38 protein-coding genes (1 of these 38 running past the window's edge) are annotated in these 57,671 nt (G+C 70.5%); 17 read left to right on the top strand and 21 right to left on the bottom strand.

Going from position 1 to position 57,671, the window contains the following annotated elements:
* Window positions 1–14: 14 nt before the first annotated feature.
* The 3 genes from ACFMRZ_RS36195 to ACFMRZ_RS36185 all read right to left on the bottom strand — a co-directional run bounded on the left by ACFMRZ_RS36195 (window position 15) and on the right by ACFMRZ_RS36185 (window position 4,083).
* Window positions 15–953 carry a glucosyl-3-phosphoglycerate synthase gene (locus tag ACFMRZ_RS36195; protein ID WP_400182643.1) on the bottom strand — a complete coding sequence of 313 codons (939 nt, stop codon included), beginning with the start codon at window positions 951–953 and terminating at the stop codon, window positions 15–17.
* An 18-nt stretch (window positions 954–971) separates the two neighbouring features.
* Entirely contained in the window at window positions 972–2,552 is a 1,581-nt protein-coding gene (locus ACFMRZ_RS36190; protein ID WP_400182642.1) for a glycosyltransferase family 39 protein, read from the bottom strand.
* A gap of 112 nt (window positions 2,553–2,664) precedes the next feature.
* Window positions 2,665–4,083 (bottom strand): condensation domain-containing protein, encoded by a 1,419-nt coding sequence (locus ACFMRZ_RS36185; RefSeq protein ID WP_400182641.1) that lies wholly within the window; start codon window positions 4,081–4,083, stop codon window positions 2,665–2,667.
* A gap of 250 nt (window positions 4,084–4,333) precedes the next feature.
* Between ACFMRZ_RS36185 and ACFMRZ_RS36180 the strand changes: the two genes are divergently transcribed.
* Both ACFMRZ_RS36180 and ACFMRZ_RS36175 read left to right on the top strand, forming a co-directional pair.
* Window positions 4,334–5,404: an alpha/beta hydrolase gene (locus tag ACFMRZ_RS36180; protein ID WP_400182640.1), complete on the top strand. Its 1,071-nt coding sequence runs from the start codon at window positions 4,334–4,336 to the stop codon at window positions 5,402–5,404.
* Between the two features lie 54 nt (window positions 5,405–5,458).
* A complete protein-coding gene (locus ACFMRZ_RS36175; protein ID WP_400182639.1) occupies window positions 5,459–5,983 on the top strand; it encodes a maleylpyruvate isomerase N-terminal domain-containing protein in 525 nt (174 codons plus the stop codon).
* Between the two features lie 25 nt (window positions 5,984–6,008).
* Here the strand turns inward: ACFMRZ_RS36175 and ACFMRZ_RS36170 are convergent, their stop codons facing one another.
* Both ACFMRZ_RS36170 and ACFMRZ_RS36165 read right to left on the bottom strand, forming a co-directional pair.
* Window positions 6,009–6,656, bottom strand: coding sequence for a TetR/AcrR family transcriptional regulator (locus ACFMRZ_RS36170; RefSeq protein ID WP_400182638.1), 648 nt, complete (start codon window positions 6,654–6,656; stop codon window positions 6,009–6,011).
* Between the two features lie 50 nt (window positions 6,657–6,706).
* Window positions 6,707–8,014 carry an NtaA/DmoA family FMN-dependent monooxygenase gene (locus ACFMRZ_RS36165; protein WP_400182637.1) on the bottom strand — a complete coding sequence of 436 codons (1,308 nt, stop codon included), beginning with the start codon at window positions 8,012–8,014 and terminating at the stop codon, window positions 6,707–6,709.
* 145 nt (window positions 8,015–8,159) lie between these two features.
* Between ACFMRZ_RS36165 and ACFMRZ_RS36160 the strand changes: the two genes are divergently transcribed.
* The 3 genes from ACFMRZ_RS36160 (at window position 8,160) to ACFMRZ_RS36150 (ending at window position 12,274) form a co-directional block, all read left to right on the top strand.
* The gene (locus ACFMRZ_RS36160) at window positions 8,160–9,404 is read left to right on the top strand and encodes a serine hydrolase domain-containing protein (protein WP_400182636.1); all 1,245 of its coding nucleotides are present in this window, start codon (window positions 8,160–8,162) and stop codon (window positions 9,402–9,404) included.
* 192 nt (window positions 9,405–9,596) lie between these two features.
* Window positions 9,597–10,652, top strand: coding sequence for an alpha/beta hydrolase (locus ACFMRZ_RS36155; RefSeq protein WP_400182635.1), 1,056 nt, complete (start codon window positions 9,597–9,599; stop codon window positions 10,650–10,652).
* Between the two features lie 149 nt (window positions 10,653–10,801).
* Window positions 10,802–12,274, top strand: a complete 1,473-nt coding sequence (locus ACFMRZ_RS36150; RefSeq protein ID WP_400182634.1) for an MFS transporter — start codon at window positions 10,802–10,804, stop codon at window positions 12,272–12,274.
* Between the two features lie 16 nt (window positions 12,275–12,290).
* On the opposite strand, the gene ACFMRZ_RS36145 is transcribed toward ACFMRZ_RS36150, so the two are convergent.
* The 3 genes from ACFMRZ_RS36145 to ACFMRZ_RS36135 are packed head-to-tail and all read right to left on the bottom strand — an operon-like array spanning window position 12,291 to window position 14,826.
* Complete coding sequence (locus tag ACFMRZ_RS36145; protein WP_400182633.1) at window positions 12,291–13,040, bottom strand: SDR family oxidoreductase; 750 nt, start codon at window positions 13,038–13,040, stop codon at window positions 12,291–12,293.
* Window positions 13,037–14,254: an NADH:flavin oxidoreductase gene (locus ACFMRZ_RS36140; RefSeq protein ID WP_400182632.1), complete on the bottom strand. Its 1,218-nt coding sequence runs from the start codon at window positions 14,252–14,254 to the stop codon at window positions 13,037–13,039. The genes ACFMRZ_RS36145 and ACFMRZ_RS36140 overlap by 4 nt, the downstream gene beginning before the upstream one ends.
* Window positions 14,251–14,826, bottom strand: a complete 576-nt coding sequence (locus ACFMRZ_RS36135) for a TetR/AcrR family transcriptional regulator (protein WP_400182631.1) — start codon at window positions 14,824–14,826, stop codon at window positions 14,251–14,253. Before ACFMRZ_RS36135 ends, ACFMRZ_RS36140 begins: the two co-directional genes overlap by 4 nt.
* 111 nt (window positions 14,827–14,937) lie before the next feature.
* Here ACFMRZ_RS36135 and ACFMRZ_RS36130 point away from each other — a divergent pair, with 111 nt between their 5' ends.
* A complete protein-coding gene (locus ACFMRZ_RS36130; protein ID WP_280273626.1) occupies window positions 14,938–15,333 on the top strand; it encodes a hypothetical protein in 396 nt (131 codons plus the stop codon).
* 149 nt (window positions 15,334–15,482) lie between these two features.
* A complete protein-coding gene (locus ACFMRZ_RS36125) occupies window positions 15,483–15,713 on the top strand; it encodes a hypothetical protein (protein WP_400182630.1) in 231 nt (76 codons plus the stop codon).
* A 175-nt stretch (window positions 15,714–15,888) separates the two neighbouring features.
* On the opposite strand, the gene ACFMRZ_RS36120 is transcribed toward ACFMRZ_RS36125, so the two are convergent.
* The 4 genes from ACFMRZ_RS36120 to ACFMRZ_RS36105 form a co-directional block, all read right to left on the bottom strand.
* Window positions 15,889–17,001 carry a DUF4041 domain-containing protein gene (locus tag ACFMRZ_RS36120; RefSeq protein ID WP_400182629.1) on the bottom strand — a complete coding sequence of 371 codons (1,113 nt, stop codon included), beginning with the start codon at window positions 16,999–17,001 and terminating at the stop codon, window positions 15,889–15,891.
* A complete protein-coding gene (locus ACFMRZ_RS36115) occupies window positions 16,998–18,266 on the bottom strand; it encodes a hypothetical protein (protein ID WP_400182628.1) in 1,269 nt (422 codons plus the stop codon). Before ACFMRZ_RS36115 ends, ACFMRZ_RS36120 begins: the two co-directional genes overlap by 4 nt.
* A 249-nt stretch (window positions 18,267–18,515) precedes the next feature.
* The gene (gene glpK / locus ACFMRZ_RS36110; protein ID WP_400182627.1) at window positions 18,516–20,036 is read right to left on the bottom strand and encodes a glycerol kinase GlpK; all 1,521 of its coding nucleotides are present in this window, start codon (window positions 20,034–20,036) and stop codon (window positions 18,516–18,518) included.
* A gap of 73 nt (window positions 20,037–20,109) precedes the next feature.
* Window positions 20,110–20,871, bottom strand: a complete 762-nt coding sequence (locus tag ACFMRZ_RS36105; protein ID WP_400182626.1) for an IclR family transcriptional regulator — start codon at window positions 20,869–20,871, stop codon at window positions 20,110–20,112.
* A 256-nt stretch (window positions 20,872–21,127) separates the two neighbouring features.
* Between ACFMRZ_RS36105 and ACFMRZ_RS36100 the strand changes: the two genes are divergently transcribed.
* Genes ACFMRZ_RS36100 through ACFMRZ_RS36090 form a run of 3 tightly spaced genes read left to right on the top strand, consistent with a single transcriptional unit; the run spans window position 21,128 to window position 25,211 of the window.
* Complete coding sequence (locus ACFMRZ_RS36100) at window positions 21,128–21,937, top strand: MIP/aquaporin family protein (RefSeq protein WP_400182625.1); 810 nt, start codon at window positions 21,128–21,130, stop codon at window positions 21,935–21,937.
* A gap of 45 nt (window positions 21,938–21,982) precedes the next feature.
* On the top strand, window positions 21,983–23,503 hold the full coding sequence (gene glpK, locus ACFMRZ_RS36095; RefSeq protein ID WP_280270486.1) for a glycerol kinase GlpK: 1,521 nt from the start codon (window positions 21,983–21,985) through the stop codon (window positions 23,501–23,503).
* Between the two features lie 31 nt (window positions 23,504–23,534).
* Window positions 23,535–25,211, top strand: coding sequence for a glycerol-3-phosphate dehydrogenase/oxidase (locus tag ACFMRZ_RS36090; protein ID WP_400182624.1), 1,677 nt, complete (start codon window positions 23,535–23,537; stop codon window positions 25,209–25,211).
* Window positions 25,212–25,332: 121 nt separating this feature from the next.
* Here the strand turns inward: ACFMRZ_RS36090 and ACFMRZ_RS36085 are convergent, their stop codons facing one another.
* Both ACFMRZ_RS36085 and ACFMRZ_RS36080 read right to left on the bottom strand, forming a co-directional pair.
* Complete coding sequence (locus ACFMRZ_RS36085) at window positions 25,333–25,746, bottom strand: protease inhibitor I42 family protein (RefSeq protein ID WP_280362548.1); 414 nt, start codon at window positions 25,744–25,746, stop codon at window positions 25,333–25,335.
* 153 nt (window positions 25,747–25,899) lie between these two features.
* Complete coding sequence (locus ACFMRZ_RS36080) at window positions 25,900–26,706, bottom strand: SAM-dependent methyltransferase (RefSeq protein ID WP_400182623.1); 807 nt, start codon at window positions 26,704–26,706, stop codon at window positions 25,900–25,902.
* A gap of 108 nt (window positions 26,707–26,814) precedes the next feature.
* On the opposite strand from ACFMRZ_RS36080, the gene ACFMRZ_RS36075 reads away from it, so the two are divergent.
* A complete protein-coding gene (locus ACFMRZ_RS36075; RefSeq protein ID WP_280362549.1) occupies window positions 26,815–28,980 on the top strand; it encodes a bifunctional diguanylate cyclase/phosphodiesterase in 2,166 nt (721 codons plus the stop codon).
* A gap of 188 nt (window positions 28,981–29,168) precedes the next feature.
* Here ACFMRZ_RS36075 and ACFMRZ_RS36070 read toward each other — a convergent pair whose 3' ends face one another.
* Window positions 29,169–31,202, bottom strand: coding sequence for a LuxR C-terminal-related transcriptional regulator (locus tag ACFMRZ_RS36070; protein ID WP_400182622.1), 2,034 nt, complete (start codon window positions 31,200–31,202; stop codon window positions 29,169–29,171).
* 547 nt (window positions 31,203–31,749) lie between these two features.
* The gene (locus ACFMRZ_RS36065) at window positions 31,750–33,228 is read right to left on the bottom strand and encodes a DHA2 family efflux MFS transporter permease subunit (protein ID WP_400182621.1); all 1,479 of its coding nucleotides are present in this window, start codon (window positions 33,226–33,228) and stop codon (window positions 31,750–31,752) included.
* A 243-nt stretch (window positions 33,229–33,471) separates the two neighbouring features.
* Between ACFMRZ_RS36065 and ACFMRZ_RS36060 the strand changes: the two genes are divergently transcribed.
* The 6 genes from ACFMRZ_RS36060 to ACFMRZ_RS36035 all read left to right on the top strand — a co-directional run bounded on the left by ACFMRZ_RS36060 (window position 33,472) and on the right by ACFMRZ_RS36035 (window position 50,671).
* A complete protein-coding gene (locus ACFMRZ_RS36060; RefSeq protein WP_400182620.1) occupies window positions 33,472–34,125 on the top strand; it encodes a TetR/AcrR family transcriptional regulator in 654 nt (217 codons plus the stop codon).
* 58 nt (window positions 34,126–34,183) lie between these two features.
* Window positions 34,184–35,065, top strand: coding sequence for a menaquinone biosynthetic enzyme MqnA/MqnD family protein (locus ACFMRZ_RS36055; protein ID WP_400182619.1), 882 nt, complete (start codon window positions 34,184–34,186; stop codon window positions 35,063–35,065).
* 35 nt (window positions 35,066–35,100) lie between these two features.
* Window positions 35,101–37,227 carry an AMP-binding protein gene (locus tag ACFMRZ_RS36050; protein WP_400182618.1) on the top strand — a complete coding sequence of 709 codons (2,127 nt, stop codon included), beginning with the start codon at window positions 35,101–35,103 and terminating at the stop codon, window positions 37,225–37,227.
* Window positions 37,228–37,288: 61 nt separating this feature from the next.
* Window positions 37,289–42,580, top strand: a complete 5,292-nt coding sequence (locus tag ACFMRZ_RS36045; protein WP_400182617.1) for an SDR family NAD(P)-dependent oxidoreductase — start codon at window positions 37,289–37,291, stop codon at window positions 42,578–42,580.
* Window positions 42,577–49,338, top strand: a complete 6,762-nt coding sequence (locus tag ACFMRZ_RS36040; RefSeq protein ID WP_400182616.1) for a type I polyketide synthase — start codon at window positions 42,577–42,579, stop codon at window positions 49,336–49,338. The genes ACFMRZ_RS36045 and ACFMRZ_RS36040 overlap by 4 nt, the downstream gene beginning before the upstream one ends.
* Window positions 49,339–49,408: 70 nt before the next feature.
* Window positions 49,409–50,671, top strand: a complete 1,263-nt coding sequence (locus ACFMRZ_RS36035; RefSeq protein ID WP_400182615.1) for an FAD-dependent oxidoreductase — start codon at window positions 49,409–49,411, stop codon at window positions 50,669–50,671.
* 139 nt (window positions 50,672–50,810) lie between these two features.
* On the opposite strand, the gene ACFMRZ_RS36030 is transcribed toward ACFMRZ_RS36035, so the two are convergent.
* From ACFMRZ_RS36030 to ACFMRZ_RS36010, 5 genes are all read right to left on the bottom strand, one after another.
* Window positions 50,811–52,148 carry a cation:proton antiporter gene (locus ACFMRZ_RS36030; RefSeq protein WP_400182614.1) on the bottom strand — a complete coding sequence of 446 codons (1,338 nt, stop codon included), beginning with the start codon at window positions 52,146–52,148 and terminating at the stop codon, window positions 50,811–50,813.
* Window positions 52,149–52,211: 63 nt separating this feature from the next.
* A complete protein-coding gene (locus ACFMRZ_RS36025) occupies window positions 52,212–53,510 on the bottom strand; it encodes an NAD(P)/FAD-dependent oxidoreductase (protein WP_280270180.1) in 1,299 nt (432 codons plus the stop codon).
* An 18-nt stretch (window positions 53,511–53,528) separates the two neighbouring features.
* On the bottom strand, window positions 53,529–55,256 hold the full coding sequence (locus ACFMRZ_RS36020; protein WP_400182613.1) for an FAD-dependent monooxygenase: 1,728 nt from the start codon (window positions 55,254–55,256) through the stop codon (window positions 53,529–53,531).
* Window positions 55,257–55,269: 13 nt separating this feature from the next.
* Window positions 55,270–56,130: a hypothetical protein gene (locus ACFMRZ_RS36015; RefSeq protein WP_400182612.1), complete on the bottom strand. Its 861-nt coding sequence runs from the start codon at window positions 56,128–56,130 to the stop codon at window positions 55,270–55,272.
* A gap of 13 nt (window positions 56,131–56,143) precedes the next feature.
* A protein-coding gene (locus ACFMRZ_RS36010; protein WP_400182611.1) for an SDR family NAD(P)-dependent oxidoreductase crosses the window boundary here: on the bottom strand, window positions 56,144–57,671 show its end. It continues 5,030 nt past the right edge of the window; only the last 1,528 of its 6,558 coding nucleotides appear in the window; its start codon lies beyond the right edge, outside the window; the stop codon is at window positions 56,144–56,146.

Genomic DNA, 57,671 nt, shown 5'->3' with positions numbered 1-57,671 from the left:
CGCGGCGGGGACGGTCACGGGTTGAGCAGGGAGCAGTCGTAGGCGAGCAGGTCCGCCATGGCGGGGCGGTCCTCCAGCGACACCGTGGTGGTGTGCCGCCGCCACCCCGCGCCGTCGGGCCGGTACTGGGTCAGTCCCGTTCCGGAGTCACCGATCCCGAGCCGGTCCAGCATGGTCGCCACGATCTGGCGGCTCATCACGGCGAGTTCGTGGGTGGGGCGGTTGCGGTGTACCCGGGTGCCGAGGTCCACCTGCCCGATGGCGGACGCGCCGTGGCGGCGCCAGGTGTCGAGCAGCAGGCCGATCTCGACGCCGTAGCCGGGCGCGAACGGCACGGCGGTCAGCAGTTCGCGGGTCGCGGCGTATTCGCCGCCGAGCGGTTGCACGAGGTCGGCGAGGTCGGGGGCGAGCGCGGTCAGCAGCGGCCGGGCTACCAGTTGCGTGACCCGGCCGCCGCCGTCGGCGTCACCGGACGGGTCGTGCCCCAGCGGCCTGCGGTAGCAGCCCTTCACCAACCGCAGCCCGTCATCGAGCAGCAAGGGGGCCACCAGCGCGGGGACGAAGCGCGGGTCGGGGTCGCGCAGGTCGGAGTCGATGAAGACGATGATGTCGCCGGTCGCGACGGCCAGCGACCGCCACAGCACCTCGCCCTTGCCGGGGCGCGGCGGCAGCGAGGGCAGGGCCTGCTCGCGGGTGTAGACCGCGGTGGCGCCGGCCGCGCGGGCGCGGTCGATGGTGGCATCGGTGGAACCGGAGTCGACCACGATGAGCTCGTCGACCAGCGTGCCCACCAGACCGCGAATCGAGGCGAGCACGCCGCCGACCGTCTCCTGCTCGTTCAGCGCCGGGACGACGACCGAAATCGTCCGGCTCCCTTTGTATTCGGTCAGTTCCGGGAGCGACCATTCGCCCCGGAACCAGGTGATGCCCGTGGTGTCGGCCGTGAGCGACATCGAATCTCCTTGTGCGCGTCAGATGCCCGCGTCGAGCACGTTGGTGGTCAGAACCGGCCAGGTCTCGGCCCAGGACCGGGCGGGCCGGTCGCAGCGCCAGACGGTGAGCTTGCGGTCGATGCCGGGGAAACCGAGCGGGTCGTCCAGGCGAGCCACCGGGCGGACGCCGGAGAACGTCCGGCGCAGAGTGGTTTCGGCGGCCGCCGGGGCGACATACAGGACGGTCGTGGCGGTTTCGGGCGGCGTCCCGAAGTAGGCGAAGCCGCGGTCGGGGCTGTACACCGCGGGCAGGTCCGTGCGGTCGAGAGCGCTTGCCTGCCAATAGGTGTGCGTGACGATCACGGTGCGCGCTCGCTCGTCCGGCGGCAGTTCGCGATAGGCGTCGCGCACGGTGGCGGCCAAGCGGTCCCAGCCGCTGGTGCCGAACAGTCGCAGGCGGGCCGACAGCTGGCTCTGCGTATCGGTCGGCTGCCGCAGCTCCCCGGCCGGTCGCGGCAGGAGGGTGAGCACCGTGCCGACGATCGCGGCCGAGAGTACGGCCGACACCATCGCCGCCGCGGGCATCCAGCGGATCTCGCGGTCGAAAAGCCATACCGCACCGGCCGCGAACAGCACCGGGAACAGACCCGCCAGATAGTAGGGCCGGCTCCCGGTGTCCAGCAGGAACAGCAGCTGGCACAGCACGGCCACGGCGACGAACCGGTGGCTGTACAGCCCACGAGAGATCGTCGCCGCCCGGCCCCACGCCCACAGTCCCGCCGCGGCGAGGATCCCGCCGAGCAACCCGACGAGCAGGACCAGTTGCAGCGGCAGTCCGGGGACGCCGCCGGTCGCGGCCTGCTGCTCGGCCCGGATCACCGCGCCCATCGCGACCTGCGGCCAGCCGTGCCGTGCCTGCCAGAGCACTCCCGGCAGCGCCGACCCGGCGACCAGGAGCGCGCCCAGCCACAGCGCGCGGCGGCGCAGCAACTCGCGCGGGCCGCATAGCGCGATCCCCAGGCCGAGTCCGAGCAGCAGCGCCGGCAACAGCAGCTTGACCTGTATGTCGACCGCGGCCACCACCGCGGCGGCGAGCAGCAGCCGATCATCGCGAATCCGGTTCCAGCGCACCAGCAGCCACACCAGCGTCGCGGTGAGGGTGGTGTCCAGCGCGAAGGTCGACAGGGTCGCCGCCTGCGTCACCAGGAACGGGCAGGTCGCGTAGCCGAGCGCGGCCGTCACCTGCGCCGCGCGGCCACCGCCGAACTCCCGCGCCGTCGCGGCGGCCACGACGATCGCGACGACCGTCGCCAGGATTGCCGGGAACCGCAGCACGACAAGCGAATCCGGCACGAGGGCGTCGGCGCATCGCGCCAGCAGCGGTATCAGCGGTCCTTGGTCGACGTACCCGAAGGCCAAGCGCCGTCCTGCTGCCAAGAAGTACAGCTCGTCGCCGAAGTAGTCGTACCGGTCGGCGCGCGCGAACAGCACCGCCGCGGCCACGCCTGCGATCGCGAGGATCGGGCGAAACGCGAAGGGCGGCAGGGCTTCCGAAGCGGTGCCGAGAGCGCCGGACCGATCGGCGGCCTCGGCGTACGCGTTCCCGGACGTCGCCGTCAACGGCTCCTCCGGCTGACACCCGGCACCACCCGTGCCCGGACGCGGTGGCCCGCACGGGTTCCGGCCCGGACGCTCCCCGGCGGACGCGGCGGTCCGCCGCCATGCCGCCGTCTCATGAGCGCGGATCGGCGCGGATGCCGTAGTCCCCCTCGGCGGCGACCGCGGTGATGACCGAGGTCACCGTCTTCACGTACCGGTCGATCGACTCGTGGGCCTGCGGCGTGTCCGGGAACAGCACGCTGAGCTTGGTCTGGTCGTGGAAGCGGTTCACCCATGTGTACACCTCGCCGGCGGAGGAATTGTTGCCGAAGAGACCGCCGTTGATCTGGTCGAACATCTCCGCGCCCGCGATCTTGCGGACATCGACGTAGGACAGCATGGGGGCCGCCCAGCCCCGCCGGGTGCGGATACCGAGGTCGGGCGTGACCAACTCCAGCACCCGGTGCAGTGACACGTCGAGCAGATCCTTCGCGCGCTCGGCGGACTCCTGCGCCGGGCCGACCAGCGTGGTGAAGGTGTCGTCGGGCCGGATGGCCAGGGTGACCGGAATCAGGTTGGTATACCAGCCGATCGAACCGGCCTCCCCCGGCGTACCGCGGGTATTGGCCGGACTGAACCCGAAATACCAGTCCTTGCCGGTCAATTCGAGCTGGGCGATCGCCAGCGCCACGAACAGCCCGCCGTGGAACCGGCCACCGTGATCCACACACGCCTGCTCGAATCGGAGCGCGTCGGTCTCGCTCATCAGCGGCACGGTCACCACCGCGCCGGTGCTGTATCCGCCGCCACCGCCGAGTTCCAGCGGAAACGACGGCACGTCACCGTCGTTGCGCTGCAACAACTCCACCCAGCGGCGCACCTGCGGCGAATCCGCGGTCAACCGGCCGTTGCGCTCCCGTTCCCGGGCACAGTGGGCGATATGCCCATCGACCTCGGCGATCGGAACCTGGCCGCCGGACAGTTCGCGCCCGTACAGCGTGAGCAGATCCACGCACGACAGCGCCTGCGCCACCCCGTCGGTGTGCAGGTGGTCCACGGCCGCGTAGACGGTGAAGGACTGGTCGCGTTCGATGATGCCGAAACTGAAGCAGTCCCAGTCCTCGGGCCCCGGCGTATCGGCCTGCACGTGCGCGCGAATGGCCGCGCTGTCGGTGAATTCGCCGTGATCGGTGGCCTCGAATTCGATATCGTCGGCGTCGGCCACATGGCGCACGAAACGCCCGTCGGAATCGAGGGCGAACCAGCTGGAGAATGTATCGTGCCGCCGCAGAAAGGCATTCACCGTCCGGGTCATCGCCGCCTGGACCGGCGCGCCGGGGATATCGAATGCGATCATGCACAACCGGGATACGCGGAACCCCGCACCGGAATTGCGGTGCGCGGCTTGCAGATACGCTTCCTGCTGATACGACGGCCCGGTCCGGTGCACCGGCGCCCGCCGCACCGAAGCCCGTGACCTGGGCGATGCCGTCCAGCTGGTGAGCCTGCCCGGCTCCGGATGCCAATCGTCGAAGAAACCGAAATTGACCACGGATACCTCGATTCGTGTGGCGCAAGAGAACTCGACGCACCGGCCGTGTAACCCGCCGGTAACGTGGTGACGAGTTAACGGCAGGTGGGCGGGTATCACCACCGTCCGTTCGGAATCTTGTGAGCTTCCCCAGGATCGGGCGAGCCGCCCGACCGGTCGTCCCAATTCGGCGCGTAACCGCTTGTAGGGGTCGAATATCCGGTTCTACGGTGGCATCGAACACGCTCGCACGGAAGTAATGGGAGGCGCGGTGAGAAGTCGTGGCAGACGGTCCACCGGACGGACTCGGGCGGGCCTCAGGCTGCTGCTCGCGCCGCTGATCGTCGCCGGTCTGGCGCCGCTGACGCCCGCCGCCGCGGACGAGCCGGACCCGCTCGACATCCCGGCGCTCACGGCCGCCGCACTCCCGGCGCCCGACGGCTCGCGCCTCGTCGCGGCCACCGAGAGCGCCGACGGCATGCTGGACCTGCGCGTGCACTCGGCGGCCATGACCACCGATCTGACCGTGAAAGTCCGTCCGGCGCCAGATGTTTCGCGCCCGGCGCCGGTGCTGTACCTACTCAACGGGGCCAGCGGCGGCGCGGACTCCAGCAGCTGGACCGAGCAGACCGACATCACCGAGTTCTTCCGCGACAAGCAGGTCACGCTGGTGGTGCCGATGGGCGGCAACGGCAGCTACTTCGCCGATTGGCGCTCCGACGACCCGGTGCTCGGGCGGCAGCGGTGGACCACCTTCCTCACCGGCGAGCTGCCGCCGATCATCGACTCGGCTTTCCGCGGTTCCGGCGCCAACGCCGTCGCGGGCATCTCGATGGCCGGCACCTCGGTGTTCCAGCTCGCGCTCGCCGCACCGGGTCTGTATCGCGCGGTCGGCTCCTACAGCGGCTGCGTGCAGACCAGTGATCTGCAGGGGCAGGCGTTCGTCGACGCGGTCGTACTGCGCTGGCGCGGAAATCCCGCCAACCTGTGGGGTCCGCCGAACGATCCCACCTGGGCGGCCAACGATCCGTTCCTGCACGCCGAACGCCTGCGCGGCACCGCGATCTACGTGTCCACCGGAACGGGCTTTCCCGGACCGCTCGACACCCTCGACGGCCCCGGAATCCACGGCAGCTCCGGCAAACTCATCGGCCAGCTGGTCAGCGGCGGCGTCCTGGAGGCCATCACCAACCGCTGCGCGCTGACCCTGCGCGACCGCCTCGGCGGGCTCGGGATTGCCGCCACCTTCAACCTGCGCCCGGTCGGCACCCACTCGTGGGGTTACTGGCAGAGCGACCTGCACGACTCCTGGTCGGTCTTCGAGCCCGCCCTCGAGTCCTGACACCGGCCGAAAACCACTCGCCCCGCACCGCCCGTCGGCGGTTCACTGGCAGGCATGATCCCCCTCGACACGCGGCCGCTGTTCCCGCGGGAACGGCGCGAACTGATCAGCCTGCTCGAATCGCTCGAACCGGCCGACTGGGCGAAGCCGACGGTGTGCCCGGGCTGGGCGGTGCGGGATATCACCGCGCATATCCTCAACGACTACCTGCGCCGCCTGTCCGGCAGCCGTGACGGGCACGCCGGCGCCGCGGACCTGCTGCGGCCGGTGGTGGTCGCGTTCCTGCACGCCCTGCCCGCCGCCCTGCGCGACCGTCCCCGGCCGCCCGGCACCGCGGTGCTGGTCGAGGTCACCGGCACGGCCGGTGGGCGATGGGCCGTCATCAGCGACGGCACCGCATGGGACCTGACCGCGGCGATCCCCGAGGCTCCGGCAGCGGTCGTGCGAATGGACGCGGACACGGTCTGGCGGCTGGGCAGCCGCGGCCTCACCGTCGACCAGGCTCGGCAGCGCATCCAGTTTGAAGGCGACCACGAACTCACCATCTCCGCAACGACCCTGTTGGCCGTAGTCGCGTAGCCCGCCGTTGGGGGCGCGTAGCCCGCTATTGGGGGCGGGGGCCGTAGGCGGCGAGGAAGGTGCGGACCGCGGCGGTGGCGATGGCGCGGAGTTCGGCGATGCGGACCGTGTGGGTGCCCATTCGGGAGCGGTTCTCCACCGGGGCGGTCAGCAGCGCGAGGAACTGTTCGGCGGCGGTCGCCGGATCCTCGGTGCGCACGTGACCGGAGAGGGTCAGGCGGGCCAGGCGGTCGGACAGAGCGTCGAGCGTGCGCAGCCCGGTGCGCTCCCGGGCGAGTTCGACCAGTTCCGGGTGCACGGCGGCCTGTCCGTAGGCGAGCCGGCGCAGGGCTCGCGACCGATCGTCGTTGCAGATGCGCACCAGCCGGTACGCGACGTCCTCGAGCAGCGCGCCGATATCGGCGCCGGGACTGCGCAGGCGATCGAGCACGGCGACGCACTCCGCCCCCACCTCGTCCGCGACCACGGTGATCGACTCGCGCAGCAGGCTGTGCTTGTCGGTGAGGTGGTTGTACACCGTCGGCTTCGCTACTCCGGCCGCCGCCGCGATGTCCTGCACACAGGCCTGCTCGAACCCCTTGCGCGCAAAGACCTGAAATGCGGCGGCCAGAATCGCCTGCCGCTTGTCGATCCGCCCGCGCGACGCCGCACCCGCCGCCTGTCCCGCTGCCATTCCAGCAGCATATCCGCCCCGTTGTACCCTCCAGTTCAGTCGGGTGTACCTCAGGGCAAATCGTGGGGCGGGAGTGGCGGGAGTTCCAGGTTGTCGCGGAAGGTGTCACCCACGTAGTCGGCGCCGACGATGCGGCGGCGGCGGAGTTCCGGGAGCAAGCCGTCGAGGACGAATTCGCGCGAGCGCGGCTGGTCCAGGCCGCCGAGAGTGAGGACGTCGAGAACGCCGGCGGTGTAGCGCTCCTGCACCGCGTCGGCGATCTGCTCCGGCGTTCCCGCCACCGCCCAGTGTCCGGTGTCCTTCGCGGCGAGGATCAACTCCCGCAACGTCTTTCCCTGCCGGGCGAAGCGGCTGAAGATCTCGACGCGGCCGCGGCGGCGGTTGATCGTGCGGACATCCGGCAGCACATGCTCGGGAATCGACCGGTCCAGCGGTAGCTCGGCGAGGTCGATGCCGCCGAGCATGTCGGCCAGCCGCGCGCGCCCCGCCTCGAAATCGGTGGCCTCCCGTTGTTCGCGCACCGCGCGGCGGACCTCGGCCTCGGTCGCGCCGTAGGTCGCGTGCAGCGAACTCATGATCAGCGGCAGACCGTCCGCCCGGCCGAGTTCCGTAGCGCGGGCCCGGATGCGTTTCGCATAGGTCACCGCGTCCTCCAGCGTGGGCAGCGAGGTGAACACCACCTCGGCGAACCGGGCGCCGAGTTCGATCCCGGCCTCGGACTGCCCGGCCTGGAACTGCACCGGCCGCCGCTGCGGCAGCGCCGGAATATTCAGCGGACCGCGCACGGTGAAGTAGCGCCCCGCGTGATCGATCGGCCGCACCCGCCCCGCGTCGAGCACCGCCCCACCGTGGCCGTCCGGGCTCAGCGCACCGGGCCGCCAGCTGTCGAACAGGGCGTTGACGACCGCGATCGACTCCGCGGCGCGCGCATAACGCTCCTCCGGGCTCGGCAGGTCCCCGGCGCCGTAATTCTCCTCCCCCACCGACGAGGTGACCGCGTTCCAGGCCGCGCGCCCGTTGCTGACGTGATCGAGTGTCCCGAACAGCCGGGCCAGGTTGAACGGGTGGTGGAAGGTCGTGGTCACGGTCGCGATGAGCCCGACGTGCGAGGTCACCGCGCTGAGCGCGGACAGCACGATCAGCGGTTCCTGCGCGCCGATCGCGCCCTGCGCGCCGAAGCTGAGCAGGTCCGCCGCGAACAGCGCGTCGATCTTGTGGGCCTCGGCCAGCCGCGCCACCTCGACCGCGTCCGCGAGCGTCGATCGCCCGGGATCGATGGCGGCGGCGTACACCTCCGGCGACCCGCTCACTCCCGTCACGGTCTTCAACGTCCGGCGCGCTCCGGGCACACTGCTCATGCCGGGACGCTAACCGGGCCGGGCGCCGCGTCCACCAGTTCCGCTCAGCGAGATCCTATTGCCCGCCAACGGATTCCGGCCGCGAGCAACACGGCGGGCGCCGACCCGCGGACCCGCCGCGCGGCCCGTGGCTATGCTGGCTGCAATGACCAACGCGATGGTGACCGTTCCCGCCGACGTGGACTCGGTGACGACGACCGGGCCCGAGGACGATCCCGCCGACGCCGGGGTCACCCGCGCCGCCGTCGAGTCCCTCTGGGCCGAGGTCGTGGACTGGTACCGGCTCGGGACCACGCCCGCGATCCAGGTGTGCCTGCGTCGCAACGGCAAGACCGTGCTCAACCGGGCGATCGGCCATTCCCGCGGCAACGCGCCCCAGGACGAGCCGGACGCGGAGCGCGTCCCGGTGACGCCGGACATGCCGTTCTGCGGCTTCTCCACCGCCAAGGGCGTCTCCGCGACGCTGATGTTCATGCTGCTCGAACAGGGCGTCTTCGCACTCGACGACCCGGTCTGCCGATACATTCCCGAGTTCGCCGCCAACGGCAAGTCCGCCATCACCATCGGCCACGTGCTGTCGCATTCGGCCGGGGTGCCGTTCATCACCCCGCCCTACCGCGGCGCGGAACTGGTGCTGGACGAGGACCTGGCCGCGCGGGCGCTGGCCGATCTGGTGCCCAGCTGGCGCCCGGGCCGCTTCCGCGTCTACCACGCGATGACCGGCGGACTGATCCAGCGGCTGCTGGTGCGTCGCGCCACCGGCCGCTCGATGCGCGAGCACCTGGCCGAGCGGGTGCTCGGTCCGCTGGGCTTCCGCTGGACCAACTTCGGAGTCGGGCCCGACGACGTCGATCTGGTCGTCCCCAGCGTGCGGACCGGGCCGCCACCGTCGAAGGTGTGGAAGTTCCTGGCGCACAAGGCACTCGGCGGCGGGCTGAGTGGACCGGTGTCCGAAGCCGACAATCGCGCCTTCCTCACCGCCGAGTTGCCCTCGGGCAATCTCGTCACCACCGCCGCGGAACTGTCGAGGTTCTACGAGATCCTCACGCGCGGCGGCGAACTCGACGGGGTCCGGATCATCGAGCCCGACACCCTGCGGCAGGCGGTGCGTCCGGCCGCGTGGCTGCCGGGCGTGGCCGGGCGGGTGAGCCGCGCCGGGTTCGAATTGGGCGGGCGCAGATCGAAATTCGGCGCCCACACCCGCTCCCACTTCGGCCGCAGCGGGCTCACCACGCAATACGGCTGGGCCGATCCCGAACGCGCGCTCGCCGGGGCGATCCTCACCAGCGGCAAGTCCGCCACCGATATCGACCGCCCCACGCGGCTGTGCGCGAGGATCTCCGCCACCCTCGACCGGCTGCCGCCCTCGGAACGCGTCTTCGTCCTCTGATCAGTGCCGCGCACGCGGCACCCTTTGGGAATCGGGGCAATTCGCACAGGGAACGGCCTGGGAAGCGCCACAATATCGGTCGCGGCCCCTGGTCAACCCGACCGGCATGCTGTTGACTCGACATGGGTTCGGGGGGCACCTCGCCGTTCGCGCAGCGGCGGCGTGTCACGGCGTCCAGATCGGAGTGCGATGATGTCCGAGCGGCTGTCGCGGGGCCTGCTCACGGCGGCCACCGTGCTCGTTACGGCCTTGAGTGTCAATGGATTCGCCGTCGGCGGCATCGCCGCGGCCGAGCCCGCCGCGGGCGCACCGCTGACCGCCGAGGACGGCACGCGCATCGCCGATATCCGGCACATCTCCGCGCGCGTGCTCGATGTCGGCGTGCATTCCGCCGCGATGAACACCGTGACCCGGCTGACCGTGCTGCGGGCCGCCGATCCGGACCGCCCGGCGCCGACGTTCTATCTGCTCAACGGCGCCAACGGCGGTTCGGACGGCAACTGGCTGGAGACCACCGACCTGGTCCAGTTCTTCCGCGACAAGCAGGTCAATGTCGTGATCCCGTTCGGCGGCGCGGGCAGCTACTTCACCGACTGGCGCGCCGACGACCCGGTACTGGGCCGCCAGCGCTGGTCCACCTTCCTCACCCAGGAACTGCCGCCGATCATCGACGCCGCGTTCCGCGGCAGCGGCGCCAATGCCATCGCGGGCATCTCCATGGCCGGTACCTCGGTGTTCCAGCTCGCCATCGGCGCTCCGGAGCTGTATCGCGCGATCGGTTCCTACAGCGGCTGTGTGCGCACCAGCGACCCGCAGGGACAGGCCATGGTGCAGGCGGTCGTCACCGGCCAGCGCGGCAATGCCGCCAACATGTGGGGTCCGCCCAGCGACCCCGCGTGGGCCGCCAACGACCCGTACCTGAACGCGGACCGATTACGCGGCACCTCCATCTACGTCTCCACCGGCAACGGCCTGCCCGGTCCCCGCGACAATCTCCCCGGCGCCCACGGCGACGCGATGCAACTGATGTACCAGCTGTTCTTCGGCGCGCCCCTGGAAGTGGTCACCAACGTCTGCACCCACCAGCTGCAGGAACGCCTGCGGCAGTTGAAGGTTCCCGCCACCTTCGACTTCCGCGACAACGGCACCCACTCGTGGGGCTACTGGCAGGACGACCTGCACAACTCCTGGCCGATGTTCGAATCGGCGCTCACCCGCGACGACACACCCGCCCCGCCGAGTCGGTAGGTGTCACAACGCGTTGGTCCGGCTCACAACCGCCGCCCGCGCCTGCTGTGTGATCCGGGAATCTTCGCGTGTAAAGGGCGACAGGCAGATTCACCTCTGCCACAGTCCCACTCGGGAAATGACTTGTTCGACTGTCCGGAATCGGAGGCATGGTCGTGACCGAGGCCGATACCACCACCAGGCCCAGCGGCGAGTTGGCCGCCTGGCTCGCCTTCGCCGGCTGCCTGATCTCGGTGTTCATGCAGATGATCGACGTGACCATCGTGAATACCGCACTGCCGGACATCAGCCGCGATCTGCGTGCCTCGCAGTCGGCGCAGCTGCTGGTGGTGGCGGGATACTCGCTGGCCTTCGCGTGCACGCTGCTCACCGCGGCCCGCATCGGCGCGCTGGTGGGCCGCCGCAGGCTGTTCCTGGTGTCGGTGGTCGGCTTCACCGCCGCCTCGCTGTGGTGCGGAATGTCCACCAGCGCTACGGAATTGATCGTCGCCCGGGTCGCCCAGGGTATCACCGGCGCGGGCATGGCGGCGCAGACCATCGCCATCCTGACCGCCAGCTTCCCCCGCGAACGCCATCAGCAGGTCTTCGCGCTCTACGGCGCGACAGCCGGATTCGCGGGCATGCTCGGCCCGATCGTCGGCGGCGTGCTCATCACGATGAACATCGGCGGTTCGGGATGGCACGCGATCTTCCTGATGAACCTGCCGCTCGGGGTGCTGGCATTCGTACTGGCCCACCGGTTCCTGCACCTCGGCCCGGCGCCCGAGCGCGAGGGCCTGGACCTGACCGGCGCGATAGTGTCGACCCTCAGCCTGCTCCTGCTGCTGTCGGCGCTGGCCGACGTGCAGCAGAACGGCTGGCGCCCCGGGCATTTCGCGATGATCGCCGTCGCGCTCGTGGTCGCGGCCGTGTTCATCGCGCAGCAGCGGCGGCGATCGCGGCGCGGTGACGGCCCGCTGGTGCGGCTGGACCTGTTCGCGGACCGCGGTTTTCGGGTGGGTTCGGTGCTGGTGTCGATCTTCTTCGGGTTGTTCACCGCGTTCGTGTTCGCCGCCTCCATCATGTTGCAGGACGTGCTGCACTGGACACCGCTGCGCACCGGCATCGCGATGACGCCGTTCGCGCTGGGCGCCGGTGCGGGAGCGCTGCTTTCGCCGCTGTTCGTGAAGCGGTGGGGGGTGCGGGTACTCGCGGCGGGAATCGCCGTGTTCGGCGGCTGCGTGGCCATCGCCGCGGGTTATCTGTGGGTGACCGACGGCGAGGTGAGCCTGGCGCTGGCGGTGATCCCGGTATTCGTCGCCGGTTTCGGTGTCGGGGCCTTCGCCGCGCTACTGCAGCCGATCATGCTGGCCCGGCTCGACGTCGAGCGCATGGCCGAGGCCTCCGGCGCGCTGCCGACCATCGAGCAGATCGGCAACGCGGTCGGCCTGGCCGTGCTGAGCACCGTCTTCTTCCGCGCCCACACCTTGAACGGCAGCATCACCATGCTGTCGGCGATCGCAGTGGTCGCCTTCGGACTCGCCGTCCTCACCCTGGCCCTCCCGGAACCGCCGGGTGCGGACGAGCCACCGGAACACGTGCGGCACCCCGCACCGGCGCAGCCGGAGAACGACCCGGCCTGACCGGCCCGGCGCGCTATCAGCCCAGGGTGGATCCGGCGGTCATGCCGCCGTCGGCGACGAACTCCGCACCCGTGCAGTAGCTGGACTCCGTGCTTGCCAGGTACACCACCAGGGAGGAAATCTCCTCGGGCGCGCCCAGTCTGGTCAAGGTGTTCGCCGTGCGGTCGATGGCGACCGTGCCCGGCTGGGCTCCGATCATCGGCGTGGCGATGCCGCCCGGGTGTACCGAGTTGACCCGGACGCCGAAGGGCGCGAGTTCCAGCGCGGCCGACTTGGTCAGCCCGCGCAGCCCGAACTTCGACGCCGTGTAGCCGTGCATGCCCGCCACCCCCTGCATGCCCGCGGCCGAGGAGATGTTCACCACCGCCGCCGGAGCGGCCGCGACCAGCGCGTCGCGGGCCGCGGTCAGGCCGAGGAACGGCCCGGTGAGGTTGACCGCCAGAATGCGCTGCCACCGCTCCTCGGTGAAGTCGCCCAGTGCCCCGCCGTCGAGCAACCCGGCATTGTTGACCAGCACGTCGAGCTTGCCGAACGCGGCCACCGCGGCGGCCACCGCGACGTCCCAATCGCCCGAACGGGTGACGTCCAGCGGCACGAACACCGCGCGCTCGCCGAGTTCGTCGGCGAGCTGCTTGCCCGCCTCCGCCGCGATGTCGCCGAGCACCACGCGGGCGCCCTCGCCGACGAAGGCGCGGGCGTGCGCGGCGCCCATCCCCGAGGCCGCACCGCTGATCAGCGCGACGCGTCCGGACAATCGTCCCGTCATATGTGCTCTCCTTCGACGCTGTCCCCGGACAGTGACGGCAGCGGTACCGTGCGATCCGGCCGGTAGACGCAGCGGGTGCGGTCGTAGATCGTCGGCATGCACCGGTTGCAGTGGATGCAGGCCGAGCGGGTGGTCGCGTCGGATCGGATGCGGTGCAACAGATTCGGTTCACGCAGCAGTGCCCGGCCCATCGCCACGAAGTCGAAGCCCTCCGTCCGCGCGGTCTTCATGCCGTCCAGATCCGTGATGCCGCCCAGCAGGATCAGCGGCATCGACAGCTCGCGGCGGAACTGGCGGGCCCAATCCAGCAGGTAGGTATCACGGTACGGGTACTCCTTCAGGAATACCCGCCCGACCGCTCGCATACCCCAGCGCGCCGGAGTGGGCAGGGCCCGTGCGAACTCCCGCCGCGGCGCATCGCCGTGGAACAGCAGCATCGGGTTCAGCAGCGAACTGCCGGCCGTGAGTTCCAGCGCGTCCAGCGCGCCGTCGGCCTCCAGCCAGCTCGCGACCTGGAGCGACTCGGGGACGGTGAGCCCGCCGCGGACACCGTCGGCCATGTTCAGTTTCGCCGTCACCGCCAGTCGGTCGCCGACGGCTTCCCTTACCGCACAGGCGATTTCGCGGGCCAGCCGAGCGCGGGCGGCCGTCGACCCGCCGTAACGGTCGCGGCGCCGGTTCAGCAGCGGGCTCAGGAACGAACTCACCAGATAGTTGTGACCGAAATGGATTTCCACCGCGTCGAATCCGGCCTGCTCGGTCAGCCGGGCCGCCTCGGCGTGCGCGGCGATCAGCTCCTGGATCTCGGCCTCATCGGGAACGTGCATGGGGCGCATGCCGAGCGGGCTGAACAACCGGCTCGGCGCGAGTGCGGGCGCGCGGTTGGAGGCGGCGTTGGCGACCGGCCCGGCGTGCCCGATCTGGGCGCTCACCGCCGCGCCCTCGGCATGCACCCGATCGGTCAGCTTCCGCAGTCCCGCAACGGCTTCCGGTCGCATCCACAGCTGATGGCGATCGGTGCGGCCGCCCGGCGCGACCGCGCAGTAGGCGACGGTGGTCATGCCGACGCCGCCCGCCGCGACCTCCCGGTGGAATTCGATCAGGTCGTCGGTGACCAGCGCGTCGGGAGTGCGGGCCTCGAAGGTGGCCGCCTTGATCACCCTGTTGCGCACCGTGATCGGGCCGAGCCTGGCGGGGGTGAAGATGTCGGTCATCGCTCGCCGCCCGCGGGTGCGGTCAGCCCGGCGATCACGAAATCGCGCAGTGCGGCCACCGATCGCGGTGACGGCGGGCGTTCGTGCGCGCCACCGAACCGCATGATGATCATTTCGAAGGCCAGCATCCAGCGGCGGCCGCCGTCCGCGGCGGGCAGGCCGGGCAGCAGACCGGCCCACGCGTCGATCCGGAACCACGGCTGCCGCCACTCGCCGCCGTGCCGGCCGAGCACGAACTGGGCCAGCAACCGCAGGTGCAGCCGGCCCACCGGATCGGCGGACAGCTCGAGGAACGGCGCGAGCACCGCCTCCACGAGGTCCGGAACCGGTGCGCCCGCCGCGGCCAGCGCCGACATCCGATCCGACCACAGGGGTCCCAGCCGGTCCTCCAGCAGCGCCGTCACCAGCGCCTCCTTCGACCCGAAGTGGTAGTGCACCGCGGCCGGATTCGCCTGTGCCGCAGCGCAGATGGCGCGCACGGAGACGTCGTCGTAACGCTCGGTCAGCAGGAGCCGCTCCGCCGCGGCCAGCAGCCGCTCGCGGGTGCCCACCGCCGAGACCTTCTCGCTCATGCCCGCCAGTCAAGCACATGTTCAATCATTGTTTCAATCACTGATTGAAATCTGTCCGGTCTTACCTCACGGGTAATCGCCTCGGCGCGCCGCGGCGAGCATGCTCGAACCATGACATCGACTCAGGAATCGCGCGCCGATCGCACCCTGGCCGCGGCGCTGCGGGGACTGGCGGCCGGCCGGATCGTGCTGGGTGCGGCGTCCCTGCTGGCGCCCCGGCAGCTCGGCCGCGCACTCGGCATCCGACTCTCCCCCGAATCCGTCTACCTCACAAGGATTTTCGGTGCCCGAGCGGTGGCACTGGGCCTCGGCTACCTGACCGCGCCCGCGGCAGAGCGGCGACGCTGGCAGCGCATCGCCCTCATGGTGGACATCATGGACACCACCCACGGCGCGGGACACCTCGCCCGCGGCGACGTCGCCCGCTCGGCGGCGGTACCCCTGGTCGCCCTCACCGGCAGCTACATGGCGGTCGGAGCGACCCGCCTCGCCCGCGACCTGCGCTGAGCGATCAGCGCCGGGCCGCCGCGGAAGCCCCGCACGGCACCCTCTACTCTTGGGCGCGCAATCGCGGCGAACGTCGGCCGAAAACCCGCTTTACCTGGACAAACGACCGACATCCGCCGCGTCCGATCACGAATTGAGGAGGATATTCCATGCGATTCGTCAAGACCGGCGCCGCCGCCCTCGCACTGACCGGCGCGGCCGTACTGAGTTCCGGAGTAGCCCACGCGGACGAGACCATCACCGTCACCACCAATCTGCTGGGGTGCTCACTCGAGAACAACGTAGGCGTGAGCGTACTGGCCGGCGTGCGGCCCGGCACGGCCCTCACCGTCTCCGACGACGTATACGCCGACCTCCAGACCCACGGCTGCCTGGACTGACCCGGCAAAGACCCCGCCCGCCGCGTGCCGCGGCGGGCGGGGTCGTGCATTGGTGCGGATTGTCGGCCAGGCGGCGAAATCGAGCGAGAGGCTATTGAGAGGGGCGGGCCCCGGGCGACCCGGTTCGCATACGACGTGATCCGCGGCCATTGGCGTATTTCATGAACTGTCAAAATTACTTGTCAGATGGGACACCCATCGAAACACTTAGCCTATACTGTTCCGCCTCGGGCTCAGCAGTGAATTCGATAAGGTGTCCCGCGATCTCCGCGAGTTGGTCCTTGACCTCGAACGGTGTGGCATAGAAGAACTCTCGCCGAAGATTGATGCGATTGACCCTGCGATCCGCGAACCGTCTGTGAAGTTCCGCTTCGACCGTTACGGCATCCTCCGAAAAGAAGAGGGCGTGTACGTCGAACCAGAAGGGTACCGACGCGTCACCCAGTTCGCGGACGCGGTCCATAGGCTCGAGTCGACGGGTAAGACCGATTTTGACGATTCCTGGGCCGAAGGCTCCTAGGTTGCTGATTACGTATACGTAGCCTGCTCGGATATTTGCGATCCGGTAGTCGTTACGTTCAATGGCTGCATCGACGTCGGCGAGCTTCGCTTCGATACCCTGGCGGTCGGGAGCTGACGTACCGAGTGCCGCAAGCACGTTCAAATAATGATGACGTTGCTTGTCGAGTCGTTCTCGTTCGGCTTCCAGCTCCTTCTGCGCGAGCGCTTCCTCTCGCAGCCGTTCCCGCTCTTCCCGAGCAGACTCCTTTTCTTTTTGTTTCTTCATCAGAAACTCGGCGGTGAGAGTGAGTTCCTCAATGCGCAAGTTGTGATAGCCGGGACTGACGCGCATGTCCATCATCGCGCCGAGTCGTGCCACCGCTGTGGCAGATTTCTCCAGTCGCGTGATCGCTGCACGAAGGTTGCCCGCCTTGACATAACGTATACAGTTCTCGGCTTCGGCATTGTACGCGCGCAACATCAACTGAGCCAGGTCGCTGGTCATCTTCTTTCCCTTGGCAAGGGAGTTGTCATAGATGAACCCCGGCGAGGTCTCGATCGCGGCCTTGTTTCGGATCAGTTCTTTGAGCACTTCGCGGATTTTCGCAAGACGTTCGCCGTATGCAGTGGAGCCTTCGAGCGGATGTTGATGCGTATAGAACCCCGCCGCCACAAAGTCTGCGTCATTTTGATCTTCGATCTGTTGCAAGCGCACTCGCAGCTCATGGTTCTCTGCCCGCAGACGGATCAATGCGCCAGATCGGTCGCGCACGGGGTCGGTGGTCATCGCCGGACTCCGCTGGATGTTGCGATCGGAATCAGCGCGAATGGATTTTTCGAGACGAGCGCGCGCAGGCCGGTCAGGGCAGCCGCCGGCTCGACTTCGGCCAGGTTCAAGTCCAGGAACTGCTTCCGAGACACCGCTGCGGCGACAAAAGGCACCTCGGCCGGATGACCGGTCGCCGGATCGACGACGGCAGTTGCCACAGTGAGGGAGATGGATTCGATGCGCTCAGCGCGGTCTGCCTCGAAGATTTCATGCAGTGAACGCAGAGCCACCGACGTCACTGCAGTGTTGTAGCGCAGACGCTGATCTTTCTGCGACACAGGCGTTTCCCTGTTCTCGTCCGATGCAGTGATGTATTTGACCTGCTTGATCGAGGGCACAGAGTCGGGCGCGGGCACGGTGACCGACAGGGTCAATTCACGTAGCCCACCGTCGAAGGTGTAGTCGTAGTCGACGGGGAATCCGTCCGGATACGTCGAGTTGGACAACACAATTCCGACGTATTCGTCAATAGCAGCAGGCTGGTCAGCAGCCAGTCGTGCAATGAGGTCGTCGACACGAGCGTTGTGTTGGGCGATAGCGGCCTCGTGCTGTCGGCACTGCTCCTCGTAGTCGGCGCGGGCTCGGCTCAGCCGCTCATGACGCACGGCTTCCAAGCCTTGATGCTCGGCCTGCAACCGTAGATTCTGCGCAGGAATGTCGACTTGCACGTGGTGCAGCCACGCGGTGTGCTCTCGCTGCCACCGTTGGTGCGCGACCGTGACCTGTTGCTCGTGCTTGCCCCTTCCGAACAGCTTCCCCAGCCCAGCCGGTTCGGGTGGCAGCGTGAACTGTGGCTCGGGTGGTGCTTGCACCCACGCCGGATGAGGGACAGGCTCAGCCAGGATCCCCGGGGCGAACTCGGGGTGTTCAGCGGTGCGACGAAGGGTCTCGAGATCGACGTAATCGTCAACGTCGAGGGTCGCAGCCAGTACGGTGTCGATCTGGTCATAGATTTCCGCATATCGGGTCGTCGCGGCCTCCGCTTCGCTGACCCGCCGGTCACGATATGCCCTTAGCGCCGCTGCCTCCGCTGCACGCCGTTCGCTTTCATGCGCGCGCGATAGCGCAGCGCGCGCCCGCTCTTCATGTTGGCGAGCTCGCTCAGCCTCGCGCACTGCGTGGTTATGCGCGCGCACGGCCGCGGCATGCTCCCACTGCCGTCGCTGCTCCGCAACTCTCGCTTGGTGTTGCATCTCCGCGAAAAAGCCCCGCTTGCGGCCCACAGTCGATCCGCCTCTCATTTAGCGAGCTTCAGACGCACCGCCCCGGACGCGTAAGTCTCGTTACCTCGCTAATTGATTGCCACCCTCGAAACGTTACGCGGACTCGCCGGTGGATCGGCGCCTTCCTGCCTGCGTTCGTCAAAGCGGGTTGGGACCACGCTCCCACGCCAGCCATCTCGAGTTACCACCTCTCCATGCGGCAGCCTCGCTTCGGCCCATCCGGGCAGGACCGAAGTTCTGCTCGACGGGCTATCGACGGGGTTCAGGAAGGGCGGGGCGGGCCCAGCCGTAGGTGAGGGATACGGCGCGTTGCCAGTTGGCGTATTCGGACTCGCGGAGGTGGGGGTCCATGTGGGGCAACCACTGGGCGGCTACTCGCCAATTTCCGCGCAGCCCTTGCAGATCCGGCCAGTAGCCTACGGCCAGGCCGGCGGCGTAGGCGGCGCCGAGGGAGACGGTTTCGGCGACGAAGGGGCGCATGACCGGGGTGTCGAGTACGTCCGCCACGATCTGCATCAGCAGGTTGTCGGAGGTCATACCGCCGTCCACGCGCAGGGCGCGGGCCTGCAGGCCGGAGTCGGCGTTCATGGCGTCGACCACCTCGCGGGTCTGCCAGGCCGTGGCCTCCAGTACCGCGCGGGCCAGGTGGCCCTTGGTGACGTAGGAGGTGAGGCCGATCAGCAGGCCGCGGGCGTCGCTGCGCCAGTGCGGGGCGTACAGGCCGGAGAAGGCGGGGACGAGGTAGCAGCCGCCGTTGTCTTCGACTGTGCGCGCGAGGGTTTCGATTTCCGGAGCGGTCGCGACCAGCCCGATGTTGTCGCGCACCCACTGCACCAGCGAGCCGGTCATGGCGATCGGGCCCTCCAACGCGTACACCGGTTCGTCCGCGATCTGATAGCCGATCGTGGTCAGCAGGCCGTGCTCGGAGCGCACCAGTTCGCTGCCGGTGTTCATCATCAGGAAGCCACCGGTGCCGTAGGTGCACTTGGTTTCCCCACGGGCGAAACAGGTCTGGCCGAACAGCGCCGCGTGCTGATCACCCAGCGCGGCCGCGATCCGCAACCCCGGCACCGGGTGGCGGACGGTGCCGAACGACGCGGTCGAGGGCTGGATGCGCGGCAGCATCGCGGCGGGAATTCCGAAGAACCGCAACAACTCCGGAGACCAGGTACGGGTCGACAAATCCATCAGCAGGGTGCGGCTGGCATTGGTGACGTCGGTGACGTGCAGGCCACCGTCCACGCCGCCGGTGAGGTTCCAGATCAGCCAGCTCTCCATGGTGCCGAACAGCACCTCACCGCGTTCGGCCCGCTCGCGCAGGCCGGGCACGGTGTCGAGTAGCCACCGCAGCCGCGGCGCGGCGAAGTAGGTGGCCAGCGGCAGGCCGGACAGCTCCCGGATGCGCTCCGTCCCGGTCGCGCTCTCGAACCCCCGGACCAGTTCCTCGGTGCGCACGTCCTGCCACACGATCGCGCGGCCGACCGGAACTCCGGTGCGCCGATCCCACACCACGGTCGTCTCGCGCTGGTTCGCGATCCCCACTGCCGCAATCTGTTCCGCACTCACCCCGGCGTCCCGGAGCACCTGCGGCAGGATGCGCTCCACATTGCGCCAGATCTCGGCCGCGTCCTGTTCGACCCACCCCGGCCGCGGGTAGTACTGCCGGTGCTCGCGCTGCGCCACGCCCACCAGCCGGGCGCGCTGGTCGAACAGGATGCACCGGCTCGAGGTCGTGCCCTGGTCGATCGCCAGCACGTATCGCTGCGTCATGCGCGGCCACTTCCTATCGAAACATTCTGAGCGGCAACATATTCCGTACTGGAAACGCCCATGCGGCGGGCCGTCATTGCGCCCCGAGTTCCCGCGACACCGCACCCGCGGCCTCGCGGACGTACCCGACCAGCCGCGCCCGCGGCCGCAGCCGCGCGTCACAGAGCCGGTCCACCACCCCCGCGACCCCGATCGCCCCGACCACGAGCCCGCCGTGGGAGCGCAGCGGCGCGGCGAGACCGGCTGTGCCGGAACGGAACTCCTCGATCTCCGCCGCCCATCCGGCCTGCCGGACCGCGGCGATCTCCCGAGTCAGCGCGTCGGGGTCGGCGAGAGTGCGGTGGGTCAGCGCGACCGGTGTCCCGCGCAGCACCCGCGCGGCCAGATCCGCGTCGGCGGCCAGCAATACCTTGCCCAGCGCGGTGGCGTGCGCGGGCAGTTCCTGCCCTACCTCCAAGGCCTGCTCGGTGTTGTCGGGACGAAATACGTGGTGCACCACCACGACACCGTCCCCGCCCGCCCGCGCCGCGATCCGCACCGCCTCGCCGGTTCGGGCGGCCAGCCCGTCGGCCCAGTTGATCGCCCGCGAGCGCAGGTCGTTCGGATCGAGGTAGCCGGTGCCGACCTCGCGCAGGGCCGCGCCCAGCCGATATTTGCCGCTGTCGTGATCCTGCTCGACGAACCCCACGTCCCGCAGGGTGCGCAGGATGCCGTGCGCGGTCGGTTTCGCCAGCCCGAGCGCCCCGGCGATCTCGCCCACCCCGAGGCGGCCGGAGCGGGCGAGCAGGCGCAGCACGGCCGCCGCGCGCTCGATCGACTGAATCGGACCCGGCATGCACGCAACCTAACTCGCCACCGCGGATTCGGCGGCGCCGAACACGCGCACCGGCCCGGCGTTGCCGCGACCACGCGGTGTGACCTGGGCCGTCCCCTGCTGACCACGGTCGGACGGTAGCCTTCGCGACGAGCACGCTCCACCCGTCCTGTTCGACATTGTCGAACGACCACGGTGTTCGAGGCGGCGCCGCGGCCGTAGCGTCGCGGCCAGGACGGTCGCACCGGGGCGGCCGACGGCGGACGGAGGCTCAACGGTGAACTTCGGGTCGATCTTCCTCAGCGAGGCGCTCGGCACGGGCGTGCTGGCCCTGCTCGGCGTGGGCGTGGTCGCCAACGTGCTGCTCGCGAAGACGAAGGGCTTCGACGGCGGCTGGCTGCTGATCAACTTCGGCTGGGGGCTGGGCGTGTTCGGCGGCGTGTACGTCGCCTACAAGACCGGGGGCCACCTCAATCCGGCCGTCACGATCGGGATCCTGTTCAGCGGCGCGGACGAGTACGCGCCCGGCATCGCGATCACCGCCGCCACCACGATCGCCTATGTCGCCGGGCAGCTGGTCGGCGCGTTCCTCGGCGCGACCGCCGCCTATCTGGCCTACAAGAAACACTTCGACGCCGAGCCGGACGCCGGGAAGAAGCTCGGCGTCTTCGCCACCGGTCCCGAAATCCGTTCCTACCGCTGGAATTTCGCCACCGAGGTGATCGCCACCTTCGTGCTGGTGCTGGTCATCATCGGCATCGGCCACACCCCGAGCGGGCTGGGCCCGCTGGCGGCGGCCCTGCTGGTGGTCGGCATCGGCGCGTCACTGGGCGGCCCCACCGGGTACGCGATCAACCCGGCGCGCGATCTGGGCCCGCGGTTGGCGCACGCGGTCCTGCCGGTGACCCGGACCGCGGCGACTCGGGTTCCCGCCACGGCGGGCGTCGGCGCGCGAGCGACCGGGGAGCCCGCGGAAGGCCCCGCGCCGCAAGGCAAATCCAACGACTGGGCCTACGCCTGGGTGCCCGTGCTCGGCCCGCTGGTCGGCGGCGCGCTCGCGGGCCTGGTCGCCGCCGCCGTCTTCTGATCCCGTATACCCTTCTCCCCCATCACTTTTGCGAAAGGACCCACGATGACCCGGTATGTCGGAGCCATCGACCAGGGCACCACCAGCACTCGCTTCATGGTGTTCGACCACGGCGGCAACGAAGTCGCCCGCTGGCAGCTGGAGCACGAGCAGATCATGCCGCGCGCCGGATGGGTCGAGCACAACCCGGCCGAGATCTGGGAACGCACCAGCACCGTCATCAAAACCGCACTGGCACACGCGGATCTGACCGCCGAGGACCTGGCCGCGGTCGGTGTCACCAATCAGCGCGAGACCACCATCGTGTGGAACCGGCGCACTGGGCGGCCCTTCTACAACGCCATCGTCTGGCAGGACACCCGCACCAACCGCATCGTCACCGACCTCGAGCGCGCCGGCCACGCCGACACCATCCGGCACAAGTCCGGTCTGCCGCCCGCGACGTACTTCTCCGGCGGGAAACTGAAATGGATCCTGGAGAACGTCCCCGGCGTGCGGGAGGCGGCAGAGCGCGGCGACGCCTTGTTCGGCACCTCCGACACCTGGGTGCTGTGGAACCTCACCGGCGGTCCGCGCGGCGGCAACCACGTCACCGACGTCACCAACGCCAGCCGCACCATGCTGATGAACCTCGAGACGCTGGACTGGGACGACGAACTGCTGGAACTGTTCGGGGTGCCGCGCGCGATGCTGCCCGAGATCCGGCCCTCGGTGAATCCGGACCTGTTCGGCACCACCTCCGCCGACGGCCCGTTCCAGGCCGAGGTGCCGATCGCGGGCGTGGTCGGCGATCAGCAGGCGGCCACCGTCGGCCAGCTGTGCTTCCGCCCCGGCGAGGCCAAGAACACCTACGGCACCGGAAACTTCCTGCTGCTCAACACCGGCGAGGAAATGGTGCGTTCGGAGCACGGCCTGCTCACTACCGTCGCCTACCAGTTCGGCGACCAGCGGCCGGTGTACGCGCTGGAGGGTTCGATCGCGGTGACCGGCTCGGCGATCCAGTGGCTGCGCGACCAGCTCGGCATCATTTCCGGTGCGGCACAGAGCGAATCGCTGGCCCGGCAGGTCGAGGACAACGGCGGGGTGTACTTCGTCCCGGCGTTCTCGGGCCTGTTCGCGCCCTACTGGCGTTCCGACGCGCGCGGCGTCATCGTCGGCCTGTCCCGCTACAGCAACAACGCGCACTTGGCGCGCGCCGCGCTGGAGGCCATCTGCTATCAGACCCGTGACGTCGTGGAGGCCATGCAGGCCGACTCCGGCGTGCGCTTGGACGTGCTGCGAGTGGACGGCGGCGTCACCGCCAACGAGTTGTGCATGCAGTTGCAGGCCGACTTCCTCGGCGTGCCGGTGTCGCGGCCGGTGGTGTCGGAGACCACCGCGCTCGGCGCCGCCTACGCCGCCGGGCTGGCGGTCGGTTTCTGGAAGGACGTCGACGAACTGGCCCAGAACTGGCAGGAATCCAAGCGCTGGACCCCGACATCGAGCGAGGAGCAACGCGAACGCGGCTACGCGCGATGGAAGAAGGCAGTGGCCCGCACGCTCGACTGGGTCGACGTCGACGACTGACCCGTACGGAACACGAGAGAGAAATACCGCTGTGACAACACAATTGGACCCGCAGTACCGGGCCGACGCGCTGCGCTCCCTGGGCCGCGACGACATCGACGTCCTGATCATCGGCGGCGGTGTGGTCGGCGCCGGCGCCGCGCTGGACGCCGCCGCACGCGGCCTGACCACCGTCGTCGTGGAGGCCCGCGACTGGGCGGCCGGGACCTCGAGCCGCTCCAGCAAACTCATCCACGGCGGGCTGCGGTATCTGGAGCAACTGGACTTCGCCCTGGTACGGGAGGCGCTGAAGGAGCGCGGCCTGCTGCTGAACCGGCTCGCCCCGCACCTCGTGCACCCGGTGCCGTTCCTGTTCCCGTTGCGGCGGCACTGGGAACGTCCCTACATCGGCGCCGGGGTCGCGCTCTACGACACCCTCGGCGGCGCCCGCGCACTGCCCATGCACCGGCATCTGAGCCGTTCGCGCGCACTGGAATTCGCGCCCGCGCTGCGCGAGGACGCCCTGGTCGGCGCCATCCGGTATTTCGACGCCCAGGTCGACGACGCGCGGCACACCATGATGCTGGCCCGCACCGCCGCCCAGCACGGCGCCACGGTACTCACCCGCACCAAGGTGACGGCATTGCTGCGCGACCACGATCGGGTGGCCGGCGCGACGATCACCGATCTGGAGAGCGGCCGCACCTACGACGTGCGGGCCCGCAGCGTGATCAGCGCGACGGGCGTGTGGACCGACGAGATGAACGCCATGACCGGCGTGGACTTCCCGTTCCGGGTGCGCATGTCCAAGGGCGTGCACATCATGGTGCCGCGCGCGCGGCTGGACCTGCGCACCGGCCTGATCATGAAGACCGAGAAGAGTGTGCTGTTCGTGATCCCGTGGCGCGCGCACTGGATCATCGGGACCACCGACACCGACTGGTCGCTGGACCGCGACCACCCGGTGGCGACCGCGACGGACGTGCGCTACATCCTCGATCACGTCAATTCGCTACTGCGCGAACCGATTTCCGAGGACGACATCGTCGGCACCTACGCCGGGCTGCGGCCGCTGCTGTCGGGCGCCTCGGACGAGACCTCGAAGCTGTCGCGCGAACACGCGGTGGCCGAACCGGTTCCGGGCCTGTTCGTGATCGCGGGCGGCAAGTACACCACCTACCGGGTGATGGCCGCCGATGTGGTCGATGCCGCGGTGGCGGGCTTCGGGCGGGCGGTGGCGCCGTCGGTGACCGAGAGTCTGCCGGTCCTGGGCGCGGTCGGCTATCACGAATTGCGCGCCGACGCCGAGACGGTCGCGCGGCGGGCGGGGTTGCCGGTCGAGACGGTGACCCATCTGCTCGAGCGCTACGGCTCGCTGGCCTCCGAGCTGATCGCGATGATCGACGCCGCGCCCGAACTGGGCATGCGGTTGCCGGGCAGCGGCGACTATCTCGGTGTCGAGGCGGTGTACGCGGTCACCCACGAGGGCGCCCTGCACCTGGACGACATCCTCACCCGCCGCACCCGCATCTCCATCGAGGTACCCGACCGCGGCCTGGCCGCCGCCGAGGTGGTCGCCGACCTGATCGCGAGCCATCTGCGCTGGGACGACGCCACCAAGACCGCCGAACTGGCCCGCTATCGCGACCGGGTCCGGGCCGAACTCACCGCCAACGAGGCGGTCGACGACGTGTCGGCGAACGCGGCTCGGTTGGTGGCGGTGTCCTGACGAGACGGCCCCGACACGAACACATCCGGCCTGGGCGGTCACGAATCTTCTCGTCGCGGCACGTGTTGCCGCGACGGCGCGAAAAGTGTCCGCCCAGGCCGGATGTCGTTGTGCGGCAGGCTCAGTTCACGGTCACGTCGAGCGAGAACTGCTGTGCCGGGGCGGGGTCGCCCGGGCGCACCGACACCAGGGTCAGGTGGCTGGCGCCGCGGTCCCCGGCGGTGAAGGCCCACACCGAGTTGCCGGGGCCGCCGGGCATCAGGTCGCCCGGGTTCTGGCGGAACTGCGGCTCACCCTCCTGGTGCAGCACGGCCTGGTCGATCTCGGCGACCTGCCAGCGGTAGCCGGTGGACGGGGTGTCCGGCAGCGCCACCACCAGTTCCTGGCCGGACGACAAGGTGACGGCCTGGCCGTCGGCGTCCGCGCCCAGCATCACCGGTTCGGCGATCGGCGCGGCGCTCACGCCGGGCAGCGGGTCGGCCGCCGCTATCACGCTCGGCCCACCGGCCGCCAGCGCCAGTCCGAACACAACCATCAGCAAAGGTGTACGCACCACAATCCTTCCAATTACGTCGAGGCGCTCACACCTTACAGTCGCCGCCGCCGCGGTCGGCCGTGGATCCGCGAAAACGACTCGGCACCAATTGCTTCCATCCAGCACGACCGCTCGGACCAGCACTTCCCGCGGTCATTCCTTGCGCGCGAGACCCCCGTACGCGCCGGACATCTCGGGCCGCTCCCCGACGTCGGCGGGGTTCTCCGGCCGCCACAGCGGCAGGTGCACCAGGCCCGGCTCGAGCAGGGGCCAGTCGCCGAAGAAGGCCGCGATCTCGTCCTTGCCGCGCAGCACGATCTCGGTGGAGGTGCGGCCGGAGAGTTTCTGCGCCTCCAGCACCTCCGCGGGCTGCCCGTCCGCGGTGGCGTGCGTGATCGCGATGTAGCTGCCGGGCGCGACCGCCTCCTGCAGCCGCGCCACGCAACCGCCCGGGTCGGCGTCGTCGGGCACGAAGTGCAGCACCCCGAGCAACAGCACCGCGACCGGCTGCGCGAAGTCCAGCAACCGGGTCACCTCCGGATCGGCGAGAATCGTCTCGGGATCGGCCATATCGGCCCGCACGACGCTCGCGCGCTCGTTCCCGGCGAGGATCGCCTGGCTGTGCGCGACAGCGACCGGATCGATATCGACATAGACCACCCGTGATTCGGGATTGCGCGCCTGCGCCACCTCGTGCACGTTGCCGACCGTCGGAATGCCCGAACCCAGGTCGAGGAACTGCGTGATCCCGGCGTCGACCAGATCACGCACGCACCGGCGCAGCAGATCCCGGTTGGCGCGCATGGTCTCGGCGACGTTCGGGGTGAACGACTCGATCTGCCGGGCGAGCACGCGATCGATCTCGAAATTGTGCATGCCGCCGACGAAGAAATCGTAAACTCGCGAGGCGCTGGGCCGGTCCAGATCAATTCCCTCGGGCGCCCAACTCGGTCTGGTCATCGCGCAACCTCTCTGCACCGGAAAACGAAGCATCGCAATCGTATTCGAGCAACCTTCGAAACGTATGCGGTTCACACGCGGCGACGCCGCCGACTAGGATCGAATCTTATGGCGTGGGAAGGGTCCGACGACGTCCTGCACGCCGATCTGGCCGAGCGGTGGGCGGCCGCCCTCGGTGGCGGGGCCCGCGATCACGTCGTGCCGCTGAGCGCCGCCGAGGTACGCGACCTGTTGACCGGACTGGCCGCCGACCTGCACGCGGTGTCCCGCAGCGGCGGCACCGTGCGCGCGGCCGAGGCCGGCGGCCGGCTGGCGCGCGCCCATTTCGTCGGCGACGAGGTGCTGGGCCGCAGCATCGCCGTGCTCAGTGACCACTTCGCGGCCACGGGGGTGAGCGCGCACCGGGCCGCGGAAGTGCTCGCCGCCTTCGCCTCCGGCTACGTGCGGGCCTTCCGGGCGTGGCTGCTGAGCGAGCAGGAGAGCGTGCATACCGCGGTGCTGGCCGCGCGGGAGCTGGCCGAACAACGGTTGCGTACCAGCGAGGCGCGGTTGCGGGCGGTGTTCTCGCAAGCCGGGATCGGCACCGGACTGTCCGATATGACCGGCCGCATCATCGAGGTCAATCACGCCTTCGCCGCGCTGCTGGGCTACCGGCCCGAGGAGATGGCCGAACTCAACGTCGCCGAACTGACCCATCCGGACGACCCGCCGGGCATGTGGCAGCTGTACGCGGGCGTGCTGCGCGGCGACCACGACAACGTGCAGTTGGAGAAGGCGTATCGGCACCGCGACGGCCACACGGTGTGGACCAACATCAACGTGTCGCTCATCCGCGACGAGCAGGGCCTGCCGCAGTACACGCTGGTACTGGTCGAGGACATCTCCGAGCAGCGCGTGCTGCGCGAGCGGCTGCACTATCGCGCCCACCACGACCCGCTCACCGGGCTGGCCAACCGCAGCCGCTTCTTCGACGCGCTGGCCACGGCGTTCGCCGATCCCGACGCCCGGGTCGGCCTCTGCTACGTCGATCTCGACCACTTCAAGAGCGTCAACGACACCTTCGGCCACGCCGCGGGCGACGAACTGCTGACCCAGGCCGCGGCGCGCCTGAGCGCCTGCATCACCGAGCCGGATCATCTGGTGGCGCGCATGGGCGGCGACGAATTCGTGGTTCTCGTGCCCCGCGCGGCCAGCGGCGGCGATCTCGCGCGACTGGCCCGCACCGTACTGGACGCGTTCACCCGGCCGTTCGACATCCACGGCCACCGGCTCAACGTCAGCGCCAGTGTCGGGGTGACGGTGCAGCGCGCCGGGCACACCAGCACCGACGAGTTGCTGCAGGCCGCCGACACCACCATGTACTGGGCCAAGGCCGACGGCCGCGGCCGCTACGCGATGTTCGACGCCGACCGCCGCCGCCGCGAGCACACCCGCGCCGAACTGTCCGCGGCGATGCCCGCCGCGCTGGGCCGGGGCGAGTTCTTCCTCGACTTCCAGCCGATCGTCGCGCTCAGCGGCCGGGCGCCGGTGGCGGTGGAGGCACTGGTTCGCTGGCGGCATCCCGACCTCGGCGTGCTGACCCCGGCCCGGTTCGTGGAACTCGCCGAGGACGGCGGGCATATCGGGGCGCTCGGCGCGGTGGTGCTCGCCGACTCCTGCCGCGCCGCGCGCGACTGGCAGGACACCTACGGGCCGCGCACCCCGGTGCTGAGCGTCAATGTCTCGGCCGCGGAGGTGGCCGACCCGACCTGGCTGGACCGGGTGCGGCGGACCATCGACGACACCGGAATCGACCCGCACCGGCTACAGCTGGAGCTCACCGAGCGGGCGTTCATGCACGCGGCGGGGCGGCCGCTGCAGGCCCTGCGCGCGCTCACCGAGGCCGGGGTGCGCATCGCCATCGACGACTTCGGCACCGGCTACTCGAATCTGGCCTATCTCGGCCGGCTGCCGCTGCACGTGGTCAAGCTGGCCGGGCCGTTCATCCACCGCATCCGCACGCCCGGCACATCCAGCCGCAGCGACCTGCTGGTGCTGCAGAGCATCATCGATCTGAGCCACGAGCTGGGCCTGACCGTCACCGCCGAATGCGTGGAGACCCAGCACCAGGCCGAGCGGCTGCTGGACATGGGCTGCGATACCGCGCAGGGCTGGTACTTCCACCATCCGATGCCGTCCGAGCAGATCGCGAAGGTGCTGGCCGAGACCGAATTCACCTGGCCGCCTGCACTCTTCGAGCCCGGCTTCCCCGGCTCCCCGGACCCGCGGCCCTGACCGCGCGGCCGCGATACTCCGCGAGCCGCGCTGACCAGGGCCGCCCCGGATCTCCCGACCAAACCCGCACCCGCCGGCACGTCGTGTTGCACACTTATTCACTATGCTCACGATCTACTACGGCTTGTTCCTCCTGCTGCTGGAGGGCGAGAAGCTCCTGGAGCAGATCCTGCGGCAGTGACACCGGCTCATACCGCCTCCGTCCGCTCCGGCTCGCTCCCGCCGAGCACGACCGCCAGGTCGGTGCGGCGGGTGACGCCGAGCTTGCGATAGACGCGAGTGAGGTGCTGTTCGACGGTACTGGTGGTGATGTGCAGATCCCGCGCGATATCGCGATTGCGGCAACCCGCCGCCGCCAGCCGCGCCACCTTCAGCTCCGACGGGCTCAGCGTGTCCAGCGCCCCGCGCGGATTATCGGTCGGCGGCACCGAGTGCAGGCCCGGTCCGCGGGCGCCCGCCAGCCGGGCCCGCAGCGGTTCCGCGCCGCACTGCTCGGCCAGCCGCAGTGCCCGCCGCGTCGCGGTGCGCGCCCGATCCCGTTCCCCGATATCGAGATATGCCTGCGCGAGATCGGCCAGCGCCGTGGCCAATTCGAGCATGTCGGGGCCCGCCGCGGCGATTTCGGTCGCCTTGCGCAACAACCCGACCCGCTGCGCGGGCGCGCTGGTGGCGGCGACCAGTCGTAACGAGGTCGCGCCGCTGGAATGACGGGTGGCGCCGCGAATGTGTTGCACGTGCGCCGCCGCCCAACTGCGCGCCGCGGACAGGTCACCGGCCGCCAGATACGTCTCGGCCAGATCGTTGCGCCAGGCCGCGATGCCCGGAATATCCATGCGCCAGGCCCGCATTCGCTCGCCGCACAGGGTGAAGTCCGCGCGCGCCGACTCGTGGTCGCCGATGGCGAGCCGGTAGCGGCCCCGCGCGCGCAGATAGTGCAGGCCGATCCGCGACAGCGGCACCGTGTCGGGCAGTTCGGTGTCGAGGTAGGCGGCGGCCTCGCGATAGCGCCCCGCCGCCGTCGAGGCCTCCACCAGGCTGGCGACCGCCAAACCCGCGTAGGTGCCCAGACTTTCGCCGCGCACCCGGCCCAGCGCGCTGCCCGCGTGACCGATGGCGGCGTCCAGCGAGCCCGCGCGCACGAACATCGCCGACCGCCAGATCGCGAAGATCGACTGCCAGGCCGGCGCCCGCCGCGCCGCCGACTCCAGCATCAGCGACTCGCACCAGATCGCCGCCGAATCCAGCCGATCGCTGTAGACCATGCCGTCGAGCACCATCAGCAGCGCGCCGAAGGTGGTGTCGTCGAGGCGGTGCGCGCGCACCAGCCGCTGTGCCCGCGCCATCGCGTGGTCGCACGCACCGTGGGTGAACACGTCCGACAGCAGGCGGGCGGCGTCGGCGTCGGACTCGGCCCAGCCGCTGCGCAGATATGCTGCGGCACGGTCGGTTTCGCTGCCGCCGATCGGCGCCTCGGAGCCGTCCAGCAGCCCCGGATAGTGACAGGCCAGCCATTCCCGCAGCGCCGACCAGCCCGCGATGCCGGTCTCGTCACCGGCGCGGGCGGCCGACCGTAGTAGTCGCAGCGCCACCGCGGCGTCGTCGGTGCGGCCGTGCCACAGCAGGTATCGGGCCGCCATGGGCAGGCACGCCACCGGCATCGCGCCGCCGCGCACCGCCACCAGCAGCCGCGCGAAGCTGCGGTTGGACGTCGACGGGTTGAGCCGCCAGCGGACCATCGCCAGCATCATCAGCATGACCGCGCGGTCGGCGTCGTCGTCGGAGAGCCGGCAGGCCAGTTCGAGATAGTCGATGGCCCGGTGGATCTCGTCGTCGGCGATGGCGTCCTCGGCGGCCGCGCGCAACACCGGCACCGCCCACGGCATCCGGATATCGTCGGCGCCGAGCAGGTGATCTGCCACCCGCACGGCGGGCGCGCCGCCGTCCTCGAGCACCTCGGCGATCCGGCGGTGCAGCCGCTGCCGCACCGTCACCGGCACCTCGCGCAACACCGCGTCGCGGACGTCGCGCCGCCGGAACTGCGCGTACGCCACCAGATTCGCCGCGGTCAGCTCGCGCACCACCGCGGCCACCGCGGCCGGTTCCGCGTCCAGCACGCGCGCCAGGATCCACAGCGCGGTCGGCTGATCCAGTACTGCCAGCAGTTGCGCCACCCGAACCCGTCCGGCGCCGCCTCGGCGCAGGTAGGCCAGTGCCGCCGGCACCGGCCAAGGTCGACCGCGCCCCCCGACAGAAACGGTCCCACCCGTAATTCTCTGTTCCGATTCTGCGATTCTTTCAACTGCTACCAAGGGAAGCACCCTTACCCAACAGACCAGTCGCGGATTTGTTGCGGCCGGTAACGGATACGGTACGAGGACCCCGGCGTCCACCGTTCGTCATGGTAATCGTGCGAACGACCGAAAGTGTTCACAGCAATGTCCGGTAACCACACCGCGAACGCGGTATCCCGGCGGCGAAATTCGTTGGAACATCCCATGTTTGGGCCGCATTAGCTTGATTTCCCCCCACGCTCCGACCGAGTCCGACAGAACTCGTTCATCGTAAATTATCCACGTCCGCCGGAAAAATGGCGACTCGTACGCACACGCCGATCAGGCGTATCGGAGAATCCGATACGCCCGGTCGGGATCGATATGTTTTCTCGAATTGCGCGCTGTCGGCGTCAGCCGCCCTTCCGACCCGAGCGGCGGTCTTCACCGGCCCCGCTCGGCGCCCTGAAATTCATGCTATGAGTTCGATCACACATGGTCACGGCGCTCCCGGCGCGGGCATCCGCGGGGCCGCACCGTTGGCGGCCACCGGCGCCGCCGGCGAGCCCGTCATCGGCAGGGCCGCCAGCACCACCGGCACCATCGCGGCGGCGGCGAACCAGAACACCGCGTGCAGCCCGTCCAGCCAGCCGGTGGTGATCGTGGTGGTGATCGCCGCGAACGCCGCGATACCGAGGCCACCGCCCATCTGCCGGGCGGTCATGCTCATGCCGTACCCGGAGGCGAACTTCTCCTGCGGCACCGAGGTCGCCGCGGCCGAGGACACCGCGGTCATCAGCAGGCCGATCGCCAGCCCGGACAGCAGGCCGACCGGCAGCCACACCGCCAGGAACCGGCTCTGCTCGTGCAGCAGCAGCGCGAACAGCACCCCGGAGATGCCGAACAGCACCGCACCGGCGATCGTCGCGAGACGCTGGATGTCGGGATGCTTCGACTTGCCGACGACGCCGGCGCCGATCGCGGCGGTGAACGCGCCCGGCGAATTCGCCAGTCCCGCTTCCCAGATCGAGTACTTCCAGACCACGATGGTGTACAGCGGGCAGGCCAGCAGCCACGCGAACATCGCGATGCCGAACAGGAACGACACGGCGCTGGCGGCGGCGAACTTGCGGTCGGCCCACAGGTGCACCTCGAACACCGGCACCCGCTGCCGCATGGAGCGCAGGATCCCGGCGGCCAGCAACACCAGGCCGCCGACCGTGGTGACGATGAATCCGGCACTGAGCCAACCCCATTCGCCGCCCTGGGTGAGTCCGACGACCACCGCGCCGACGCCGAGCGCGATCAGGATCGCACCCACCGGGTCGGGCCGCTCCCGCACCTCCGGCTTGATCTCCGGCAGCCAGGTGCGCCCGACCACGAAGGCCACCAGGCCGACCGGGACGTTGATCAGGAACACCGCCCGCCAGTCCCAGGCCCACACCAGCAGTCCGCCGAGGGCGGGACCGAAGGCGGCGGCCGCGGAGGAGGCCGCCGCCCAGGCCGCCACCGCCGTGACCCGGCGCTCGGGCGGGTAGGCGCCGAGTACCAGGCCGAGAGCGGCGGGGATCATGCCACCGGCCGCAAGGCCCTGCAAAAACCTTGCGCCGATGAGGAATTCGACCGTCGGCGCCGCGGTGCACAGCGCGGAGGCGATGGTGAACGCGAGCAGCGACCACAGGAAGACCGCCTTGCGGCCGAACACGTCGGCGTAGCGGCCCACAGGGGTCAGCACGGCCGCGAAGAACACGGCGTATCCGGACACCACCCACGACAGGGTCGGCAGCGCGGTACCGGGAAAACTTTCGAAGATGTCCGAGAACGCGACGTTCACCACGGACATGTCGAGGAAGGCCACGAAGGTGGCCACCGAAGTAATCAGCAGGACTCGCCGCGGCTCGATCGGCGCGCGGGCTCCTGCGGGGAGGGGGTATGCCGACGCCTGGTTCGAGACCTTGTCGGCGACGTCATCAGTCATCGTCCACCTGCCGGGGAATCACGAGAGGGCACATCGGGAAGACCTCACAGTCTGTTGAACCGAACGTTCGTGCGGGTTCATTAACGCACGATCGTTCGGTCCGGTCAAGGCGGTGACGACCGACGACTCACGAAAGCGCGCGGATTACGGCACGGACCGAACAGTCTGGCCGAACGATCGTTCGGCTACGATGGGTATCGAGGGGTACTCGCCCAGGGGTTGTGAAAAAGGAGACACGGGTCGATGACGGAGACTCGCCCGGCACGCGGCCACGACACCCGCCGTGCCATCCTGCGTGAAGCAGTCCAGGTCGGCGCGGTGGAGGGCCTGGACAGGCTGACCATCGGCCGGCTCGCCACTGCCCTCGGCGCCAGCAAGAGCGGCGTATTCGGGCTCTTCGGGTCCAAGGAGGAACTTCAGCTGGCCGCCATCGAGGAGGCCAAGTCGACCTTCATCGCCGAGGTGATCGGCCCGGCGCTGCGGCTGCCCTCGGGCATCGAGCGGCTGCGTACGCTGTGCGAGGCCTGGCTCGACCACACCAGCAGGGACGCCGCGGCCGACGGCGCCTGCTTCTTCCTGTCGGTCGGCTCCGAGTTCGGGTCGCGGCCCGGCCGGGTGCGCGACGCCATCGTCTCGGTGTGGCAGCAGTGGCACGACTTTCACCGCCAGACCATCGTGGAGGCCCAGCAATTGGGCGAGATCACCGCCGCGACCGATCCGGCGCAGCTGGCCTTCGAACTGGCGGCCATCGAGCGCAGCGCGGTGGCCGACTCGACGCTGCTCGACGAGCCCGCCGTGTTCGACCGGGCCCGCACGGCGATGCTGCGGCTGCTGCGCGAGCACGCCACCGACCCCGACCGGATCCCCGTGCCGCCGCACAGTCGTGCGGCCGAATGACGAGCTTAGGGGACGCGTAGGGGTTACCGCTCCTGGGTGATTGGACAACAGTGGGCCTATGCGCTCAGTGTCCGGCCCGGGTGCCCGCAACCGGCACCGCACGACCGTGCGGCAACGTCCGCGGGTCGGCCATATCGACTTCCTCAACTGGCTCCCCATCATGTGGGGGCTGGCCCGCACCGGCAACCTGATCGAACTGGATCTGGTGCACGGCACCCCCGACGATCTCAGCGACGCGCTCGCCGCCGGATCGATCGACCTCGGCCCCATCAGTCTGGTCGAATACCTGTCGCACACAGACGAATTGGAGCTGCTGCCGGACCTGGCCATCGGCTGCGACGGACCGGTGATGTCGTGCCTGATCGTGAGCCGGGTGCCGCTGGACCGGCTCGACGGCGTCCCGGTGGCGCTGAGCTCGACCAGCCGGACCTCGGTGCGGCTGGCCAGGCTGCTGCTCAGTGACTACGTCGGGGTGCGGCCCCGGTTCTTCGTCAGCCCGCCCGACCCGGCGATCATGTTCGCGCAGGCCCCGGCCGCGGTGCTGATCGGCGACGTCGCGCTGCGCACCGCGCTGTTCGACGCGCCCGAGCGGGGCCTGATCGTGCACGACCTCGGGCAGATGTGGCGCGAGTGGACCGGGCTGCCGTTCGTCTTCGCCGTCCTCGGTGTGCGGCGCGAATTCGCCCTGCGCGAACCGGATTCCGTGCGCCGCGTGCACGCCGACCTGCTGACCGCGCGCGATGTGGCGCTGGCGGAGATGGACGAGTTGTGCGAACGGGCCGCGCGCTGGGAGGAATTCGACGCGGACACCCTGCGGCGCTACTACACCCGCGCCCTGGACTTCGACCTCGGACCGCGGCACCTGGAGGGTATCGCGGAGTTCGCGCGGCGAACCGGGTACCGCACGAATCTGTCTGCCGCACTGCCGGATTCGGCGTGACGCGGCAGCGGAAAGTGATGACAGCGGGAGGTTCGATGACGGCAGCGGTGGATCTCGGCCCGGCGGCTCGCGTGGACGCCCTGGCCCGGCAGGCCGGGCGCCGGGTCGCGGTGGTGTACGAGGGCGGCACCTACAGCTACGACGTACTCGCCGCGCAGGCCCGGCGGCTGGCGGCGGTGCTGGCCGACGGCGGCGCGGGCGACGGCGACCGCGTGGTGTACCTGGGCGGCAACAGCGTCACCTTCCTGGCCACTTTTCTCGCGGCCGCACGGCTGGGATCGGTGTTCGTGCCGGTGAATTCGCGGTTGACCGCGCCGGAGGTGGCGGTGATCCTCGCGGACTGCGCGCCGCACACCCTCGTGGTCGAACCCGGGCACCGGGAGATCGCCGAGGCCGCCGGAAGCTCCGCACGGCTGCTGCTCGTGCCCGGCGACCCGGGCCAGGACCTCGACGAAACCCCCAGCGGCGCTTGGGAAGTGCTACCACCGATGGCCGGCGACACGGTCCCGGAACCCGTACCGTGCCCGGCCGACCGGCCCGCGATGCTCGCCTATACCTCGGGCACCACGGGCAGGCCCAAGGGTGTGCAGCTGACGCACGGGAACCTGTGGTGGAACGGGGTCAACATGGACATGGTGGCGGCCGCCGCGCCGCTGGATGTCACCCTGGTGGTGGCGCCCCTGTTCCATACCGCGCCGCTGGGCTGTTTCACCTTGCGCACGTTGCTGCGCGGCGGAACGGTGGTGCTGCGCCGCGACTTCCAGGCCCCGCGGATGCTGGCGGATCTGGTCGACTACCGGGTCACCACCGTTTTCGCGGTACCGGCCATGTTCGCTGCGGTCGCGGCCCTGCCCGGCTTCCCCGCGGCGGATCTGTCGGCCCTGCGCACCGCGGTCACCGCCGGTGCGCCCGCACCCGCGCCGCTGATCGGCCGATACCTGGACCGCGGCATCGCGCTGCAGCAGGCGTACGGTCTCACCGAGACGCTGTTCGTCACCTGCCTGCCCGCCGATCGCACCGCCGAGCATGCCGCCTCGGCCGGACTCGCGTTGCCCTACACCGAGATTCGCATCGTCGACCCGGCCGCCGGGACACCGGTGGACGCGGGCGAGCCCGGCGAGGTGTGCCTGCGCGCGCCGACGGTGACCGGTGGCTATCGCAATGCCCCCGAGGCCACCGCGGCCGCGTTCCTCGACGGCTGGTTCCGTACCGGCGACATCGGTTATCTGGACCGCGACGGCTGCCTCTACCTGGTCGACCGGCGCAAGGACATGATCATCGTGGGCGGGGACAACGTGTACTCGGCCGAGGTCGAGCAGGTGCTGGCGCGGTGTCCCGGCGTGACCGATGTGGCGGTGGTCGGAGTGCCCGACCCGCATGAGGGCGAGAGCGTCGTCGCGATCGTGAGCAGCCGCGCCGAACTCCGGCCCACCCTGGCCGATCTGCGGCGTTTCGCCGAGGGCGAGCTGGCGCGCTACAAGCTGCCGACGCGGGTGGTGCACGCCGCGCAGATTCCGCGCAATGCGATGGGCAAGATCGACAAGATCGTCATCCGCGCGGCGCTGGCCGACGAGGACCACAGTGTCTTCGCCACGACGGCAGACGATCAGTCTCCGGACGAACAGCGGGCTACGGCAACGCCTTCCGAGCCAGCAGCCGCCCCGCCCGCGTGGTTGCGGGCGCTGCCGTCACTGCCGCCCGACGAGCAGCACCGCGTCGTCTTCGACGTCGTGGCGGCGAGCGTCGCCCGCACCATCCGCGGCGCGCCGCCGGTGCTGGCCGCCGAAGACCGGCTGCGCGACATCGGCCTGGGCTCGCTGGCGGCGGTGGAGCTGGCGCGCCATCTCGGCGCCACCTTCCACCTGGACCTGCCCACCACCACCCTGTTCGACCACGCCACCGTCGGCGCGCTGGTCCGGCAACTGTGCGACCGGATCGCCACGGCCGGCGCCCGCCCGCCGGTATTGGAGCTGGTCGCGGAATTCGAACGCGCACTGCGCGATACCCCGTTCGCACCGGCCGTGCACGCCGAACTGCGTGACCGCCTGCGAGCCTCGCTCAACCAGCTCACCGGCGCGCCCGCCGCCGCCACCGCCGATGTCACCGGGGCCACCGACCACGAGCTGTTCGCACTGCTCGACGCCGAACTCGGAACACGCTGAGCCGCTGCGGATCCCGCCGCGCTCGCCGACCGCCCATGCACCGTCCGGGAGGAGTCCCCCGATGACCGACGAAGCCACCCTGCGCGATTACCTGAAACGCGCGACCACCACCCTGCTGGAGACCCGGGCACAACTGCATCGGCTGGAGTCCGCGCAGCGCGAGCCGATCGCGGTCGTCGGGATCGGCTGCCGGTATCCCGGCGGTATCCGCTCGCCGCAGCAGCTGTGGGACTTCGTGGCCGCCGGGGGCGACGCGGTACGGCCCTTCCCGCCCGACCGGGGCTGGCATCCGGAGTCCCTGCTGGGTGACGATCCCGACCGGCCCGGCACGATCACCGCCGAAGGCGGCGGATTCCTCGACACCCCTTTCGATTTCGACGCCGAGTTCTTCGGCGTCTCGCCGCGCGAGGCCCTCGCCACCGATCCTCAGCAGCGGCTGCTGCTGGAGGTGGCGTGGGAGGCGTTCGAGCGCGCGGGGCTGGACCCGCAGGCGTTGCGCCACAGCGACTGTGGCGTGTTCGTCGGGGCGATGTACCACGACTACGCCAGCCGCCTGCGGACGGTGCCCGGTGAACTGGAGGCGCAGCTGGGCACCGGTAGCGCCGCGGGCGTGCTGTCCGGCCGCCTCGCCTACAACTTCGGCTTCACCGGTCCCGCGGTGACCGTCGACACCGCCTGCTCGTCGTCGCTGGTGGCGGTGCACCAGGCGGTGCAGGCGCTGCGTGGCGGTGAGTGCGGGCTGGCGCTGGCCGGCGGGGTGACGGTGATGTCGACACCGGCCAGCTTCCTGGAGTTCAGCCGCCAGCGCGGGCTGGCCCGCGACGGGCGCTGCAAGGCGTACGCCGCCGCGGCGGACGGCACCGGCTTCGCGGAGGGCGTGGGAGTGCTAGTCCTGGAACGGCTTTCGGACGCACAGCGGCACGGCCATCAGGTGTGGGGACTGCTGCGTGGGTCGGCGGTCAACTCCGACGGCGACTCCACCGGGCTCACCGTGCCCAGCGGCGCGGCCCAGGCCCGGGTTATCCGGCAGGCGTTGGCCGCGGCGGGCGCCACGCCCGGCGACATCGACGCGGTCGAGGGCCACGGCACCGGCACCACGCTCGGCGACCCCATCGAGGTGCGCGCGCTGCTCGAGGTGTTCGGCGACCGCGACGGCGACCCGCTGTGGCTGGGCTCGGTGAAGTCGAACCTCGGCCACACCCAGGGCGCGGCCGGAGTGGCCGGAGTGATCAAGATGATCATGGCCATGCGGCACGGAACGCTCCCTGCCACACTGCATGTCGACGAGCCCACGCCGCACGTGGACTGGACGGCGGGCGCGGTGCGGCCACTGCGCGAGACGCGGGGCTGGCCCGACACCGGCCGCCCCCGCCGGGCGGGCGTGTCGTCGTTCGGCATCAGCGGCACCAACGCGCACGTAGTGGTCGAACAACCTCCCCAACCCGACCCGGTAGCGCTCACCGCGCCGATCCCGTTGCCGCCGTTGACGACCTGGTTCCTGTCGGCCCGCACCGACGCCGCGCTGGCCGGTCAGGCCGCCGAGCTGGCCCGCCACGTCCGCGCCCATCCCGATCTCCCGGCCGCGGAGATCGGCCGCGCGCTGGTGACGACGCGGACCCGTTTCGACCGGCGCGCAGTCGTTTTCGGGCACGATCGCGGCGAGTTGCTGACCGGGCTGGACACCCTCGCCGCCGGTGGACAGTCACCGGCCGTGGTGCGCGGCACGGTATCCGGCGGGCCGGTTCGCACGGCCGTCATGTTCCCCGGACAGGGCGCCCAGCGCGTCGCGATGGGACGACAGCTACATGCGACCAATCCCGTGTACGCCAAGGCATTCGACGAGGTGTGCGCACACTTCGCCGACCATCTCGAGACCGACCTCGCCGAGGTGGTGTTCGCCGAGCCGGGCAGCGCCAACGCGGAACTGCTGAACCGCACCAGTTTCACGCAGGCGGCGCTGTTCGCGGTGGAGGTCGCGATGTACCGGCTGGCCGAATCCCTGGGACTGCGACCGGATTTCCTCATCGGGCACTCCATCGGCGAACTCACCGCCGCCTACCTCGCCGGAGTGTGGCGGCTGCCCGACGCGGCGACGCTGGTCGCGGCGCGCGGGCGGCTGATGGACCGGCTGCCCGGCCACGGCAGCATGATCGCGGTGGCCGCCGCCGAGCACAAGGTGACCCCGCTGCTGGTCGGCCGAGAGCACGCGGTGTCGGTGGCGGCGATCAACGGCACCGCCGCGGTCGTACTGTCCGGCGCGGACGCCGCGGTCGGCGAGATCGCGGCCACGCTCGAGACGCTGGGACGGCGGACCTCCCGGCTGCGGGTCGCGCACGCCTTCCACTCGCCGCTGGTCGAGCCCATGCTCGACGAGTTCGCGCGGGTATGCCGCAGCGTCGAGTACCACGAGCCGACGATCCCGATCGTCTCCAATGTCACCGGGGCGCCGGCGGATCCGGCCCGGCTGCGCGACCCGCAGTACTGGGTCGACCAGGTGCGGCGCCCGGTCCGGTTCTTCGACGGCCTGCGACGGCTGCGCGAGGACCACGACGTGCGGGTGTTCGTGGAGGCCGGTCCCGGCAGCACATTGACCGCGCTGACCCGGGAGGCGTTCACCACCGACGCGGCCGTGACCACCACACCGCTGCTGCCGAGCCGGCGCGCCGAACCCGACGCGGTCGTGGCCGGGCTCGCCGCCGCGCACACCGCGGGCACGCCGATCCGGTGGTATCCGGAGGCCGCCACCCCGCCGGTGCAGTTGCCCACCTACGCGTTCCAGCACCGCCGCTACTGGCTCGACGCCGGGGACACCGTCGGCGCGGACCGCGAACGCACCGGCCATCCGCTGCTGGACCGTTCCCTCGCACTGGCCGACGGCGGATATCTGTTCTCCGGCACCGTATCCGGCGGCACGGTCTGGCTGGCGGACCATGTCGTGCACGGTGCCGCGCTGCTGCCCGCGACGGCCTTCCTCGACATGACGCTGCTGGCCGCCGACCACGCGGGGCTCGACTACCTCGAGGAACTGACCCTGCTCGCACCGCTGACCGTCCCCGACACGGGCTCGGTGGCCGTACAACTGGCGATGGCCGCGGCCGATGCCGCCGGCCGGCGCGCGGTCACGATCCACTCCCGCACCCCGGACGGCGACTGGGTCCGGCACGCTGAGGCCGTCGCGGCGCCGACCCCGGCGGACCGCACGCGCCCGTCGGTGCACGGCTGGCCGCCGGAGAACGCCGAACCCGTCGACCTCGACTCGCGGTACCGCGAACTGACCGCGGCGGGCTACCACTACGGTCCGGCCTTCCGCGGCGCACGGGAACTGTACGCGCGCGACGACGAGCATTTCACGGCCGTCGCGGCCCCGGCGGGCGTACACACCGGCGGCTACCGGATCCATCCGGCGGTTCTCGATGCCGCGCTGCATCCGCTCGCCACCACGTCCGGGCCCACCCGGTTGCCCTTCTCCTGGCGCGGTATTCGATCCTTCGGCCCGGCCACCGGCACGATCCGGGCGCGGCTGACGGGCGGTCCCGAATCCGCCGTGGAGGTATTCGACGCCGCCGATCGCCCGGTGCTGGCCGTCGACGCGCTGGTGCTGCGCCCCGTCGAGGTCGGCACCCTGAGCGCCGGGGACGGCCGCTACCGGCTGGGCTGGATCCGGCCCGCGCCCGGCGGCGGCAGCCTGTCGTGGTCCGAGCTGAACTGGTTCGAGCTGCCCGAATTCGACCTGACGCCGACGGGGGTGCGGTCCGCACTGGAGACGGTGCTGCACCAGATGCGCGACTGGCTGCACGAGTCCGACACCGGAATGCTGGCGATCCGCACGCGCGGCGCGGTCGCGGTGGGCGGCGCCGCCGTCACCGATCCGGCCGCGGCGGCCGTGTGGGGGCTGGTTCGGTCAGCCCAATCCGAGCATCCCGGGCGGTTCGTGCTCGTCGACTCCGATGGCAGCCCGGCCGGACCGCTGCCCGCCGACGAACCCCAGATCGCCACGCGCGCAAGCGATGTGCTGGTGCCACGGCTGGTGCCCGCGTACGAACCCGCGATCGGCACGCCGTGGCGGACGGACGGCACGGTGCTGATCACGGGAGCGAGCGGCGTGCTCGCGGGGCTGGTGGCGCACCATCTCACCACCGACCACGGCGTGCGGCACCTGCTGCTGCTCAGCCGCGGACCGATCGACACGAACGCCCTCGGCCTGCCCGCCGACTGCACCGTGACGACCGCCGAATGCGATGTGTCCGACCGTGATTCGCTCGCCCGCGCATTGGCCGGAATACCGGCGGAACGACCGCTCACGGCCGTGGTGCACGCCGCGGGCAGCGTCGACGACGGACTGGTCGAGACGCTCACCCCGGATCAGTTCGAACGGGTGCTGCGGCCGAAGGTGGACGGCGCCTGGAATCTGCACGAACTCACCCGCGAGCTGGATCTGTCCGCGTTCGTGCTGTTCTCGTCGGTCGCGGGACTGATCGGCGCGGCCGGGCAGGCCAACTACGCCGCCGCGAACGCCTGGCTGGAGGCACTGGCGTGGCAGCGGCACACACAGGGCTTACCGGCCACCGCGCTGGCCTGGGGATTGTGGGCGCGCACCACCGGTGTTTCCGCGGCGCTCGGAGATGCCGACCGCGCGCGGCTGGCCCGCTCGGGAATCCTGCCCCTGTCCGATGCCGAGGGGCTGGCGCTGTTCGACGCCGGGTGCGCCGGAGACGACGCGGTCCCGGTGCTGGCCGCGCTGGACCGCGCCCGGCTGGATCCGGCCGCCGCACCACCGCCACTGCGCGGCCTGGCCCGGCCGCGCCGCGAATTCCCGCCCCGACCCGAGCATGCGGTACCCGACATGCCGGAGTTCCCAGCGCGTTTCGCCGTGCTGGAAGCCACCGATCGGCGGGAGCTGGTGCACGACCTGGTACACGAACTGGTCGCGGCGGTACTCGGGCACACCGGCGACCTGCCGACCACCGACCGGACCTTCACCGAACTCGGATTCGACTCGCTGACCGGGATGGAGTTGCGCACCCGGCTGGCGGCCGCCACCGGACTGCGCCTGCCCGCGACTCTGGTGTTCGACCATCCCACACCGGACGCCCTCGCCGCGCACCTGCACGCCAAGCTGCTGGCGGAGGCCGAGACGCTCGCAGACGGCGACGCCTCGGCCCCGGTGCGACGGCTGCCCGAGTCCGTGCCCGGACCGGCCGACGACCCGGGCGGGGAGTCCGCGTCGATCCTGCACATGGATGCCGCGGACCTGATCCGCATGGCACACGGTGGCGGCGCGATGCGCTCGGGGTCCACCGACTTCTGGACCGACGGCAACGACTTCTTCGACGACGACCAGGGGACGGCATGACCAACCCGAACGCCGAACTGATCGATGCCCTGCGCGCCGCCCTAGTGGAGCGGGATCGGTTGCGGCGGGAGAACTCGCGGCTCGCCGACCGGCTCGACGAGCCGATCGCGGTGATCGGCATGAGCTGCCGCTTCCCCGGCGGCGTGCACGGCCCGGACCAGTGGTGGGAATTCCTGGCCGCCGGCGGCGACGGCATCACCGCCTTTCCCGCGGACCGCGGCTGGCGCGACGACGACCGCGCCGAACGCGGTGACTACCCGAGGGTGGGCGGATTTCTCGACGCCGCTTTGGATTTCGACCCGGATATGTTCGGCATCTCGCCGCGCGAGGCGCTGGCGACCGATCCGCAGCAACGGCTGTTGCTGGAGGCGTCGTGGGAGGCGATCGAACACGCTCGTCTCGATCCGCTCGCGCTGCGCGGGTCGTCGACGGCGGTGTTCGCGGGCGTAATGTATCACGACTACGCCGATCGGCTGGGCACGGTGCCCGAACGCGTCGAGGGACATCTGCGCACCGGCAGCCTCGGCAGTGTGGTGTCCGGTCGGGTGGCCTTCGCGCTGGGGCTGCACGGGCCCGCGGTCACCATCGACACCGCGTGTTCCTCGTCGCTGGTGGCGATGCATCTGGCCGGGCACGCGCTGCGACAGCGGGAATGTTCGCTGGCGCTGGCCGGTGGTGTGACGGTGATGTCGACGCCGAAGGTGTTCGCCGAGTTCGCCCGCCAAGGCGGGCTGGCGGCGGACGGCCGCTGCAAGGCCTTCGGGGCCGGCGCGGACGGCACCGGCTGGTCGGAGGGCGTCGGTGTGCTCGTGCTGGAGCGGCTGTCGGACGCGCGGCGGCTCGGGCACCGGATCCTCGCCGTGCTGCGCGGTTCGGCGGTCAACTCCGACGGCGCCTCGAACGGGCTCACCGCACCCAACGGCCCAGCGCAGCAACGAGTTATCCGGCAGGCGCTGGCGGCGGCGGGCCTGCGACCCGACGACATCGATGTGGTCGAGGGTCACGGCACCGGCACGCGGCTCGGCGATCCGGTCGAGATCCAGGCCCTCCTCGACACCTACGGTCAGGGCCGGACGCGGCCCCTGTGGCTGGGTTCGGTGAAATCGAACGTCGGCCACACGCAGGCGGCGGCCGGAGTGGCCGGGGTAATCAAGGCGATCATGGCCATGCGTCACGGCGTCGTCCCCCCGACCCTGCACGCGAAAATCCCTTCACCGCACGTGGATTGGTCCGAGGGACCGGTGTGCCTCGCCACCCGAACACAACCGTGGCCCGGCACCGGCCAACCACGCCGCGCCGCGGTCTCCTCCTTCGGCATCAGCGGAACCAACGCCCACGTAATCCTCGAACAGGCACCACACGACCCCATGCACACCACCGGCTCGGGTGTGGCACAGCCGGTCACCACGGAGCACGGCGAAGAGATTGCGGTGCAAGGGGTTTCGATTGCCTGGCCGTTGTCCGGCCGTACCGATGCGGGGCTGGCCGGGCAGGCTGCGCGATTGTCGGAATACCTAGAGGCGCATCCGGAGGTGTCGGCGGGAGATATCGGGTTTTCACTTGCCAGCACGCGGTCGCGGTTCACGCAGCGGGCGGTGGTGTTCGGACAGGATCGGGATCGGCTGGCCGAGCGGTTGGATGTGCTCGCCGCCGATGGGCGCTCCCCCGGTGTGGTGCGCGGGACGGCGCATCCGAAGGCCAAGACCGCCTTCCTGTTTCCCGGGCAGGGGTCGCAGCGGCCGGGCATGGGACGTGAGCTGCATGCGCATTATCCGGTGTTCGCCGACGCGTTCGACGAGGTCGCCACGCTGTTGGACCCGAAGCTGGAGCGGCCGGTGCGCGAGATCGCCTGGGCGGCCGCCGATCACCCCGACGCCGCCCTGCTGGATCGCACCGACTTCACGCAGGCCGCGCTGTTCACCGTCGAGGTCGCGCTCTACCGGCTGCTCGAATCCTGGGGCGTGACACCGGATTTCCTGCTCGGCCATTCGATCGGCGAGGTGAGCGCGGCGTACCTGGCCGGGGTGTGGTCGCTGACCGACGCCACCGCACTGGTGGCCGCGCGCGGACGGTTGATGCAGCGCCTGCCGCCCGGCGGCGCGATGCTGGCGGTCACCGCCGACGAGCCCACCGCCGATGAACTCATCGCCGGCCATCGGGACCGGGTCGCCATCGCCGCCGTGAACGGCCCTGCGGCACTGGTGATTTCCGGGGACGAGGCCGCGATCGAAGAGATCGCGGCCGCTGCCGTGGCGCGCGGCCTCACCGCGAAGCGGCTCCGGGTGAGCCACGCCTTCCACTCCCCTCGCATGCGGCCGATGCTCGACGAATTCGCCGATGTCTGTGCGGCCCTGACCTACCGGCCGCCGCGACTGCCGATCGTCTCCGATCTCACCGGGCAACCGGCCGACCCCGCCGCCGTGCGCACCCCGGACTATTGGGTGCGGCACGTCGCCGAGCCGGTGCGTTTCGCCGACGGCGTGCGCTGGCTGCGGGAATCCGGCCGGGTCACCCTCTTCGCCGAGGTCGGGCCGGGCGCCGCACTGTCCTCCCTGGTGGCCGCCGACGCCGACGCGGTGGTGACACCCCTGCTGCGCCCTGACCGGCCGGAGCCGGACGCGGTCACGACCGCCGTGGCGGAGGCGTATGTCGCGGGCGCGGCGGTGGATTGGACCGCCCTCGTACCCGGCGCGCGAGTCGTCGACCTGCCGACATATGCCTTTGCGCACCAGCGCTTCTGGCTCGATCACGTACCGCGGGCCGACGTGCGCGCCGCCGGACTGACCGCGGCCGACCACCCGCTGCTCGGTGCGGTGGTGGCGGCGCCCGACGATGCCGCCACCATCCTCACCGGGACGCTGTCCGTACGGGATCACCCGTGGCTGGCCGATCACCGGGTCGGCGACCGGGTGCTGGCACCGGCCACGCTGTTCGTGGAGCTGGCGTTGCGCGCCGCCGACGAGGTGGGCGGTCACGGCATCGCGGATCTGGTGGTCATCACACCACTCGTGCTCACCGAGGAGCCCGTGCGAGTGCAGGTACGGGTGCAACCGCCCGACGCCGACGGCCGCCGCTCCTTCGCGGTCTACGCCAGAAGCGACGACGGACCGTGGACCACGCATGTCGAGGGCACCCTGGGCGGCGAGCCGTCGGGCGAGACCGCACCGCGTGGCACGGAACAGCCTGCGGTATGGCCGCCGCCTGGTGCGGTCCCGCTCGACCCCGGCGAGCTGTATCAGCGTCTCGCGGATGCCGGACTGCATTACGGACCCCTTTTCCAGGGCATGCGGGAAGTATGGCGCGAAGGCCCCGATCTCCTTGCGCGAGTGTCGCTTTCCAGCGACGTCGATGCTGGGGGATATGGGCTCCACCCCGCGCTGCTCGACGCGGCACTCCACCCGCTCGTGGCGCTCGCCGACGACAACGGGACTCGCCTACCTTTCGCGTGGCGCGGCGTCGATCTGGCCGCCCAGGGCGCGACGGAACTGCGCGTCCGCCTGTCGTCCCCAGCACCGGACCAGCTGGCACTATCGGCGACAGATCCAACAGGGGCGACCGTAATCACTGTGGGCTCCCTCGAACTACGTGCAGCACCAATAGTTTCCGACGCTCCCACCGGCGACCCGCTCTATGCGGTCCACTGGGTTCCCGCCCCCGAACCCGGCGGCGCTCCACTCCCCCTCGATGTCCGCTTCGCCGAACCCGGCCTCACCCCAACCGCATCCGCACGTCCCAAGGACTCCGGGGCCACCGCAGAACACCCTGTCCTGGCCCACCCCGGCGGTTCCGAAACGACACCGGATCACGGCGGCCCCGCGCATATCAGCGCTCCCGAAACCACAGCACAGCAAGCCGAACCCCCCTACGCCAACGGCGTTGCGCCGCAACGCATCGGCAACGGGAAGGTGCTCCCACATCCGAACGGCGCGGACACCACGCCCGATGGCGGGATCGACCGCACCGAAATCGCTCACGCCACCGCCGTTCGCGGCCCGGAAGACGCGGCCGCCGTCGACGCGGCGGGCAGCACCAGCGCCGTACTCGCCACAGGTCCGGCCAGTACCTCCGCCGACCACGCCCTGCCCGGCGTGATCGTCCTGCGGGCCGATGCCCAGTCCGCCGAGCCGATACCCGCTACGGTCCGAAACCACGTGGCCCGCACGCTCGAACGGATGCAACGCCTGCTCGCGGACGAGCCGGACACCTCGCTGGTCGTCCTCACCCACGGTGCCGTCGCCACCGACCCGGCTCGCGAGCGCGCCGACCTCGCGGGCGCCGCCGTGTGGGGGCTGATCCGCAGTGCCCAGGCCGAGTACCCCGACCGGATCGTGCTGCTTGACCTCGACGGCACCGCGCCCACCGACCTCGACACCGCTCAGGTCGGCCCCCTGGTCTCCCGCGCTCTGGCCACGGGGGAACCGCAACTCGCGCTGCGCGACGGCGAACTCCTGGTACCCCGCCTGTCCCGCCTCGCCGCGCCCACCGGGCCGGACCTGCTGCGCGGCGACCCGTGGCGGCTCGTCATCACCGAGCCGGGCACCCTCGACACGGTGAGCCTGCTCCCGGCGGAGGACGCACCGAAACCATTGCAGCCGCACCAGGTTCGGATAGCCATGCGCGCCGCCGGGGTGAACTTCCGCGACATCCTGATCGGCCTGGGCATGTACCCGGACCCGAACGCCGTACTGGGCGGCGAGGGTTCCGGCGTGGTACTCGAAGTCGGCTCGCAGGTCACCGTTTTCGCGCCCGGAGATCGGGTGATGGGCCTGTTCGACGGCATCGGATCCACGGTCACCACCGATCACCGCCTGGTCGCCCGCGTTCCGGACGACTGGACCTTCGCGCAGGCCGCCGCGGTCCCCGTGGTATTCCTCACCGCCTACTACGCGCTGGCCGATCTCGCCGGACTCCGCGCCGGGGAATCGGTGCTGGTGCACGCGGCCGCCGGCGGCGTCGGCACCGCCGCGACGCAGCTCGCGAAGCATTGGGGCGCGGAGGTTTTCGCCACGGCGAGCCCCGGCAAGTGGCAGGCGCTGCGCGACCGCGGTCTCGACGAGGACCATCTCGCCAACTCCCGCACACTCGATTTCGAGGAACACTTCCACACGGTCACCGGCGGGCGCGGCATGGATGTCGTGCTCGACTCGCTGGCCGGGGATTTCGTCGACGCGTCGCTGCGGTTGCTGCCGCGCGGCGGGCGGTTCGTCGAGATGGGCGTCACCGATATCCGCGACCCGGACGCGGTCGGCGAGCACTTCCCCGGCGTCGCCTACTACTCGTTCCTGATCAGCGAGGTCGACCCCGACCGTATCCGGAGCATGCTCACCGAACTGGTGACGCTGTTCGAGACGCGCGTCCTCACCCCGCCGCCGATCACCGGCTGGGACGTGCGGGACGCGGTGACGGCACTGCGCCACGTCGGGCAGGCGCGTCACATCGGCAAGGTGGTACTCACCTGCCCGCGGCCGCTGGACCCGGCGGGCACGGTGCTCGTGACCGGCGGCACCGGCATGATCGGCGCGGCGGTGGCCCGCCACCTCGTGATCCGGTACGGCGTAGGTCACCTGCTGCTGTCCAGCCGTGCGGGCGAAACAGCCTTGGGTGCAACGGAATTGGCAGAGGAACTGGCGCGGTCGGGAGCCCGCGTGGAGATCGTGGCCTGCGATGTCACCGACCGCGCGGCCGTCGAGGAACTGCTACACCGCGTCCCCGAGCCGCATCCACTCACCGCCGTCGTACATGCCGCGGGCACCGTCGACGATGCCCTGTTCGCCGGTCAATCCCCCGAGCGGCTGGAGCGGGTGCTGCGGCCGAAGGTCGATGCCGCCTGGCACCTGCACGAGCTGACCCGTGCCCAGGATCTCGCCGCGTTCATCGTCTTCTCCTCGGCGGCAGGGGTTCTCGGCACGCCGGGCCAGGCCAACTACGCGGCCGCCAACGGATTCCTCGACGCGCTGTCCGCCCGGCGGCGGCACGACGCGCTGCCGAGCAGCTCGCTGGCGTGGGGACTGTGGGACGAACAGAGCGCGGTGAGCGCACATCTCGGCGCCCGCGACCGGGCCCGCATGGAGCGCGGCGGTTTCCGCACCCTCACCACCGCCCAGGCGCTGGGGCTGTTCGATGCCGCGCTGCGCAGCAGTTCGCCGGTCACCGTCCCGATCCGGCTGGACACGGCCGCCGTCACCGACCCGCCGCCGCTGCTGCGCGGGCTCGTGCATCGCCGCCGCACCGCCGCGGCGGCCGCGGCCGAACCCGCCGACTTCGCCGCCCGCCTCGCCGGGCACACCACCGAGGAGCAGCACCGCCTGCTGCTGGAGTTGCTGGCGCAGCACGTGGCCGCGGTCCTCGACCACGACACCGGCCGGGCGTTCGACGGGCATCGGCGCTTCGCCGATCTCGGCTTCGACTCGCTCACCACGGTGGAGCTGCGCAACCAGCTGCGCCGGTCGACCGGCGTGACGATCTCTCCCACAGCGGTTTTCGACTATCCGACGCCGGCCGCGCTGGCCGAGCACCTGCGCAGCCGCATCGACCCGCCCACCGCGGTCGTCGGTGGTCTGGTCGCCGATCTGGAGCGCGACCTGGAGCGGCTGGCCGAATCCGATATTCCCCGCGCCGATCTGGAACGACTCGCCACCAAGCTGGCCGCGGCATTGCATCGCCACCAGCCCGACGCGACCGTCGACCTCATCGAGATCGCCGGGGACGACGAGATATTCGACCTCATCGATCGCCGCTCGGACGGATTGCGCGCATGACACCTCGAAACCCCGATCTCCCAGCGCCGACACGGCCGCGGCCGATTCCACTGCGAGGACGGTGTTTTCGATGACGAGTACGGACCGGTACGACGTGGTGGTCGCCGGGGGCGGATCGGCGGGTGTGGCGGCCGCCGTCGGCGCCGCACGGACGGGTGCGCGAACGCTGCTGATCGAGCGCGGCCCGTGCCTGGGCGGCGCCGCGACGCTACGGAACGTGCTCACCTACTGCGGGATCTACACCCGGGCCGACCCGCCACGCCAGGTGGTCTTCGGCGTCGCCGACGAGGTGCTACACGGGCTGCGCCGCCTCGGCGCGGTATCCGAGCCGACCCGATTCACCTCCGTCGCAGTGGTATTCGATCCCGAATCGGTGAAGCTGGTGCTGGACCGGATCTGCGGCGACGCCGGCGTGGAGGTGCGGCTCGACAGTCAGCTCATCGACGCCCACCGCCGAGGAGACGCAATCGACGCGGTGCACCTCGCCGATCATCAAGGCCTGCACACGATCCGGGCCGCGGCCTACGTCGACGCCACCGGCGAGGCGGACCTGGCGAACTTCGGCGGCGCGGCGGTCCGATACGGCAACGGCGGTCTCGTCCAGAACGGCACGCTCGGCGTGCGGTTCGGCGGCATCCCGCCGGGCGCCCAGGTCACCCGCGATACGCTCGCCGCCGCCATCGCGGCCGCGAAACTGCACGGCGCGCAAGTGCTGGCCGAGCGCGGACTGGTTGCGCGCCTACCTGTTTCGGGCGACATCGTCACCTACGTGGTCGACGAGGGCTACGACGCCCGCGATGCCCGCGAACTCACCCGCGCGCAGGTGCACGCCCGCATCCAGGCCCAGGAATACCTCGCCGTACTACGCACCCTGCCCGGCTGCGCGAACGCCTACATAGTCGCCACCGGCCCGGAGATCGGCACCCGCGAATCCCGCCACATCCTCGGCCACTACCGCCTCACCACCGACGAGGTACTCGGCGCCGCACACCACGACGACGTCATAGCGATGGGCGCTTGGCCGATCGAGTACCACCCCGGACCGGGCGTACTCCCCCAGTGGCAGTTCATCACCGGCGACGCCCACTACCACATCCCCCTCGGCGTAATCCGCAGCATCGACACCCCCAACCTCTTCGCCGCCGGCCGCACAGTAGACGCCGACCGCTACGCCGGCGCCTCCCTACGCGTCATGGGCACCGCCTTCGCCACAGGCCACGCAGCCGGAATCACCGCCGCCCTCCACACCTCCGGATCCGGAGCGACCGCAGCCCACGTGCAGCGCGAACTCCTCCACCAGGGCGCATATCTGGAGATCCCGCACGCCGCCTGAGATCCGGGGTCAGTCGGGGAAAGAGGTTACGAAGGCGGCGGCGATCAGGGCGGCGCTGATCACGGCGATGACGGCGATGCTCCACATGGGGACTCTCTTCGGTTGGGTGGCAAGCGGATTCAACCTAGCGTGAGCTGTCTCACACCGCCACCCGGGCCGCGGCGGTTTCACCGGCCGCGCCGAAGACCAAGCCGTTCTTCCAGGCGTTGCGTTCGAACATCCGGAACAGCGGGCTGGCAACGAATGTCGTCACGATGGTCATGATGGCCAGAATGGTGAACAGGGTGGGGGTGATGAGTCCCTGGGTGAGGCCGATATTGATGAGCACCAGCTCCATCAGGCCACGCGCATTGGCCAGCGCGCCCATCGCACCCGCCTCCCGCCAGCTCAGCCCCTGCCACCGCGAGGCCAGCGACACCGCGCCGAACTTCCCCGCGAACGACACCACCAGCACCACCGCGGCCGCGACGATCGCCACCGGATGCAGCAGCAGACTCAGCTTCGTATTGAGCCCGGCGTACACGAAGAACGCGGGCAGCAACAGATACGCCACCAGCGGCTCGGTCCGCTCCCGCACCCGGTCCAGCCACTCCCCGCGCGGCATCACCACCCCGGCGAGAAACGCCCCGAACACCGAGTAGATGCCCGACCAGTCGGTGAACCAGGCGCACACCAGCACCACCAGCAGCACCACCGTGAACGGCCCCAGCGGCAGCCCCGCGGGATCGGCGCGCATCTCCTTCTCCGCCCAGCCGTTCAGCGAACGCAACAGCCGCCGCCCGACGGTCAGCATGAACAACACGAACACACCGCCGCCGACGAAGGCCAGCACGGCGCTGTTCATATTGCCCTTGGCGCTGGCGACCACGACCGCGAGCAGAATCCACGACCAGGCGTCGTCGAACGCCGCACACGCCAGCGTCATGGTCCCGACCCGGGTGTTGTGCAACCCGGAATCGTGAATGATCCACGCCAGCACCGGAAACGCGGTGATCCCCACGGCCGCCGCGAGGAACAGCGCGGCCTGCCACGCCACCACCTTGCCGGTGAAGAAATCACCGTGCTGGAACAGCACGTAGCCGGTGGCGGCGCCGAACAGCAGCGGAACCGTCAGCCCCGCCGTCGCGGTGGTCCCCGCGACCCGGATGTGATCGGTGAGGATCTTGGTCTGGAACGACGACCCGACCAGGAACATATAGAGCACCAGACCCAGTTGCCCGACCACGTAGATCACCGTCAGCGACGGATGCGGAATGGTCTGCCCGCCGATCCCGAGCGTCGCCGGGAACAACCACCGCTGCGCACCGGGCCAGATCGCGCCCAATACGGAGGGCCCGAGCAGGAAGCCGGCGGCCATGATGGCGACCACCTGCATCTGCCCGAGCCGCTTCAGCAGCGGCCACACCAGCCGGTAGACCGCGAGGATCACCGCCATCTGCAGAAAGAAGTGCAGCGTCAGTTCGAGATACGACGGCATGGGTCAACACCTTTCGCCGCGTCCGTGGCCACGACGGCCACGGACGCTCGAGGGTCCCGAGGGCTAAGCCGGGACCACGGTTCGGGTATCCGCGGTGCGCGGATAGATCGGGCAGTCGGGATACAGGTCGAACGGCGCGAACAGCGACCAGTCCGGCTCGGCGCGCAGCCGGTTCACCAGCGGGCTCTCCTGGGTCCAGAAGTCGCCGCTGACCAGCCGCACATGCCATTTCGGATCGAGGTCGGCGGCCATGTCCAGGATGACCTGCCCCATGACCGGCTGCCGGTTGTCGTAGACGGCGCAGATGAGCCGGTAGTAGGTGCCGTACGCGGTCTTGAAGAACGACTCGTAACTCGTGGTGGCCTCGTCGTCGGACACGGTGCCCGCCAACCGATCCGCGGCCAGCTCGCCCGCCTTGCGGCCGGTCGCCAGGGCCAGCAGCACCCCGCCGGAGAACACCGGGTCCGTGAAGCTGCCCGCATCGCCGACCAGGAAATAGCCGGGGCCGCAAAGCCTTTCGGAGTGATACTCGAAATTCCGCTCCCCCTTCAGTTCCCGCAGCACGGTCGCGCCGCGCAGCCGCTGCTGGATGCGCGGCACCCGGGCCAGGTGCTCGTCGAACACCGCCTCGGGCCGGTCGGACTGCAGGATGGACATGGGCGCCACCGCGCCGATGCTGATGGCGTCGGCGCGCAACGGAATCGCCCACATCCAGCCGTCCTGGTGGATGCCCAGCTGGGTGTCGCCCTCCACGCCGGGGTTCTGGCTCTCGTCGAGATTGCCGTAGTGCTTGAACACCGCGGCCATCTTCAACCGGCTGTCGTGCACCCGCAGCCCGAGCTTCTTGGCGATCACCCCGGCGCGGCCCGACGCGTCGGCGAGATACGGCGCGGTGGCGTGGTGGGTTTCGTCGGCGTAGGTGTAGGTGACTCCGGTGACCCGGCCGTCGTCGGCCACGTCCACATCGGTGACCGTCGCGTCCTCGAGGACGGTGACGCCGGCCTTGGCGGTCTCGTCGAGCAGCGTCTTGTCGAACTCCGCGCGCTCCACCTGAATGGCCCAGGTGCGGCGGCCGTCGCCGATCTCGCCGAAGTCGATGCGGCGGGCGTTACCGGCGATCCCGGTCAGCTCCACCCCGGGCTTGAACGCGTAGGGCTTGGCCATGACCGCGTCCAGCAGTCCGAGCTGGTCCAGGATCTCCACGGTGTAGGGCAGGAACGATTCGCCGATGTGGAAGCGCGGGAACCGCACCTTCTCCAGCAGCAGCACCCGGTACCCGCGCCGCAGCATGGTCAGCGCGTACGCGCAACCGGCGGGGCCGCCGCCGATGACAATCGTGTCGTAGGTCGTGGTTTCGGCCATGATCACTCCATTTTCGTTTCAGCGGAATGTAATTCGGTTCATTGCTGCGGTCAGTTCGGCGCCGGGGTCGGCGCTCGCACCGGCGCTGCGCCACGCCACGTGCTGGTCGGGTCGGACGAGCAGGGCGCCGTCGGGGCCGATCTCGCGCACCCGCGACCAGTCGCCGGAGTCCGGCGCCGCCACCCGCAACGGCAGGCCCGCGCGGTCCCGCAGGCCGCGGGCGGCGTCGGCCCACGACTGCCCGGCGGACCCGGTGACCAGCGTGAACTCCCCCGGGGGCACCAGGTCCAGCGTGGAGCGGCGCGCCCCGTCGTGCGCGACCCAGGCGTGCGGCAGCCGATGTCCCGGCCGCGTGGACGGAAAGTGCTTGTCCCCCATCGGTTCCGGTATCGGCGCGGCGGTGCCGTCGGGCACCAGCGCGCCCTGTTCGTAGGCCGCGCCGATCTCGATGTCCAATGCCTGGCAATCGATCCGATGGGTGCGCAACACCTCCGCGGTCCGGGCGCGGGCGGTGCGGCCGCGCGCGGAGTCCTCGAAGTAGGTGTTGAAGAACGTCGGCCGCATCCAATGCGGCACATGGGGTCCCAGCCCCAGCGCGGCCTCGCTCATCAGTTCCGAGTTGGCGATGATGCTCACCGCCCAGTCGAGATTACGGCGGCCGACCGGGCGGCGCTCGGCGTCGTAGGTGTCCAGCAGGCCCGGACCGGCGTGCCCGCGTTCCACCGCGGCGATCTTCCAGGCCAGATTGTGCGCGTCCTGGATGGCGGTATTGAGGCCGAGCCCGGCCGCCGGGGGCAGCTTGTGCGCGGCGTCACCGGCCAGGAACACCCGGCCGTGCCGGTAGCGCTGGGCGTTGACGGCGTCGACGGTCCAATTGCTGACCTTGTGCAGCCGCACCCGCAGATCCGGGATACCGAGGGTGTCGCGGATGCGGGCCAGCACGGCGTCGCGCTGCGAGCGCGCCGGATCGTCGGGCCCGGTGGTGAAGTGCAGGCCCCACTCCTCGCTGAATCTGCCCCAGGTGGGCCCCATTTCGACGAGGGTGGACCCGGACAGCTCCGGTCGTTTGGGGTTGACGAAGTAGGTGAGCAGCGCGCCGTCGCGCTGCCAGCGGGACAGATCGGCGGTGAAATGCACCGTGGTGACGTGATGGAACCTCGGCCAGCCGTCGAACCGCACCCCCAGCGACGGCCCCAGCGTCCGCCCACCGTCACCGGCGATCAGATACTTCGCGGTGACGGTGCTGTCCCCGCCCTCCGCGTCGCGCACGGTCGCGACGATCCGGTCGTCGCGCTCGGCCCACTCCACCAGTTCGCAGCCGTACCGGACGCGACCGGGCGCCCGCTGCTCGGCGGCCGTGCGCAGCAACGGTTCCGAGCGGATCTGCGGCACATTCGTCGCGGCCACCGGGCTCGCCGCCGACCAGGACTCGCGCAGTTCCCCGCCGCCGAAGGCGTCCATCTCGTAGATCAACCGGCCGTCGAAGGGCCCCTTCCCGGCCAGCGTGGTCTGCCAGCACACCGCACCGAATTTCTCCAGCGGCGCCCCGACCGTCTCGATCTCCCCCGCCAAACCGTACTGGCGGAAGATCTCCATGGTCCGGTGATTGAGGTAGTGCGCCTTGGGCAGTCGCGCCGTGTCCGGGCGCTGCTCCACCAGCAGATGGTCGATGCCCAACTCGGACAAGAAGATCGACGCCGTCAGGCCGCAGCCGCCGGCGCCCACGATCAGCACGGTGGTGTCCATGTCCCCTCCGCGGTCAATGGCCATGGTGCTCGGGTAGATCGGGGCCCACCGAGGTCGGGCCGCCCGGATACGGGAAGGAGCCGGGGATGCCGCCGTCGTGGCCGACGACGACCTGCGCGGTGTTCACCGCGCCCGTGATCGGGGTGTCGCTGCCGGGCACCATCCACACGTGCAGGTCCCACGCCCGCGGATGCACCAACCCCGGCGGGTTCGGCAGCGCCGCGGGGATGGTGCCCGGGTCCTGCCCCACCCACTCCTCGGCCGGCGGCTGGGTCACCATGTCGAAGGTGGGGAAGGCGTGCACGCCGCGTTCGTGGAAGCCCCAGTCGGTCGGAAAGACGCACAGCCCGTTCTCGATCGGCGTCAGGCCCGGAGTGTACACCGCACCGTAAAACCAGCCCACCAGTTCGTAGGGGAACGACGGCATATACGGGTCGTCGTGCACGGCGTTCGGGTTCAGCGAGCGATAGAACAGTCCGGTCGGCTGCCCGCTGGTCACCGCGTCACGCGCGATCGACCCGGCGGTGACGCCCTCGATCCCCTTGGCGATGATGTCCAGTGAGCGCGGCAGATTCAGCAGTCCCACCCCGACCCCGCGATACTGCACCCAGCCGTGCGAGTCCGGACCCCAGCCGCCCAGCGCGGCCAGCGCCGCCGCGTCCTGCGGGCCGTGCAGCACGCGCAGCGAGCCCAGCCGATCCAGCACCCGTTGCTGGTCGGCGGCCAGGGACGCGGCCCGCTGGCCGGCGTCGCACTGCCGGTCCGCGACCGGGACGCGGTCCGGCTGCACGATCTCGTCGGCCGCGACGGCCGGCGCGAGCGCCGCGGCGGTCGTCAGCGCCGCCGCCAGCAGCAGTGGAAGCCGAAGAGCCATCGGTGATCTCCGTTCAGTTGGTCGGGGCGGCCGGCTGGTCGATGAACTCGAACAGCTCGTCGTCGCCGGCGGTGCCGAGGTCGTCGAGGATCTCGTCGAGTTCGCCGCCGCGCAGATGCCGCAGCAGCTCGTCGAGCCGAGCGGCGATGTCGGCCACCGCGTTCGGATCCAGTTCGGCGCTGCCGCAGGTGTCGGTGAGCGTCTGGATCTGGACGCGGATCGCGGCGGCGGGATCCTCGGTGGGCACGATCTCGTCGCGGATGTGGCGGGCCAATGCCATCGGCGTCGGGTAGTCGAACACCACGGTGGTGGTCAGTTTCAGCCCGGTCGCCGACTTCAGGCGGTTGCGGAACTCCACCGCCCCCAGAGAATCGAAGCCGAGGTCGGTGAAGGCCTGGTCGGCGCCGATCGCCTCCGGCGACTCGTGTCCCAGCACGGCGGCGGCGTGGGTGCGAATCGTGGTGAGCACCAATGCTTCCTGGTCGGCGCGGGCACGCCCGGCCAGTGCCGTGGCCAGTTTCGACGACCCGCCCGCGGCCTCGGACTCGGCGGCCCGGCGGGTGCCGCGCAGCAGCCCGCGCAGGGCCGGCGGCAGCGCCTCCGGTGCCTGCGCTCCCGCGGCGCGGATGGTCGGCGCGTCCAAACGCGCTGCGACGGTGAGTGATTGGCCCAGCACCAGCGCCGTGTCGAGCATCGCCAGACCCTCGGCGGTCGGGATGGGCAGCAGGCCGTCGCGGCGCATCCGGGCGAAGTCCTGCTCGCCGAGATGGCCGGTGATGCCGCTGGCCTGTTCCCAGATGCCCCATGCCAGCGACGACGCGGGCAGCCCGAGCCGGTGCCGGTGCGCGGCGAGCGCGTCGAGGAACACGTTGGCGGCCGCGTAGTTGGCCTGTCCCGGACCGCCCAGCACACCGGCGACCGAGGAGTACAGCACGAAGGCCGACAATTCCCGGGAAGCGGTGGCCGCGTGCAGGTTCCACGCCGCCTGTGCCTTCGCCCGGAACACGGTCGCGACCCGGTCCGGGGTCAGCTCCGCGAACAGGCCGTCGTCGATCAGGCCCGCCGCGTGCACGACGGCCGTGAGCGGATGTTCGGCCGGGACGGCGGCGAGGACCGCACGCAGCGCGTCGGCATCGGCGGCGTCACAGGCCGTGATCTGCACGCGCGCACCGAGTTCGGTGAGTTCGGCCGCCAGGTCCTCGGCGCCGGCCGCGGCACGACCACTGCGGCTCAGCAGCAGCAGATGACGCGCGCCGTGCGCGGTGACCAGATGCCTGGCCGCCACGGCGCCCAGCACGCCGGTGCCGCCGGTGATCAGGACGGTGCCGCCGGGATCCAATGCCGTCGGGACGGTGAGCACATTTTTGCCGACGTGCCGGGCCTGGCTGAGGTACCGGAACGCCTCCGGGGCGCGCCGCAGATCCCACGGCGTCACCGGAAGCGGTCGCAGCACACCGGATTCGAACAGCTTCAGCAGTTCCACCAGGATGTCGTGCAGCCGCTGCGGACCGGCCTCCATCAGCACGAAGCCGCGGTACCGC

This window comes from Nocardia sp. N2S4-5, assembly GCF_044628355.1.
Lineage (GTDB): Bacteria > Actinomycetota > Actinomycetes > Mycobacteriales > Mycobacteriaceae > Nocardia > Nocardia wallacei_B.
The sequence above is the reverse complement of the archived record's forward strand: the minus strand, read 5'-3'. Positions and strand labels throughout refer to the sequence as shown.

Excerpts from the sequence above, each read along its gene's own strand:
- ACFMRZ_RS36195 (WP_400182643.1), bottom strand. The coding sequence starts at position 953 with ATGTCGCTCACGGCCGACACCACGGGCATCACCTGGTTCCGGGGCGAA.
- ACFMRZ_RS36175 (WP_400182639.1), top strand. The coding sequence starts at position 5,459 with ATGATCCCCCTCGACACGCGGCCGCTGTTCCCGCGGGAACGGCGCGAA.
- ACFMRZ_RS36170 (WP_400182638.1), bottom strand. The coding sequence starts at position 6,656 with ATGGCAGCGGGACAGGCGGCGGGTGCGGCGTCGCGCGGGCGGATCGAC.
- ACFMRZ_RS36165 (WP_400182637.1), bottom strand. The coding sequence starts at position 8,014 with ATGAGCAGTGTGCCCGGAGCGCGCCGGACGTTGAAGACCGTGACGGGA.
- ACFMRZ_RS36160 (WP_400182636.1), top strand. The coding sequence starts at position 8,160 with ATGACCAACGCGATGGTGACCGTTCCCGCCGACGTGGACTCGGTGACG.
- ACFMRZ_RS36155 (WP_400182635.1), top strand. The coding sequence starts at position 9,597 with ATGTCCGAGCGGCTGTCGCGGGGCCTGCTCACGGCGGCCACCGTGCTC.
- ACFMRZ_RS36150 (WP_400182634.1), top strand. The coding sequence starts at position 10,802 with ATGGTCGTGACCGAGGCCGATACCACCACCAGGCCCAGCGGCGAGTTG.
- ACFMRZ_RS36145 (WP_400182633.1), bottom strand. The coding sequence starts at position 13,040 with ATGACGGGACGATTGTCCGGACGCGTCGCGCTGATCAGCGGTGCGGCC.
- ACFMRZ_RS36140 (WP_400182632.1), bottom strand. The coding sequence starts at position 14,254 with ATGACCGACATCTTCACCCCCGCCAGGCTCGGCCCGATCACGGTGCGC.
- ACFMRZ_RS36135 (WP_400182631.1), bottom strand. The coding sequence starts at position 14,826 with ATGAGCGAGAAGGTCTCGGCGGTGGGCACCCGCGAGCGGCTGCTGGCC.
- ACFMRZ_RS36130 (WP_280273626.1), top strand. The coding sequence starts at position 14,938 with ATGACATCGACTCAGGAATCGCGCGCCGATCGCACCCTGGCCGCGGCG.
- ACFMRZ_RS36125 (WP_400182630.1), top strand. The coding sequence starts at position 15,483 with ATGCGATTCGTCAAGACCGGCGCCGCCGCCCTCGCACTGACCGGCGCG.
- ACFMRZ_RS36120 (WP_400182629.1), bottom strand. The coding sequence starts at position 17,001 with ATGACCACCGACCCCGTGCGCGACCGATCTGGCGCATTGATCCGTCTG.
- glpK (WP_400182627.1), bottom strand. The coding sequence starts at position 20,036 with ATGACGCAGCGATACGTGCTGGCGATCGACCAGGGCACGACCTCGAGC.
- ACFMRZ_RS36105 (WP_400182626.1), bottom strand. The coding sequence starts at position 20,871 with ATGCCGGGTCCGATTCAGTCGATCGAGCGCGCGGCGGCCGTGCTGCGC.
- glpK (WP_280270486.1), top strand. The coding sequence starts at position 21,983 with ATGACCCGGTATGTCGGAGCCATCGACCAGGGCACCACCAGCACTCGC.
- ACFMRZ_RS36085 (WP_280362548.1), bottom strand. The coding sequence starts at position 25,746 with ATGGTTGTGTTCGGACTGGCGCTGGCGGCCGGTGGGCCGAGCGTGATA.
- ACFMRZ_RS36080 (WP_400182623.1), bottom strand. The coding sequence starts at position 26,706 with ATGACCAGACCGAGTTGGGCGCCCGAGGGAATTGATCTGGACCGGCCC.
- ACFMRZ_RS36075 (WP_280362549.1), top strand. The coding sequence starts at position 26,815 with ATGGCGTGGGAAGGGTCCGACGACGTCCTGCACGCCGATCTGGCCGAG.
- ACFMRZ_RS36065 (WP_400182621.1), bottom strand. The coding sequence starts at position 33,228 with ATGACTGATGACGTCGCCGACAAGGTCTCGAACCAGGCGTCGGCATAC.
- ACFMRZ_RS36060 (WP_400182620.1), top strand. The coding sequence starts at position 33,472 with ATGACGGAGACTCGCCCGGCACGCGGCCACGACACCCGCCGTGCCATC.
- ACFMRZ_RS36055 (WP_400182619.1), top strand. The coding sequence starts at position 34,184 with ATGCGCTCAGTGTCCGGCCCGGGTGCCCGCAACCGGCACCGCACGACC.
- ACFMRZ_RS36050 (WP_400182618.1), top strand. The coding sequence starts at position 35,101 with ATGACGGCAGCGGTGGATCTCGGCCCGGCGGCTCGCGTGGACGCCCTG.
- ACFMRZ_RS36045 (WP_400182617.1), top strand. The coding sequence starts at position 37,289 with ATGACCGACGAAGCCACCCTGCGCGATTACCTGAAACGCGCGACCACC.
- ACFMRZ_RS36040 (WP_400182616.1), top strand. The coding sequence starts at position 42,577 with ATGACCAACCCGAACGCCGAACTGATCGATGCCCTGCGCGCCGCCCTA.
- ACFMRZ_RS36035 (WP_400182615.1), top strand. The coding sequence starts at position 49,409 with ATGACGAGTACGGACCGGTACGACGTGGTGGTCGCCGGGGGCGGATCG.
- ACFMRZ_RS36030 (WP_400182614.1), bottom strand. The coding sequence starts at position 52,148 with ATGCCGTCGTATCTCGAACTGACGCTGCACTTCTTTCTGCAGATGGCG.
- ACFMRZ_RS36025 (WP_280270180.1), bottom strand. The coding sequence starts at position 53,510 with ATGGCCGAAACCACGACCTACGACACGATTGTCATCGGCGGCGGCCCC.
- ACFMRZ_RS36020 (WP_400182613.1), bottom strand. The coding sequence starts at position 55,256 with ATGGACACCACCGTGCTGATCGTGGGCGCCGGCGGCTGCGGCCTGACG.
- ACFMRZ_RS36015 (WP_400182612.1), bottom strand. The coding sequence starts at position 56,130 with ATGGCTCTTCGGCTTCCACTGCTGCTGGCGGCGGCGCTGACGACCGCC.